The organism is Pantoea sp. B65, assembly GCF_047308185.1.
Taxonomy (GTDB): Bacteria; Pseudomonadota; Gammaproteobacteria; order Enterobacterales; family Enterobacteriaceae; genus Erwinia.
Window position 1 is genome coordinate 1 of the sequence record NZ_JAHXPU010000014.1, and the last position, 48,891, is coordinate 48,891.

Consider the following 48,891-nt stretch of genomic DNA (forward strand, 5'->3'; position numbering starts at 1 on the left):
CTGAAACCCTGTAGGGGAGCCATTTATGGCTCCCGTGCTGCGTGATACCCCGGGCGGAATAAATCCCGCCCCTACGGTTCGGGGGTTATCTGAAACCCTGTAGGGGAGCCATTTATGGCTCCCGTGTTGTGTGATACCCCGGGCGGAATAAATCCCGCCCCTACGGTTCGGGGGTTATCTGAAACCCTGTAGGGGAGCCATTTATGGCTCCCGTGTTGCGTGATATCCCGGGCGGAATAAATCCCGCCCCTACGGTTCGGGGGTTATCTGAAACCCTGTAGGGGAGCCATTTATGGCTCCCGTGCTGCGTGATACCCCGGGCGGAATAAATCCCGCCCCTGCGGTTATCTGAAACCCTGCAGCTCACGCATTCCCTTATGCCAGCAAGGGTTACGGTCATTATCCTTAACCACCAATAACAGTTTCAACCTGTCAGTGACGGCTGGCGCATCCACATTTCGCCATCTCTCCCTGCACTTCTTTCGCCAGATGGGAGTGCCGGAGCCGTAGCTCTCCCTGCCGCCATGCGCCATGGTTATCAGAGCGGTTCTCCAGCAGTCGGTTTAGCGCCTCCGTAACCTGTAAATCGCAGCGCGGCGCCCAACTGGTCAGATGCCAGCCCGGTGAGCCCGCCTCATCCACGTCATCAAAGCCGACCACCCCGATATGCGTGCCCTGACCAAAGTCACGGATTGCCTGCATTGCGCCAAATGCCAGCACGTCACTTTCACAGAACAGAGCATTAATGCGCTCCGATGCCCGCGCCTGCTTCAGGTAGGCCATCATGACCTGATACGCCAGCTGGCGATCGTCGCCGCCCGCGGCCAGTACTTTATCCAGCCTCTTCTCCGCCGCATCCAGACTGGCGGTATAACCTTCCATCTGCCGCAGATGCGTCGGGGATCTGTGCTGGCCTTGCATATAGCCAAAGCGCTGATACCCCTGCGACAGCAGCAACCGTCCAATCTCCACGCCGGCAGCGTAGCCATCAACGCTGACGATTTCGCTATCGGCGAGGCTGCCAGACAGATGAATCGCCGGAACACCAGGTAACGCTTCGGTGGCGATCAACAGCTCATCACTGAAAAGAGTGGCAAGGAAAATCAGCCCGTCGACCTGCAACTGCCTGGCTTTCTGCAGCACCGACTGATAGCTGTGGCGTGAATCAACATTCAGTAGCAGTGTTAAATAGCCACGCGCATTCAGTTGTCGCGTCAGCTGATTCAGCATTTTCACAGTATACGGGTTACTGAATTCGTCGCCGATTACGCCGATAATATGGGCCTCAGATGCCGGTATCTGCTGCTGTATGCTGTCCTTTATCATATGGTATTCCCGTATTCGATCCTGACTGGAGGGGTGAACTAAGCAATAACAAAATAGAGCAATCCACAGCATCCCGACAGCTTGCCATCGCGGATATGTGGCGCATCTCCGTTTTCAGGCGGCCAATCGCGCTGAGAAGGGTAACAGTCGGTCACTGGTAAACATTCGCTTCAGAGCATTACAGCGTGCCGGGGGGAATCGCACGATGGATAGTGAAGATGCTGAAAAGACGCCGACACCGCAACCTGTATGGTTGACGGAGACGGGCGATGAAAAAAATTAACGATGCCAGTGGCGATGCTACTTGCCGGAGCATCTGAGTGGCTACTCCCCAGGGGCTGTTTTACATTGGCCGACCAGGCAGTGAATCCATGGCGATGCACGAATTCATCATTAAGGCGCTGCGGGTGCTGCGCGCTGGCTGATGCCGCATACGCAGAGTGGCCGACGGTTTTTCATTGAATAACAATTGATAATCGGTGGCGAACTGACTTAAATGCCAGAAACCCCAGTACATGGCGGCGTCTGTAACGTTACGACAGCGAGAAAAAGGGTTAATGAGTTCGCGATGCACCGCGTTAAGCCGGATCATCTTCAGCCAGGAGTTAGGACCAACGCCAACGACCTCGCAAAAAGCATTCTGTAACGTCCGGCGGCTGACATACAGTTCGCGACACAGATCCAGAACCGTCACCGGCTCTGAAGTCCGGTCAAGCACGTATTCTCTGGCGAGCGTTACCAACCGACGGTAGCCAATTTGTTTGCCGGTGGTTTGTGAAGGTAGCGGATGCGCATTTTCCAGCAGACTCAGTAGCGCCATGAGCAGATTGTGATTGAGTACTTTGCCCGCGTTGCCGCGCTGGATGGGGTTTGCATCGGCGCCATCGTACCAGAGCACCTGATGCATTAAAGAACATAACGCCGCTTTCTTATCAGGATCCACCACCAGGGCTGATGGTTGCGTCAATAGCCGCAGGATCTGCCCCTGATCTACCAGCATATCGGTATTCTGAAACAGCGAATCATACGGGATCACCATGCCGAGGATCGCGTACTCATCAGGGGTACTCAGTTCAAATTCCTCGCCGCCAGCACTGACTGCGAGGCGGTGCGCATCAATAGGCTGGGAACCGATAAATCCGATAGCGCCCTCTGTGGTGGGGATGCCCAGCCAGAACGATCCCGGTTGCACCATACAGGACTGGCGTAACGCCAGATTCGTGTATTCACGGCATAGCTGAATATCGTCTAACAGGATCTCCGTCAATTCTCCCTGGAAATGTCCGGGATGGATTTGATCATATAGCTGATGCCAGGCGGTAATGGTGCAGGATTGCTCATACACATCCTGGGTATAATAGTGATGTACATTGCCATCTTTGGGTAACGACATTAGTTTTATCTCCTGGAAAGTGATTCATGGCCTTAAGACGATGCAGTAGCGGGGGTTTTCTTTTCATTGTATGACTCCCCGACGCCAGCCTTAGCGATATACCACACCACATTGTCAATCCAGAAATGACGGCACGTAATACTGCTACTCTATCTCATTCGCCGGCAACCTGACGTGACGCCGACGATACTGATCATCATTACGTCATACTTGCCGGATTTATCGGGAGTTGACTGCCGCAACTCAGTGAGCTGACGCGCCGCAATGGCGGTCAGCGCATTTCTCATTACACGATGCGGAACATACCCACCATGACACAACGGCGCAGGCGGACAAACGTACGCGCGGAAGTTACCCCTTCACCGGTCGGCGTCGAGATGGTCATCGACGTCCAGCCTTCGCCGCCCAGCCCAAGACCAGCGATACAGGAACCATTCTTCACGAAGATGCTGGTATCCATGGCGTTTGCCATTTGATTCATATTGTTGATATTGGTGGAATGCAGCGCCGCAGTATGATGACGCCCGCCTTCCAGCTTCACTGCCAGCTTAATCGCTTCCGTCACGTCTTTTACCCGCACCACCGGTAATACCGGCATCATCATCTCGGTGACGGCGAACGGATGCGACGCGTCGGTTTCCGCCAATAGCAGGCGGGTCTGTTCGTTAACTTTCAGGCCGATAGTCGCCGCAATTTTCGCCGCATCGCGGCCAACCCAGTCACGGCTGACGGTTCCTTTGCCGCTGTCATCAATATCCGACAATAACACTGGCAGCAGTTGCTTAACCTGCGCATCGTCGAGTAATACGGCATGTACGCGCTGCATCTCCGCCAGCAGTGCGTCAGCCACGCTATCAACCACAATCAACACTTTTTCATCGGCGCAGATGATGTTGTTATCGAAAGAGGCCCCTTGTACGATAGCGCGGGCGGCATTCCAGATATTCGCCGTTTCATCCACTACTACCGGCGGGTTACCGGAGCCGGCCGCGATAAGCCGTTTATCGGTGGACTTACGTGCGGCTTCCACTACCGCTTCGCCGCCGGTGACCACCAGCAGGCCGATGCCAGGATATTTAAACAGGCGCTGTGCGGTTTCAATATTAGGGTTTTCCACGGTAACCAGCAGGTTTTCCGGCCCGCCAGCGGCCACAATTGCATTGTTCAGTAAACTGATAGCATATTGAGAAACGGCTTTCGCTGACGGATGAGGTGCGAAGACCACACTATTGCCGCCGGCAATCATGCTGATGGCATTATTGATAATGGTTGCCGCAGGATTAGTTGAAGGTGTTACCGAAGCCACTACGCCCCAGGGCGCGTTCTCAATCAGGGCCAGTCCGTTATCGCCGGTCAGTACTTCAGCCGACAGACATTCCATGCCCGGCGTACCACGCGCCTGTGACACATTCTTGGCGTATTTGTCGGCTACGCGGCCCATACCCGTTTCGGCAACCGCCATCTCGGCAAGTATCTGCGCATAGTGTTCACCGGCCTGGCGAATAGCTTCGATCACCCTTTGACGCAACGCTACGCTGGTGAGTAGCTTTTGTGCTTGCGTCGCGGCATACACCGCATCGTCCAGCGAGGCGAACACACCGGCCTGCGTCATCTGTACTGCTTGTTCAGTTTCTAGCTGTTCCATCTTCACTGTCCTCATATGGCATTATACAAACCGGCTAAGGCCAGGCGCCGCCAAAGGCATTATTGGTTGCCGGTTATTACGCTAGGGGAAATGGTTTACAACGCTTCGACCTGGTCGGGAAAATGGACTTGCCCGGACAAGTTGAAATAATATGATTTGTTTCCATTTCACCGTTGCTGTCGTTTCGCAGACTATTCTGACAAGGTGTGGTAAAAGGAAATAACAAATTTCGGCAACAGCAATCAAAGAGTGAAATGGATCACTTAAATAATATATTTAAACCTCCATCTTATGCTGAGTGATTTTTACTATTTCATAACAATGTAATTACAAGAGGTAAATTTGGCTTTGTGACGTTTAGCGAAACGCACTGCCTTTTTTCTCGGGTAAATGAAGAGGGGTTTTAATTGTAATTATTGATTTTTGACGCGGGCGGCGGGGATTACGGGGCGGTAAATTAACGCCCCGTTTTAATTTATTGACTAAAATTCAGGCTGATTACTTGCCATAATAACTTTGCTGATAAAGTTGTTTGATATTTCCTACCTCAGGATGACCTGGGTTAGTTAATGTACAAGGATCGTCATAAGCATTTTTGCTCATCCTTTCCAGCACGCTATTGAATTTTTCCTCTTCGATAACCACTTCGCGACACTCTTTTAAGGTCAGCGGGATATCCAGTCGCCGATTAAGATCCTGGATAGCGACTATCAAATCTTTTATTCTCAGTTTTTCTTCCAGTAAGCGATATTTATTAGTGGACAGGCGATTATATTGAATAATATATGGCAGCATAATCGCATTGGCCAGTCCGTGGGTAATATCAAACTCACCCCCGATTTTATGCGCCATGGAATGTACCAGACCAAGTGAAGCGTTACTAAAAGCAATGCCGGCCATGGCCGAGGCGTTATGCATATTATAGCGGGCGGTAATATTATCAGGCTGTAGATAGGCAGTTTCAAGGTTTTCAAACACTAAATGAATGGCTTCTATGGCATAGGGATCGGTAAAACAGGTGGCGGCGGTGGAAACATAGGCTTCGATAGCATGCGTCAGTACATCCATCCCGGTATTGGCGGTGATATGCGGCGGCATTTTCGCTGGAATACAGGGATCGAGAATAGCGATATCCGGCACCATATCCGCCGCGACGATGGGATATTTAATATGGCTTTTGGTATCAGTGATCACTGAAAAAGAAGTAATCTCAGAAGCGCTGCCGCTGGTCGAAGGGATTGCCACAAAGCGAGCCTTGGTGCGTAGCTGCGGCATGGCGCCTACCGGCAGAAGATCTTCGAAGCTCAAGTGCGGGTGTTCATAAAAACACCACATGACCTTGGCCGCATCCAGTGCCGACCCTCCACCGATAGCGACTATCCAGTCCGGTTCGAAGGCCAGCATCGCTTCAGCGCCTTTGCGCACGGTTTCGACCGAGGGATTGGGTTCGACATTATCAATAATGATGCATTCGAAATTGGCCTGTTTTAACAGATCCGCGGCGCGCTTTAAAAAGCCAAAGCGTTTCATCGAACTTCCGCCGGTCACCAGCGCGGCTCTTTTACCGGTTAATTTCGATAAATGATCCAGCGCATTTTCGCCATAAACTATATTACGCGGCAGGGAAAAATTTGAGATTGTCATGATAACTCCTTAAGTATAAAAATAATCGAAAAATTATCCGCATCTTCCCGCCGGTCCGTATTCCGTATTAACAATTTCCGTGCAATTAGCCCGATTCCCGCGTCTGCCATCGATTAAGCTTTTTCCCGGCATCGCCGGGAAGGCAGTGTTTTCAGCATGAGAATGGCTAATGCATCCGGTTCGGTAATATCCGCCAGCAGGTTTTGGCATAAACAGGCGGTACAGTCGCCAGAAAATCACGGCACTGACCGCGTCGGGGTTTCAGACATGTGAACTACGCAAAATAAGCATTTTTAATCTTCTCAGGTTAAATAAATTAACCTTATATTCTGGTTGCTTATGGGTTTTGCGCTGCCTGAATTGCCGTTAGTGCAATGGTATAAACAATATCGTCTACCAGTGCCCCACGTGATAAATCATTCACCGGCCGGCGAATGCCCTGCAGCATTGGCCCGATGGACACCAAATCCGCCGAGCGCTGCACGGCTTTATAGGTTGTATTGCCGGTATTCAAATCCGGAAAGATAAATACGGTTGCCCGACCGGCTACCGGTGAATTCGGCGCTTTGGAGCGGGCAACATCGGCCATAATGGCGGCATCGTATTGCAGCGGACCATCGATCAACAGATCTGGTCGTCTGGCCTGTACCAGGCGAGTGGCTGCGCGCACCTTATCCACATCGCTGCCGCTACCTGATGTGCCGGTAGAATAGGAGATCATCGCTACCCGGGGCTCAATGCCGAACGCCGCTGCCGAATCCGCAGACTGAATGGCAATCTCCGCCAGCTGTTCGGCGCTCGGATCCGGATTGATGGCGCAGTCGCCATACACCAGTACCTGGTCCGGCAGCAGCATAAAAAATACTGAGGAAACCAGTGAGCACCCCGGCGCGGTTTTAATCAGCTGCAGCGCCGGACGAAGCGTATTGGCCGTGGTATGGACGGCGCCGGAAACCAGCCCGTCGACCCGGTTCTCCGCCAGCATAAGGGTTGCCAGCATCACATTATCTTCCAGCTGTTCCCGCGCCACCACTTCGGTCATGCCTTTGTTCCTGCGTAACATCACCAGCTGCGCCACATATTTCTCACGCTCCAGGGCCGGATCGATAATGTCGATGCCATCCCCCAGCACCACGCCCTGGGCTGCGGCAATCCGCATAATTTCATTGGGGTTGCCCAATAATACACAGCGTGCAATGCCGCGCGCTGCACAGATAGCGGCCGCTTTTACCGTGCGCGGCTCTTCCCCTTCGGGCATAACAATACGTTTAGCGGCCTGTCGCGCCCGTTCGGTCAGCTGATAACGGAACGCCGGGGGGGACAGGCGGCGCGGATTTTCGGAACTGGCGGCCAGTGAATCGATCCAGCGGGTGCTGATATGATCGGCGATATAGTTCTGTATTTGTTCTATCCGCTGATAATCGTCCGCCGGCACTTCCGGACTAAAATTTTGCAGGCTGAGTGAGGTCTGCCAGGTATGGCTATCCACCATAAACACCGGTAACCCGGTCTGAAATGCCCGTTTACACAGTGCGATGACGTGTGGGTTAATTTCCCCGCCGCCGGTCAGCAAAATGGCGCCAATCCCGATGCCGCTCATTGCCGCAAGACAGATGGCGATAAACACATCCGGGCGGTCGGTGGGGGTAACCAGCAGTGAACCCGGGAGGGGATGTTTTAACAGATGCGGCAGGGTACCCGCGCAGAAGGTGATGGAGGTGATCCGACGCGAGCGGATCTCGCCTTCATTGATGATACGGGCGCCCAGATGTTGTGCCATATCGAATGCGCGAGTCGCGGTCAGCCCGACGTTCCAGGGGATACAGCCCAGCAGCGGTAGGCGGCTCTCGCCATCCGGCGAAATACCACGGATAGCGCTGACGTCGCTGCGTTTCATATTGGCAAACAGTTCCGATAAATCAGCACGGATGCGCCCCTGCTCATCTATCGGCTCGTTCAGTTTGTTAAGGATAACGCCGATGATATTTTGGTTCTTACCGCCGGCAAAGCTGGCGCGCGCCAGTTCAATCCGCTCTTTTAACTGCACCGGTAAATCGTCGTCCGGGGACATCACAAAAACGATTTCCGCGTTTAATGTCCGGGCTATCTGCTCGTTCAGCGCGTGAGTAAACTGCTGGTGACGGGTTGGCACCAAACCTTCCACCAGCACCACGTCCGCCCCGCGGGTCTGAGCATAAAAGCCAGAAACGATCTCTTCCAGCAGTAGATCCTGTTGGCTGGCGCCAAGCAGTGCTTCGACATGGCTCATGGTTAGCGATTTCGCGCTGAGAAGAGCGGATCCGGCGTGCAGAAGTTCGGCACTCCGGTCGGGGGGGGCAATATCGGAACGCGGCTGGGCAATGGGTTTAAACACGCTCAGGCGTACGCCTTTCCGCTCAATGGCGCGAATAACTCCGAGAGTGACGCTTGTCAGCCCGACGCCGGGGCCGGCAGGAACCAGCATTATAGTACGGGACACGATTAACCCCCTTTTACATTGCTTATCAGTCGGGAATCGCTTGCTACCGGGGCACTGTTCGCTGCCTGACAGGTCAGGCGGGCGGCGTCCTGGGCAATTACCCATTCTTCATTGGTTGGGATCACCAGCGCAGGGCGGCTATCCTGCTGGCAAATATTACCGGCATGACCAAAGCGGGCGGCGAGATTACGTTGTTTGTCGAGGGTAAAACCCAGCAGGCCCAGCTTGCCAAGCGTTAACTCACGCATTAAAGCGGCGTTTTCGCCAATACCGCCGGTGAACACCAGCGCATCCAGCCGGTCTTCCATCAGTGCCGTATAGGAGGCGATATATTTCGCCAGACGATGACAATAAATATCCATTGCGCGTTTGGCCTCCGGCTGACTGGCATAATTCTCTTCCACATAGCGAAAATCGCTGGTCAGCGCGGTGATACCTAACAGGCCGGACTCTTTGGTCAATAGTGTGTTGATCTGCCCGACACTAAAACCCAGCACATCATGCAGGTGAAAAATAATGGCCGGATCGATATCGCCACAGCGGGTCCCCATCACCAAACCTTCCAGGGGCGTCAGACCCATGGAAGTATCCACACACTGGCCGTTGCGTATCGCGCTTATCGACCCCCCGTTACCCAGATGGCAGGTGATCACATTCAGCTGATGTAGCGGCTTGCTGAGCATTCTGGCCGCCTGCTGGCTGACAAAATAGTGGCTGGTGCCGTGTGCGCCATAACGGCGGATGTGATGGTCTTCATACAGGCGCCATGGTAAGGCATACAGGTAAGCGGCTTCCGGCATCGTCTGGTGGAATGCCGTATCAAAAACGGCCACATTTTTATTTGCCAGTTGAGGAAAACATTCCAGCGCCGCATTGATACCCATCAGATGCGCCGGGTTATGCAATGGCGCGTAAGGGATGGCCGCTGTTATCCCCTGTAACACATCATCATTAATGACCATGGACCGGGTAAACCGTTCACCACCATGCACGATACGGTGACCAATGGCGGTTAATTGCTCTGACAACCCCGGCTGCGGCGCCAGTATGGTTGCGACGATAAACCCTAAGGCTTCGCTATGGGCACTGCCCGCTTTTAGCGCCGCTTCCTGTTTTTCTCCGGCGATTTTCCATTTGATGCCGGCGTTTGCCAGATGAAAGTTCTCCGCTAATCCCGAGAGATATTCCTGACCGCTGGCAGGGTCGAGAATGGCGAATTTTAATGAAGAGCTGCCGCAGTTTAAAACCAAAACTCGTTGGTTACTCATAACCTTACCTGCTAATTTATGTGAAAAATTAACCAGCTTCTTATCGCCGCTGCCGGCTACCACGCTGGTTCAGGCCGATCGCATCCGGGTAACACTTACCGCGGTGTTACCTGCGGCGATAAAAAGGCCTCAGGCTACCGCGGCATGTTTTACAAATACTTGAGGATCGCTTCCACGCTGGCTTTGGCGTCGCCGAACAGCATCTGCGAGTTCTCTTTAAAAAACAGCGGGTTTTGCACGCCGGCATAACCGGTGTTCATTGAGCGTTTGAAGACCACCACGTTCTGCGCCTTCCAGACTTCCAACACCGGCATACCGGCAATCGGACTGTGGGGATCTTCCTGGGCCGCCGGATTTACCGTATCGTTTGCGCCGATGACCAGCACCGTATCGGTGTCGGCGAAATCGTCGTTGATTTCATCCAGCTCCAGTACCACATCGTAAGGAACCCTGGCTTCCGCCAGCAGTACGTTCATATGCCCGGGCAGGCGTCCGGCTACCGGATGGATACCGAAGCGGACTTTTACGCCGCGCTCGCGTAATTTTTTGGTCATATCCGCGACCGGATATTGAGCCTGCGCTACCGCCATCCCGTAGCCGGGGGTGATGATTACCGAAGCGGAGTTTTTCAACAGCTCGGCCGTCTCCTCGGCGCTAATTTCACGAGATTCTCCGGTTTCCTCCGCCGCGGCTGACGCTGCGCCGTCGGTGCCAAATCCGCCTGCGATAACGCTGATAAACGAGCGGTTCATGGCTTTGCACATGATATAGGAGAGAATGGCGCCCGATGAGCCAACCAGCGCGCCGGTGACAATCAGCAGATCGTTATTGAGCATAAAACCTGCCGCTGCCGCCGCCCATCCTGAGTAGGAGTTGAGCATCGAGATCACCACCGGCATATCGGCCCCGCCGATGGACGCCACCAGATGCCAGCCGAACGCCAGCGCAATCAGAGTCATCAGCAGCAACGCCAGCAGTGGCGACCCGATGGCTGGCGCCAGACTATCCGGCAAACTGACGATGCCCGGATTGAGAAAAACGCCCAGCAGCAATAAAGAGAGCAGCAGCGCCAGCACATTCAGCTTGTGCCGTTGTGGTAATTTCAGCGGTTTGGACGAAAAGATGCCGCGCAGTTTGCCAAAGGCCACAATCGAGCCGGTAAAGGTTATCGCGCCGATAAAAATGCCGAGGAACACTTCGGTCAAATGAATATTGACCATCACGGCATCAATACTGGCCTCGTGGTGGAGATAACTGTTGTAACCCACCAATACCGCCGCCAGGCCGACAAAACTATGCAACATCGCCACCAGTTCGGGCATGCCGGTCATTTCAACCTTTTTGGCCAGCCAGACGCCAATTGCTCCGCCGATCGCCATCGCCGTCACGATCCGCGCCATCATCCCGGCGCTGGCGCCCAATCCGGCCACGGTGGCCAGCAAGGCGAGCGCCATACCGATAATGCCGAAAAAATTTCCCCGCATGGACGTCTCATGTTGCGACAGTCCCGCCAGACTGAAAATAAACAGGATGGCTGCGACAATATAGGCCGCAGTGACCAACCCCTCCGAAATCTGGACCATGATTTTCCCTTAGCCTTTACGGAACATTTTCAGCATGCGCTGAGTGACGGTGAATCCACCGAAAATATTGATGCTGGCAACCAGCACCGCGATAAATGACAGCGCACCGACCCAACCGCCGAACCCAATCTGCAACAGTGCTCCCACTACGATAATTCCTGAAATGGCATTGGTGACCGACATAAGCGGCGTATGCAGCGCGTGGCTGACGTTCCACACCACGTAGTTACCGACCACGCAGGCCAGCGCAAACACGGTAAAATGCGACAGGAACGCTTGCGGCGCGACATTAGCCAGCCGGCCAAATAGCGCTATTGCCACCGCCAGTACCAGGTATTTTTTCCAGCACGCGACCGGTTTGGCTGGTGGTTTCGCCAGGGAGGGAGGGGCGGATTTTGCCGGTTGCGCCGAAACTTTAATGGGCGGCGCCGGCCAGGTGACCTCGCCGAGTTTCACCACCGTCACGCCACGGATCACCGCATCATCGAAATCGATAGTGATGTCGCCGTTTTTCTCTTTGCATAGTAGTTTGAGCAGATTAACCAGATTGGTGCCGTAGAGCTGTGAGGACTGGGTCGGCAGGCGGCTGGGTAAATCGGTATAGCCGATAATCCGCACGCCGTTTGGGCTCACCGTTACCTGGTTCGCCACCGTGAGTTCACAGTTACCGCCATTCTGCGCCGCGAGGTCGACAATCACGCTGCCCGGCTTCATTGAGTAAACCATCTCGCTGGTGATCAGGCGTGGCGCCGGTTTCCCCGGGATAAGCGCCGTGGTGACGATAATATCCACTTCCCGCGCCTGCGCGGCAAACAGTGCCATTTCGGCCGCGATAAACGCCGGCGACATGACTTTGGCGTAACCGTCGCCGCTACCGGCCTCTTCTTCAAGATGCAGTTCGAGGAATTCAGCCCCCATGCTCTGCACCTGCTCTTTCACTTCCGGGCGAGTATCAAAAGCCCGAACGATAGCCCCGAGGCTACCGGCAGCGCCAATCGCTGCCAGTCCGGCCACGCCGGCGCCGATAATCATCACTTTCGCCGGGGGAACTTTGCCCGCAGCGGTGATCTGCCCGGTGAAAAAACGCCCGAATTCATGGGCCGCTTCAATAATGGCGCGATAACCGGCAATATTGGCCATGGAGCTCAGGGCATCCATGGATTGCGCGCGCGAAATACGCGGTACCGAGTCCATAGCCAGAACGTTGATCTGACGTATAGCCAGTTTTTTTAATAAATTGGGGTTCTGTGCCGGCCAGATAAAACAGATCAGCGAACTCCCGGATCGCATCAGTGCTATTTCATCATCGCCTGGCGCATTAACGGCAAGGATCACATCCGCCAGCCAGACTTCAAGACCGTCAACCACGGTCGCGCCAGCCGCCTGATAGGCCGCATCAGCAAAACTCGCTTTGAGTCCGGCGTCTTGTTCAATAACCACAGAAAAACCAAGCGTCAACAGCTGTTCCACCGTTTTCGGTGTGGCCGCGACGCGCGCCTCATTTGCTAATCGTTCTTTCGGTATCCCGATTTTCATATCCATCCTCATCACCAAAAAAATTGCTTTCCCTCAGAAAAAAGATGTCTCGTACAACTAACCGCCTTGTGTAACCCGGGTAAATAACCGAGACCTGAAACAGAAAATAAACTGGAAATCATTCTGGCAAGCGGTGGTAAAAGGAAATAACAAATTTCGGCAACAGCAATAAAAGGGTGAAGTGGATCACCTAAATATATAATAAAATATTATCAGCAGGGCTATAGGGGGTGGTTACAGCGAGATATCTGTTACTGGCTGGCTTAAGTGAAATTTACGTAAGGAACTTCAGTAGCGCGGCATTGCAGCGGAGAAATAAAATTGAGTCATGCCGCACAACTGGCGAAGTGATGATACAAGCCAGTATTGACATATGGAGTTTGCAATAAATTAAACATGATGTAACGTAACTGTTGCATAATTGCGACCTGAGCATCAGTAGTGCCGTTCCTCTGTTGCTGGAGTAGATTGCCCTCTCCCCGGGTTTACCAAACGATATGCACAGTTATAATATTACTGTGGAAATTTATTTTTTTGAGAGGGGAGGGATAATGATGATTAATATCGAAAAGATTCTTCCGCAATTAAGTATGGCTCTAATTGCGGAAGGAGTATAAAACATCAGGAAAATAACAGTGTTCGGAATAACAGAAGGATGCTGGAAGCGGGTAGGGTATTAACACGCCTGTTTGTGCTTATTAAACCGGAGCATGTTCATTGAGAAACATAGGATCACCATTATTTTCACCTATTTTATTTAATATCGAATGCATATCTTTGCGTGTGCAACCAAATTGCCAGCATACCAGAATTCGTTTGTCGCCAGGATATGCTTTGTATGATTGTGTCCGGTGTATGGTGGACGTTCCATCAAAAAGAATGGCTTCTCCTTCTTTATATTTATGTATTGATGCAAGTTTATCATAGTTATCGTAATCATCCCGATGTGCTGAAGTTGTCTCAAGCCCACCAAAATATGTTTGAAAAGGAAATAATGGAGTCAGCATGGTGCCACTTTCATTTCTTTTTAGATGCTCATGAAAGAAGTCAGAGTGCCATCTGCCCGTAGGGTAACTCCCGATGGTTTCGATTATATTAGCTTGCACAACACGCATGGTAATTTTATTACTACCAATAATATCTCTGCTTAGGGCAAGCTCACATCCATCCAGAACATTTCTAAATATATTTAAGGCGTCTGGTGATTTTGCAAAATACCATCGCATTCTAACATCATGAAATTCTTCGCTATAGTCTTCGTGTGATTTAATTCCAATATCTATTTCAGGTGGTAAGTTTTCATCCAGAATATTAAAATGAAGTTTTCTGATTGGGTCTAATTCATCGAAAGAGAATGCAAGCTTAGTCACACCTTTTTCCAGGAATTCTTTTTTCTTAGACATGAATGCTCCTTTTTAAAAGGCCCTTATTCAGGGCCTTAGTCAGGTTATTAAGCTACAGAGATATTGCGAAAGGCCTCTGCCGCCATACGCGCCGGTTTGGTCTCAGCTGCCAATTTATTTGTATTCATGAGATTTTGCATTTATCATTCCTTTAATCTGATTAAAAATCAGTGCATTAGCACTCCTTTATCCAATAACTTGCTTATGGGCAAGTTGCTGAATTAGATCAACAAATGTTTTTATCGGGCGTTATTAATTAATTGATTTTCTGGCAAAAAACATTGCAATAAAAATAGTTACTATCCCAATGGAGAATAGATATATAGGTGAGGAACTGTAAATTAATGTTCCAAGAACAGGGCCTATTACATAACCAAATGCTGAAGCACCAAAAAGAAATCCGGCTACACCACCTTGCTCTTCTTTACTAACAGCTAAAGATGCTGATGATTGCATGGCGGGTATCATCATGCCAAAGCCAGCACCTAATAGACCTGCTGAAAAATAGGAGGTAACAATATGTTCCCTGGAGAATATTAATAATAAAAAACCCAGCATTGTTAACGCAGATCCTATGTGTAATAGTTTTTTTGTATCTGGCTTCATAATTTGTATATAAAAAAGTTGAATAAGGATCATCATTAAAGCCATCAAAGATACCGTAATTCCAGTTTGTTTGATAGCAATGTCCTCTTTTAGAGAATATACATCTTGTATATAAAATGATATAGTTTGCTGAAATGCTGAAAAAGCCATGTAGGTGCAAGATATTCCAATAAATACAGGAAAAACACGGCGATCAGTAATTTTTATAGCATTTTTTTTCTTGGTTTTTTCTTTTTCTCTTTTTGTCTCAGGTTTAAGAATAAAATATCCTGCAAGTGTGCCGAAAAAAGCCATTCCTGCAGCGATATATAACGGAAGTGCTATTGATACGGAGCCGAGTGATGATCCCAATAATGGACCAATGACTGCACCAATGCTATATGCTGAAGCGATAAGTGCCATGCCTGGACCCCGTTCTATTTTTGATGTTGTTTCAGAAATATAAGTCATTGCAGCAGGATGTATACCTGCGGTCAGTGCGCCAGTCAGACATCTAATCAAAAGCAGCATTAAGAATGCTGTAGTTGCAGAAATAATATGGTTAAGACAAAATTTCAATGCCAACGCGAGCGACAAAGTGCCGACGGCGTAAAAAATCATACCGGATAGATAAGCATTACGACTTCCTACTCTAAAAATTATTTTCCCCCACAAACCTGAGCATAATGTTATTATTAAGGCGGCCGTTGTTACAATTATACCTACGCCAAATTCAGATATGCCGATAATACGACTGGCTGGACCTAATATAGTATACAGAAGTGTCTGTCCTATACCGACACATACCAGACCTATTACCAGTGTGATATGGTGTACTAACCTAATGGCAGGCTGTTGCGTCCTTGCAATATGTGATGAATTCATTGGCTCAAGGTTCCTTCCTTAAGTATGTTAATGAAACACTCTTTTCTCGGGGTAAATTGCATAACAAGTGCGGTTAGTTTTCGGAAATGTCTTCTTTATAATCATTTTTAAAACCAATTATTTTGCTAGATAGCATTCGCTTAGGCAAGTAACGATGTAACTCCTTAGATTCACAAAATCGCCTGAAATCATCAATATGATTAACGCCCGCCTTAAAGTACATCTGTCCTAAACGGTTTTCAATCGTCCTGGACGACAGGCATAATATATTACCAATGTCTTTACTGTTCATTCCCTGTAGCCTGAAGAATATGATTTCGCACTCTTTTTCAGTAAAGAATTCATCAGGTTTAGTCAGGAGTAAAGAACCCGGCAACCTCCCTTTAATGAAATCATTCGGAGTAAATACCTCCAGATACCTGATAGTACCTGACATACCGATGCATTCATTTGCTTCGTTGTAGAAAGGCATCTTCTTTGAAATATAAGGGCAATCAACAGCCCCCGGATGAACCTCCAGCAGAGAAATTTTCTCCTGTGTACTTACAACGTGCCTGACCTGCTGTTGCCAGAGTCTGGCGCTGATCTCATTATCAAACAGGCTGGCCGATATTTCGTCGTCAAGCCTGCCTATGATTGAGTCAGGAGACCTTAGTCCAACCAGTTTTGCCAGAGCATAATTTGCATAAATAAATTTCGTGGTACCTTTTTCTCTTATAAAATAAGGTTGAGATAACTGATCTAACGCCCGTGTTAGTATTTTAGGAAGAACAATATCCGTATCGCTCATCATTTCCATCCTTTAAGTTGATAGCCGCGTACGACTGATTTCATAAAATAATTGTCATTGAAATTATTAATTCTTGACATTATTTCATCTCAGAATAGCATTAAGGTTTCGTTTAAAAGCCGGATGAAATTATACCATAGCACAGGAATTACCCGGAAGAGGAATTTAATCTGACAAGTCTGAAAATAGGGAGGTGAACACAGAGTGATTATTCCAATTCACGTAGTTTTATGATTTCAATAATGAAATAGATATCTCAAGTTTTTCATGTATGATAACAGTGGTCACTATTTCCGTGCTATACCTATCCTAATAAGTAAAAACTACTCATTTCACACGGTAAAGATCAACCTTTATTGATTTTATTGCCTCTAAGTATCGTAGGTTACAGATTGGCGGCGATATTGATTTAATTCGCCATAATATTATTGAATTTAACGTTAAAATAAGAGGCTTATCGGCAAGAGGTTATGATTTTGCGTAATAAATCAGGCGATACATTTTCATGGTTTCCCCCGTTTTTATCACCATTAACTTAGCATCAATATTATGAATAACGTTTATATATTTCAATTATTGTTACCATTTGTTATGCACGGATTTGTTCTTGTCAGCTGAGTTCTGATAACTCATTGAATCGAAACATTGTCGGTTCAGGCCAGTGAGAAAGATGAACTGGCGCTGGTCATGAAACAGCTGGATCTCCTGCAGACCAGCCTGGAGCTTGTCCGCGTAGTAGCAGTTCAGGGCGGTCAGTCCGGACGGTTTTAATAAGAAGCATGGCAATTTTCAATTATTTCAAGTTATGAAATTCTCTGTATCGATGTTGTCAATTTTTTATTATGATGGCTTTCAGTTAATAGTGGATGTACCAAGGTATATTTACATTGTACAGTTTATACTTTTTATTGCTGCGATTATTTTTACATTCCTGCACTAACCCTTATAAACAAAATAAGCTTTAAGTGATATTTGTTAAATTATTTCCTATAGTGAAGGGATCAAGGTTACGGATATTCCTGACGGGCATGTAGAATGTTCAGGATTTCGATCTGGTCCAGAACCCGGTAGATCACCAGGTAGTTTGGATGGACGATGATCTCACGAGTGCCAATAACTCGGCCAGGACGGTGCATATATGGCTGTAATGGCAATAATTGCGTAGCTTGTTCTATATCATTGTGAAGCGCTGCCGCAGCATTGGGATTGCGAGTATCAATATAGTCAATAATTTCCCAGAGTGCTTCCAGCGCCTCATCACTCCAGTCAACTCGCATTATGCAGTTTCCGTTTAGCCTCCAGACGAGAGCGAATTTCAGCCATAGCCTGATCGTGCGGGATGCGTGGTTTGGTACTGTTTATCGCCTCTTCAACTTTGGCACGGAACCAGCGGTCATAGCTATCTGCCTGCTCCTGCGTTTCAAACTCTGACACGATGGGGGATAATTTGGTTGTCATGATGCTCATTCCTTATCTTGCCGATATTTTGACCATTATAACCTGTTCTGTTGTTCAGTCCAAGGCACTCGATCGGGGCAGAATAGCAAGTCCGCGCGTCTTTCTGCCCTGATCGAGTTGCCTGCCGGGGTGGCAAAGAACCCCGATGGCGCGGTCCGCGCCACTCTGTTGATCCTCAAAAGAATTTTTACAATCCCAATTCTGATTGTTTACTGCCTCGCCTCCCTGTTTTCGCCAGGCTCAGTTCTGCATTCATTACCGGTAAAAGGAGGTTCCCATGCATATAACATCCCTCCGGGCGTTGTGTCTTGCAGGCAGTCTGCTCGCAACATTGTCGGTTCAGACCAGTGAGAAAGATGAACTGGCGCTGGTTATGAAACAGCTGGATCTACTACAGACCAGCCTGGAGCTTGTCCGTGTAGTAGCAGTTCAGGGCGGTCAGTCCGGACGTTTTCATTTTGATTATCTGTGCACTGCGCAGGACATCAATACGATACGTCAGAGAATTGAGTTTTACCTCGAACCATCCCGCGCACAACCCACCATCTCGTCAGTTTCAGGGCAATACCGTCAGGAGCGCCGGTAATGAATGAAGCACAGACTGCCGCATTTAAAGCTGCTGCCAGTAACGTCGAGCCAGTTGCACTAAACATACTTTTTATCGGCTCACTGATGGCGGTACTGATGCTGTGGGCCGGGTGGGGGCTGGTGCATGTCTATCGGGGCTTTGCTGCAGGCAGATAAAGGAGCTATCGGTTCAGCGCTTTGTGGTGCGAGTGGTCATTCTTATTCTGGTCAGTCGGGGTTCTACACCGGAATCCCGGAAATTTCCGCGCTGCGAAGGCGACAACATTCGAACCGGTCTACCCAACCATTTACGCTTGTTATTAGTGCTGTTGTCCGACTGCTGCCGTGATTTTATCCGGAAAAGACCCTACAGCATGATCTCGCAACTGTTACCTATTTCTTAGCCAACCAGGGAGACGTCGTGCTCCAGAAAATGATATCTGCACCGAGATAATCTTCTGCGAATTGCACAAACTCATCCTTGCTAAATGGCTTACCCGTATTAGGGTTCCTGTAAGTCAGGGTTGGCTCCTGTACTGCCATGGCAATGAGTGCCAGCTTGCTTTGGTATTTATTGAAGAACGGATATGAGTTCTTCATTTGCGCCTTGCGTTTGGGGACGATATCCGGGCCACCAAGTCCAATATTATTGGCACTGGCAAACTCAAACAGCCGGCCCATGTAATTGTGGTCGTTGTTCCATTCGCACGGCCAGAAATTTACATATTGTACGACATGTGATTTGGTGAACACCTTTCGCGCAAAGGTAAGATTTTCCATTTCTCCTGCGAAATAGTTATCGCAGGAGAATCCTTTGGGTAGCTTTTTATTATCAAGGTCAATGGCTGTTTCGGGTAAGTTAACACCATAGACTTGACCATCGAAACGCTCTGCAATCGCTGCCAACAAAGCCTGATAACGTTGGCGCACAGCAGGATCCCATTGCCGTGCCACCCAACCCGCCCCAATCGGCTTCCCTTCGCCAGGATTATCAAACTGTGGCGATATCCCACCGCCATACCTGGCGTCATTCATCAGATAATCAGGAACGTATCGGGCATCTTGTTCGAAAAACCGGTCCTGAATTTGGATAAAGAGTTTTTTATTGGCTAGCTTGAGGTGAGCCAGATTCTTCTCGATCTGCGAAAAGTCGTATTTGTTCTTATCCGGTTCGAGTGAACGCCAATTGTAAACGATCTGCGCACTGCCAATATCGCTACGCGCCATAATGACAGACGCTGCTTCGAGGCCACCAGAGCGGGTATAGATAAAGTTTTCTGGCATTTTAGCTAATACAGGCAGCGTCGCAGCAAGCAGTGTTACCGCAACAGTAAGCCTAATGCTTATGGTCATGAGATTGTCCGTGGCGATTCAGTTAACCGTTTCCTCTGTGCAGAGAATGAAAGAGAACAACTACCTCAAATACCTATTATGCAGCCAATTAAGTCTTTTTTTAGACGCTTTTCTAAGGAATGTGGCTGCCAGGTTTCTCCGCATAGATTTCAGCATACCCTCGCGACAGAATTAATGAAGTCACCTGACCGAAACCTTCAGATGGTGAAAGGATTGTTGGGGCATCGAAGTGTTACTACAACGATGGAATATATCGATATTAATCGCAACATTACGGGTAGAACACTCGAGCGGGAACCTGGTCTCTATACCGACCTCAAGATGACCAAAGAACAATCCATTATCTGAACTTTTGGTGACTGGCCGGTCATGCCGGCCAGTCAGGCGATTTAAGCACTCATTGATCTGTTATCGATACAACCTGGCAATATCTTCGTCCGTGCGATTACCATAAATTTCAATCTGTGATAGTGCTGCCTCGATGTGCTGAAACTCAGGCGCGGTCAGTTCAACGTCTGCAGCACCAAAGTTTTCCTTAAACCGTGCCTCGCTGCGCATGCCTGGAATCGGCACAATAAAATCATTCTTATGCAGCATCCACGCCAGCGAAATCTGTGCGGCAGTGGCCTGTTTTTGACTGGCGAATTGGTTTAGCAAATCAAGTAACGGCTGATTGGCCTCGATATTTTCTTTGTTATAGCGGGTAATGCCTTTGCGCACATCATCGCCAGTGAACTGGCTTTGTACATTATGTTTACCGCTCAGAAATCCGCTGGCCAATGGAGAGAAAGGAACGAAACCGATGTTCAACTCAGCGCAAGCTGGAATAACATTCTTCTCGAACATTCTTTCCATGATGGAGTATTCACTTTGAATCGCGGTTAATGGCGTCACGGCATGCGCGCGGCGTAACTCTTGCTCCGTGGCCTGAGATTGGCCCCAACCGCGAATCTTACCGTCCTTGATAAGCTCCCCCATACATTCTGCGACTTCCTCTACCGGAATGTCTTTATTCACCCGGTGTTGATAATAGAGATCGATATAGTCGGTTTGTAACCGCTGCAATGACGCATCAAGATGCCCGGTGATAACGGCCTTAAGCGACTTATCCCGGTTATCAGGAATATGCAGTTTAGTTGCCAGGATGGCTTGCTGGCGTAGCGGTTTGAGTGCTTCACCGACAATCGATTCATTGTCACCTGCGCCATAAACTTCAGCAGTGTCAAAGAAGTTGCAACCCATTTCAAAGGCGCGGCGTATCAGGCGGACCGATTCTCCGCGCTCGGGCGCGGGACCATAGCCATGACTAAATCCCATACAGCCAAGACCGATAGCCGAAACGTTAAGTCCTCGCAATTTTCTGGATTTCATTCTAAAACCTCAATCAAATAATTTAAGACGGAAGCGCTTATTTCTCTTGTCGGGTTGGTCGAAACAATATCTCGTTAACGTCCACTTCTTCAGGCTGACTGATAGCGAATGACACCATATTGGCGAACGCGCTGGCAGGTAGCGCGAAATCGGCACTGGCTTTCAGGTTGTTCGCTATCTCTTTATCGCTAACGTGTGTCATCAATTCTGTCGCAGATGCGCCGGGCGAGATAATGGTAACGCGGATGTTATGCGGCGTGACTTCCTGGCGTAGCCCTTCCGAGAAGGCGCGCACTGCATATTTGGTTGCCGAATAAACTGACGAAGTAGGCATTACGCGATGCCCGGCAGTGGATGCAACGTTGATAAACTGGCCACTTTTACGTGATTGCATATGCGGGAGTGCCGCGGCGACGCCATACAAAACGCCCTTTAGGTTGATATCAACCATTTGCTCCCACTCTTCTACCTGAAGCTTTTCAACCAGCGAAAGTGGCATAACACCGGCGTTATTGATCATCACATCGATATGGCCAAACGTTTTGATCGTGATATCGACCAGATTCGTCACGTCGTGGCGTCTGGCAACATCCGTTGTCACGGCAATAGCATGCGAACCTGATTCGATCAGTTCCTTTGCCAGGGCATTAATACGATCGGCGCGTCGAGCGGCCAATACGATTTTTGCACCCTGGCTTGCCAGAAGGCGAGCTGTCGCTTCACCGAGGCCACTGCTGGCACCGGTAATGACAATAACTTTTCCCGTAATGTTGTTCTGCATAACGACTCCTGAAGAAGAGTTAATGGAGCGGTTGTGGGCGAACCCGGCTCATTATCAATAGCGCTGCAATAATCAGAGTGACTGCGCTGCCGATAGCTGCACCGTATGGGCCTGAGTGATCGATTAGAACGCCGCCAAGTCCTGCACCTAAGGTGATTGCAAATTGAATCGCTGCGACTTGCAATCCTCCGCCACTTTCGGTCTCATCGGAAACTGTACGTGTTACCCATGTTGACCAGGCAACAGGTACGGCACCGAACAAGAATCCCCAAAGCACCACTAAAACTGAAACGCCGATCGTCGACTGCCCGACATATACCAGTGCAACAGCCAGCAGGGCCATGACCAGGGGAACCAGTGCGAGCGTTAAACGCAGGCTGTAACGCAACATATGTCCTGCGAATGAGGTTCCGACAATGTTTGCTACGCCAAAGCAAAACAGCAGTGTTGATACGCCATTGACGCCAAAGCCTACGGCATGTTCAAGATAAGGACGTAAGTAGGTGAAGAAGGCAAAGTGCCCACCGAAGACCAGCGCCATCCCGAGGATACCCGCCCCAAATTGCGGTCTTTTCAACAAGCCGAACAGCGTCGCCAGAGTTGACTGACTGTTAGGTTTCATCTCCGGCAACACACGCCACTGCCATAGGATGCCGATCAGTCCCTGAATCGCCGTTACGCCGAATACACCTCGCCAGCCAATCAAACCACCCAACCAGGTACCAAGTGGCGCAGCAATAGCCATCGCAATCGAAACGCCGCCAAAAATGATGGAAAGCGCGCGCGGGATTTTGGTTGCTGGAACCAAACGCATTGCAATTGCAGCAGCCATCGACCAAAAGCCGCCGAGAGAAACGCCCAGTAACACTCGACCAGCAATCAGCGTGCTGTAGTGAGTTGAAAGACTGACCAGCACATTTGAGGCAATAAAAAACAGGCTAAACATCATCAGCACATGGCGACGATCGAGTCGACGCGTTGCGGCCGCGATGAACAGGCTGGCGATGGTTCCTACAACTGAAGTTGCCGTGACGGCCTGGCCTGCCATACCTTCAGTAACGTTAAGGGCGGATGCGATCGGTGTCAGAAGGCTAATGGGCAGTAACTCCGCTGTAACCAGACATATCACGCTAAATGAAAGTGAAAATATCGCACTCCATTGCGCCTTTGTTGAGGCTTCCTGAGTTTCTTCTATGACTGAGGTTTGGCTCATAAATAACATCTCTGGTGATTTCAACAACGACAAACGATGCAGAAAGAATTGAAAATCAGAACAGAGTGTAGAGAATGTGTAGCTATCTCAGAAGTGGCATACTTTGATTACTGGCATGAGGTAAATTCATAATGACTACGATTAACTACAATGGATTGTCGGTATTCATCGTTGTCGCACGCGAAAAAAGCTTTACTAAAGCGGCGGCAGAATTAGGTATTTCTCAATCTGCTGTCAGCCATAGTATTAACGCGCTGGAAGAAAGTCTGGGCATGCGTCTGCTTACCCGAACGACGCGTGGAGCGGCCCCCACCGAAGCAGGGGAAAGGCTCCTTTCTAATCTTGTACCCTATTATTCAGGCATTCAGGCTGAAATTGCGGCGTTGACTGAGCTGCGCGAAAAACCTTCGGGGACCATCCGCATTAGCGCACATGACCATGCGGCCACAACAATTTTGTGGCCCAGGCTGGCGCCGCTTTTGCGGGAATACCCCGATATTAATATTGAAATAAATATTGAGTATGGATTGATCAATATCGTGACCGAGCGCTTTGATGCGGGAGTCAGGAACGGAAGCCAAATTGCTAATGACATGATTGCCATGCGAATTTCGCCTGATTACAGAATGCTTGTTGTAGGCTCTCCTGATTATTTCAGCCGCCATCCTACCCCACAAACGCCTCATGAGTTGATATCACATAATTGCGCCAATCTTCGGCTTGCTACCCATGGTGGTTTGTACGCATGGGAATTCGCTCATAAGGGTAAAGGCCTGAACGTTCAGGTCTCCGGCCAAATGATTTTCAATACTTCTCCACAGATGCTTACCGCAGCGGTCGAGGGATATGGATTAGCATTTGCCCCGGAAGATATTCTTCAGCCTTACATAGAATCCGGTCAGCTGATTACCGTGCTTGAAGAGTGGTGCCCTTATGTTCCGGGTTATCACCTTTATTACCCCAGTCGCCGACACGCCTTGCCCGCTTTTCAACTGGTTCTTGAGGCATTGCGATTGCCTACCAGCTAACGTATTCAGGTTGGAAGTTTTACCCCGGTTAATTCTTTGCAGCGCGCAAGGAACCGCGCCTGTATTGCCGGGTTTAGCGCGTCCGGATTGGTTTGCTGCTGCTGCATATGATGAAAATGATGCCCAGTGACGGTAGCCGCAGGTTCGTCACTCACCGCAAGCCAGCTTTGCGTCAGATACCCCTGGTGCAGATCATCAGGCGCGCCGCTTCCACCCATACGGGTGGGAACCCAGCCAGGATCAACGGTGTTTGAAAGGACCTCAGGCCACATTCTTGCGACGCTAAACGCTAACACCGAGTCGAGAAATTTACTCTCACTGTAAGCCGTATAACCCTGCCATTGGCGCTTTTGCCAGAGTAAATCGTTTAAAGCTTCGTTGCCATCAACGCCAAATTGCATGCTGGAACTCATATAAATCAGCCGTCCAGGCTTTTGTATCAGTGCTGTCAGCACATAGGGGGCAAGCGTGTTGATAGCCAATACTTCTGGATATCCGTCAGCGCTTTTTTTAAGGCTGGATTCTCTGGTACCTATCGCGGCGTTATGGATCACCGCATCAAAGCGGCCAAGTTTATTTGCCTGTTCAGCCAGTGATCTTACCTGCTTAAGACTGGCAAAATCGCCATAAACACCGCCTTCAGCCTCGGGGATTTTTTGTAAGACTTCCTGAGTTCGCTGTTTGGAACGACCATGCACGGTGACGTGATGCCCCTGTTTCGCCAGCATATTGGCTGCCATAAATCCTAAGCCACTCGTTGAGCCGGTGATCAACACACGTTTTTTGGCATGCGTAGGAATGGTGGCATCAGCGGCAACAGCCGCCAGAGCATTGAGTGGAAACACACTGGAAAGAATACTCATAGACAGTAATCGATTAACTATCTGTCGGCGGCTGAGGGACGGGTTCAGTGATATTTGTCCGACGCCTTTAGAGAAATTCGCTGTCATCGTGGTTCTCCTTCGCAGTAAGAAACATCATTCAGTGTTGCTCTTGATAGGAATATCTACCCATTTTTCATGCTTATGACCTAACCAAATACTCAATATTAGCCACAGGCAACTTACCGGCACAGCAACAACAGCAATACCGCTCAAACTCATGCCCGCAGCAATGAACCCAGCGTAGGTCCAGCTTGCTAATTGGTCGCCCGCACGGTAAACGAAGGTATCAATGAAGTTTTTACTTTTGTAACGGTCTTCCCGTGTTACAGAGGTAAACAGTATCTCCCGTGCAGGTCTTGCCAATGAAAAATTGCTGACTCGTCTTGCGACCTGCACTGCGACAAATATGGCGATGGTGGGATAACCAATTAATGCGGCAAATCCTAACGTGGTAATCAGTGGTAAAGCGCATAACGTAAAAGCAACGCCCAGCCAGCCCAAAACTCTGCCCGTTAATAGCAGTTGAAATAGCAGAGTAAATACATTCACCCAGAAATCGATGTTGGCAAAAAACGCGGTCCGGCTGTTACGGTCGTTAAAAACAGACTCAGCAATACTGGCTTGATGAAAATAGAGGATGGTTGATGTTGTCGAATAAAAGAAGATAAACAGAGCTATGGAGAACAGATACGGTGAGCGAAAGGTATGCGCCATACCGGTGAATATCCCACCACCAATCGGTTTCTCATCATCAGACACAGCGCCAGCTTTTTTCCCCTCACGATGATGGGCGTTTGCCAGACGTTGTGAAGCGAAGACCGAACATTCAATCAAAACCATCGCGATAAACAACAGGCCATTTTGTCCTATTCCTGCAACCATGGTTGACGTCAGTGATTAACCGGCTATTCCGCCCATTGTTGCGCCTGCAGCGAGAAAACCGAAGAGCCTTTTTCCCTGCTCGGAATTGAAGATATCGACAACAAAAGACCAAAACACCGAAACGACGAAAAGATTAAATACGGATACCCAGATAAAAAACACCCGACCAATCCAGACGTTTTGACCGGTTGATGAAAATTGTAAAGCCACAAGAAAAAGCAACAAATTAAATGAGAAAAAACGATAGGTCAGCTTTATAAAACGCTCGCGGCTACAACGCTTGACAAAATATGAAAAGATGGGGTTTACCAACAACATAGCCAGTAATGTACCGGTAAACAGCCACGGCAGATTTTTAACCCCGCCAGCTACACCTAACTCATCTCTTATTGGTCGTAAAATATAATAAGAAAGGAACAGTAAAAAAATATAAAACCACGCCCACAGTAAGAGTTTTATCTCTATTTTATTTACATGGCTGATATTCATTATTTTTAAAAAAATTCTGGTCGCCCGGCTAATAATATTGCTTTTTTCGGATAGTGATTTCATGTTCTCCCCAGGGTAATGGTCTAACCCTGTCGGGATAATAACCCTCACGCCCAACAGTTATTATTTAATCTACGCATCGCCTCCTGCCTTTTCAATCATGTTTTATTGCATACTGACATGAGTGAAACTCATAAGTTTATCTGGTGTAAAACTCAACGGTGTAAAATATTAGCAATGTTATAATTGCGCTTATTGTCTTTTCATGTCATTAAATGTAAAGAAGCTTCAATCTAAGATTGATGAGAATTACTCATATTAGTATTCCGTTTTTCACCATAGCACCACTCATAAACTTGCTATATTCTCAGTTTATCACCTCGTGATTAAACTCATTTAAGATAGATTCATGTTATCAATATTCACTTTTCAAGGTGAAATGAAGGGATAGTTAAGGAGATAATATGCGACTCATTAATAAAGCAATTAAGTTACCTATATTAATACTTGGTTATTTTGCAATTTCATCCTTGTGTTATGCTGCAACCTCCGATATGAATTCTCCTGATTCTGTTCAAACGCTGAGTGCACGAGACGCTAATTTATCTGCAGTGCAATGGTCTCCGAATGAGCTTAGCCAAATAATAAAAGCGGATGATCTTCACATCGCGCCCTTTCGTGAAGATGGGAAAACATATGGCACGCCAACATGGATTTGGTGTGTTGAGGTTGATGGCAACCTGTATGTTCGGGCATACAATGGTCAGCGTTCAAGTTGGTATCAGGCCGCCTTGCGAGAAAAAGCAGGGAAAATTGTTGCTGCAGGCATGACTAAAGAAGTCAGATTTGAATCTGTTCAAGGCGATATCAATACGCAGATCGACAATGCCTATAAAGCAAAATATCAGGGTAGTGGCTATCTGAATCATATGATCACTGGCGGATCCAGAAATGCCACTATCAAAATTGTTCCTCTAAAAATAAATAGTGCAAGTTGATCACATTGGAAATGCAATTTGGTTACCCCTTCAGTCTTGCATTTTTAATCATTAGAGTCATGACGTTTCAAATTTTGAAGTGATTTCAATTTAGTCTGTTTATAATCAGGAGATAATTATGTCCCGAATAACCTCTGCGTCATTTTTTTTAACACTCGCTGCCAGCTTTTCAACTATGGCGGATAATAGTGATATTTCTCATGCAATTTCTGCCGAGCCCGTTAAAGAGAACGTAATTATCAGTAAAAATGGCAGTCGCCCATGGGTCACCGGTGCAGAGGCGAATTTTACCGGCACTGTGCGCGTTGAGCCTCTTTTCACTCAGCCACAATCCCCGGTTCGAACCACCGTTGGACATGTCAATTTTGAGCCTGGCGCCCGCAGCGCCTGGCACACACATCCCTTAGGACAGACACTGGTGATCACTTCAGGATCGGGCTGGACGCAGGAATGGGGAGGAGAAAGGAAAACTGTACATACCGGAGACATTATCCATTGCCCACCGGGCGTGAAACACTGGCATGGCGCGACAGCATCTACTGGCATGTCACATCTGGCGATTCAGGAAGGCACGCCAGAGGGCAAAAATGTTGAATGGATGGAAAAGGTTTCAGATCAGCAATATAGCAATGAATCATAAGGATTGATCTATGCGAACTCGCGCTATAACTATGCTTTCATTGGCCATCATGCTGAGTGGGTGTGTTCAGTCAGCATCAAAAAATCAATCTATCCCGTCATCTCCCTCACTAACCGATTTAGGACAGGCATCACCCGCATTAGAGAATTATACGCAGAAGTATGTGGATAATGATTTATGGAAAAGGCCGCAGCTCAGCCCACGCGATCGCAGCATTGTCACTATTGCTGCACTCATCGCGCGCAATGACCGGGTAGAACTGCCTTACCATATCAACCTCGCGTTAAACAACGGGGTTAAACCGGGTGAAATTTCAGAGATTATTGCTCACCTGGCCTTTTACAGTGGCTGGCCAAGTGCAACATCCGCCGCTGACATCACTCGCAGCGTGTTCGCCCAGCGCGGTATAACGCGAGCGCAATTGCCGCAAGCCGATGTCACATTGCAGCCGGTTGATCAAAAAGTTGAACAGGCGAGATCTACCCAGGTTGCTAATAGCTTTAATAGCGTTTCTTCAGGAACCGTTGAATTTACCGAGAAAGCGGTGTTTGGTGATTTGTGGCGACGTCCCGATCTTGCACCCAGAGATCGCAGCATGGTCACTGTCAGCGCTTTGATTGCCAGTGGTCAGGTTGAGCAAATTGGCTACCATCTCAATCGGGCCATGAATAATGGTCTGACACAGAGCCAGGCGTCTGAAATGTTGACGCAACTGGCATTCTACGCCGGTTGGCCAAAAGTATTCTCTGCATTACCTGTAGTTAAAAAAGTTTTCGAATCACGCAATAGTTAAACTCATCCCTGACAGGCTTTCTCGTCCGGGAAAGCCTGTCGATTAATCTCGATAGCGAAGCGCTTCTATAACCAGTGAGAAGGCTTTTGAAGAGCCGCGTCGATTAGGATAGTAAATGTGCAACCCCTCCCAATAGGGCGTCCACTCCTCCATGACGCTAATCAACTCTCCAGATTTTAAATAGGGTGCAGCCAGTTCCGCTGGTACATGGCCTAAGCCGAAACCCGCTACAGCCGCCTTAACTATCTGGAATATGCTATGAAAGATGACCTGCCCTTCAACACGCGCTGTCACCTCACGGCCATCTTTCTCAAATTCCCATACGTAGAAGCCGCCATGTACCGGTAAACGCAGATTAATGCATTGATGTTTGAGCAGATCATGTGGCGAGGTTGGCAACGTTTTTCCGGCGAAATAGTCCGGTGAACCTACTACCAAAAAACGCATGTCCGGACCAATTCTTGCCGAAATCATGCCGCTTGCCAGTTGCCCTCCTAAACGCACACCGGCGTCGTAGCGTTTCTCGACGATGTCAGTGAGGCCATAATCGTTAACGAACTCAATATTAATATCAGGATAGGTGCGCATTAAGGGTGACAGCTTTGGCCAGAGAATAGTTTCAATGGCGAAGTCGGTAGCTGAAATACGTATCGTTCCTGCCGGGTGCTCTTTTTTGTCATGCAACGCGGCCAATTCGCTGTAGATATCATCAAACTTAGGTGCGAGGCTGGCCAGTAACTGTTCACCAATTTCAGTAGGTGAAACGCTGCGCGTAGTCCGCGTCAGTAATCGAACCCCCATTTTAGTTTCAAGTGAACGCATGGTATGGCTGAGTGCAGACTGAGATACGCCCAACTGTGCCGCTGCTCGGGTAAAACTTTGTTCTCGCGCGACAGTGACAAATGCTACTAAATCATTGAGGTTATCTCGTGCCATTTCATTCGCTCCTTAAGTGGTTGGGACTGATTTAACTATATATTTCTAAACGTGTCTATGAATCTGAAGTTCAGTTAAGCATCGATTAATGATAAATCTTCATAACTCTATTCGCGACTTTCACCTAATCAAAAAACATTAATCACGTTATGTTAATTAAGTCTTTATTTATGTTTTCTGTCGGTATTTACCCTCCGCTTTAGCGGAGGGGGTTATTATTTATTGCATTAACGAGGAGTCTTTATGCCGTGGTCCAGCAAAGAACTTAACGATATTGTTGAGGCGGATGACCTTCATATTTCACCTCTGCGTGCTGATGGTAAAACGTTGGGCACGCCAACATGGATTTGGTGCGTGGAGGTTGAAGGTGCTTTGTATGTGCGTGCTTATAACGGCACAGGTTCGCGCTGGTATCAATCTGCGTTGAAGCAAAAAGCGGGACAAATTGTTGCTGCGGGTGAAACCCGGGATGTAATTTTCGAAACTGTTCGCGGTGATATTATCGATAAGATTGATGAAGCTTACCGGAAAAAATATAATAGTAGTCAATACCTTAGCCCAATGATAAGTAATCGCGCGCGGGAAGCGACCATTCTCATAAAGCCAGCGCTCAAGTGACGGCACGATGTTTTCTGGAATAGGGGAAAGTAGATGAGAGGAATGCTTATTGTTTTATCTTTGTCTGCTATTACCGCACTGGCACCAGTCGCAGAGGTCACCGCGGAAGATCGAATCGATGAACGTCTCCAGTCAGTCCGTCAGCAAGACTGGAACGTTGAAGTTGTTAACGATCAACTTAATTATCCCTGGGATATGGAAGCAGCAGGGGATCGGCTGATTATTACTGAAGCGGCCGGAAACATCGTCATGCTGCATCAAGGCCAACTTCAGCGCTATGCCGTTAAGACGTCAGACCCGATTGTCAATGAAGGTGGCGGCGGGCTGATGGGGATGGCGCTGGAAAAAGACTTTGCTCAAAGCGGCAATGCCTGGCTTTATCACACCTACCGCAGCAACTCCGGGCTAACCAACAAAATCATCCAGGTACATTTTGCTGGGAAACAGTGGCAGGAAACGAAAGTCATTCTTTCGGGTATTCCAGGCCATCGCCTCTATAACGGCGGGCGCATTGCCATTGGGCCAGATGGTTATCTGTATGCCACAACGGGCTGGACTGAGAACGAAGACCGCCCACAAGATATACAAAGTCTGGCAGGCAAAGTGTTACGTATGACACTTGATGGCAAGGTTCCGCAGGATAACCCAATTGCCGGTTCACTGGTTTACAGCTGGGGGCATCGTAATCCTCAGGGATTAGCGTGGAATCAGCGTGGAGAGCTGTTTGCCACTGAGCATGGCCAGATCGCGCATGATGAAGTTAACATCATTATACCCAGTTCAAATTACGGCTGGCCGGTAATCCGGGGGGATGAAAAACGCGCTGGCATGGAAACTGCCTGGCTTAATTCAGGCTCGGAAACATGGGCGCCTTCAGGTGCAACTTTTGCAGGCGATAACCTGTTAGTCGCGGCTCTGGGTGCGAAAGGCTTGTATGTGTTTGATAACAAGCAGAAGAAACTCAGGCAAATTTTTAGCTCGGGAGACCGCCTGCGTGATGTGTATGCTACCGGTAACGCGCTCTATGTGATTACAACAAATCGCTCCCCCCGCTCTGAAGGCCCGTCTGCAGACAAATTACTGAAGTTAACGCTCAAAAAAACATGATTGGTACGCGAAGATAATTCGCAGTAATGAGAATTCTTCATGATTCCATCCCATCCAGGGTCGGTAATCACTATAGGCATGTAATGTTAATATTGCTGCTATTCGATGGCCTGATTGGCGGGCTATTTAAAGCATAACAATTAACCAGAGAGTTATTTATGCCCCATATAATTGTCAAGATTGTTGGTCAGTCAGAAGAGAACAAGAAAATCATTGCCGCGGCATTAACTGACACCTTGAGTAAAACACTGGGAATCAGTGATGATTTCATTTCTTTGTCTATAGAGGATGTTTTAAAGGAGAATTGGGTTGAGGATGTTTACAAGCCTGAGATTATAGGAAAGCCAAATAATCTCTATAAAACACCCGGCTACGATCCACTTTGATTAAATCTGCCATGCTCGGGTTTATTATTTAATACCTCCGCAAATTCATCCAATTACGTCTGTCACAAGCGCATGTTGATTAATTTGCGCTGATGATCTCCTGTGCGTCATAAAGAGGAAATAACATATGAGTTTTTCATTCAAAAATCAGGTTGCATTGGTTACTGGTGCAGCCTCTGGAATGGGTCTTGCCGCATCTAAGGCTTTCGCTGCATCGGGCGCGTCAGTCGTTATGGTGGATGTCAATGAAGAAGCGGTTGCAAACGCAGCCGCTGAACTAAATGCAGCAGGTTACAGTGCGATAGGTATTCGCTGCAATGTCGCAAATATTGACGAGGTCAAAGCTATGGTTGATCAGGCTGTCGCCACGTTTGGGCGCATTGATGCGGCATTCAATAATGCGGGCGTGCAAAGTCCAGTGGCTGAAACGGCAATTGCCGATCCTGAAGATTATGATTTTGTCATGGATATCAATTTGCGCGGTATCTGGAACTGCATGAAATACGAATTAATTCAGATGAAGAAACAAGGAAGTGGCGCAATCGTTAACAACTCTTCGCTTGGCGGTTTGGTCGGTATTGCCGAGCGTGGTATTTACCATGCTTCAAAGCACGGCGTGGTGGGCTTAACCAAAAGCGCTGGTCTGGAATATGCTCCGCAAAACATCCGCGTTAATGCTATCTGCCCTGGCATTATTGAGACGCCAATGGTGTCTGGCATGCTGGAAAGCCAGCCTGAAGCAATGGCAGAACTGATGAAAGATGTACCCATTAAGCGTCTGGGCCGTGCTGAAGAAATTGCTGATGCCGTGCTTTGGTTGTGCAGCCCAGCCTCTACTTTTGTCATTGGTCATGCGCTACCTGTTGATGGTGGCTATACCGTCCGTTAAATACCCTCGGGGTTCGTTTCAATTAAGGGGGCGAGCCCCATTTTTGCTCTTGATAAGAGTCTTCGCGTGTTGGGGGCGAATGGTCTGATTTAACACCTGCTTGTAACGTTAATAAAAGGATATTAAAAATGGTTACTTTAAATAAATCTGGAGTAACAAAATCATTAATAATACTACTTGCCACACTCATTGTAGTGGTGGGTGTATTTATGCTGGCTGGCGGAGTATATCTCATTACCTTAGGCGGCTCCTGGTACTTTGCGCCAGCGGGATTGATTATCACCATCGCGGGTATATTACTTGGACTCCGCCGTCCAATTGGTGTTTATCTCTACCTCATCGCACTGGTTGCTAGTTTTATTTGGTCAATATCGGAAGTGGGTTTCACCTTCTGGCCACTTGTTTCACGCCTTTTTGCCCTCAGTATATTAGCTGTCCTGGTTCTATTGATTACACCGCTGCTTAATTTCAGCAACGGCCATGCTCCGACGAGATCTGCCTACAGTGCAGCTGGAATTATTATCCTCGCTTTAATTGCTACGGGTTGGAAAGCTTTTATACCTCAACCACTCGTGACTGAAAACAATCCCCCGGTTCCTGTAGCGGGAAAAGCATCGGGTGCTGAGCCGGGGGCAGAATGGCTTCACTATGGACGAACACCTGCAGGTACGCGCTTTGCCAATGCAGATCAAATCACTCCAGAGAACGTAGCTCATTTGAGTAAGGCCTGGACTTACCGTACAGGTGAAATACCTAAAGGTCCGCAAGCACATGTCGTCACGCCATTATTCGCTAATAACATGCTCTATGGTTGCACTCATTCAAGCCAGGTTTTTGCGCTAAATGCTGAAACCGGTAAACAAATCTGGCGTTTCGACTCACATGCCAGCGGCAATTTTTTCCCCCGTTGCCGTGGGGTCGCTTTCTATGATGCTTCAAATGATCCAGCTGTGGTTTCTACAACGACTAAACCAGCGACTTTGTGCCGTCGCCGCGTTATCTCCACGACAGTCGATGCACGATTAGTGGCGCTGGATGCGCAAACGGGCAAACCCTGTGAGGACTTTGGCGAGCATGGCATCGTTGATCTCCATGTTGGAATGGGGGCGTTTAAGCCAGGATTCTACTTCCCGACCGCAGCGCCTACTGTCGTGCGTAATCTGATTGTGGTTGGAGGATTGGTACAAGATAACCATGAAACGGGGGAACCATCGGGTGTCATTCGCGCATTCGATGTGCATTCCGGCAAGTTAGTGTGGGCGTGGGATCTGGGTAATCCAGCAATCACCGCACTTCCGCCACAGGGTGAAGGTTACACACCGGGAACGCCGAATGTGTGGTCCACACCGGCATACGATGACAAGCTTGGTTTGATTTATCTGCCAACCGGCAATGCTACTCCGGATTTCTGGGGAGGCCATCGTTCCCCTGAAGCCGATAAATACTCTTCTTCCGTGGTGGCTTTGGATATCGCCACCGGACGCGAACGCTGGCATTTCCAGACTGTCCACCATGATCGCTGGGACTACGATGTACCTTCGCAACCCGCTCTTTATGATGTTCCTGATGGCAAAGGCGGCAACATCCCGGCGCTGATTCAAACCACTAAGCGTGGTGAAATCTTTATGCTGGATAGGCGAACAGGCGAGCCGATTGCGAAAGTGGAAGAACGTGCTGTTCCTCAGGGCGGTGTCAGTGATGACCGTACTTCCCCGACGCAGCCCTGGTCTGTGGGCATGCCATCAATAGGAACGGAACCACTGAAAGAATCCCGCATGTGGGGAATAACGCCGCTCGATCAACTTATTTGTCGTATTGAGTTCCGCCAGGCGCGTTATGAAGGGGAATTTACGCCGCCATCTGAACAGACTTCGATCTTTTTCCCAGGTTGGGCGGGTGGAATGAATTGGGGCTCATCATCCATTGCTGAAAACATAGGATATCTTTTAGTAAACGACTCACGCATGGGTGTTTTGAACCGTTTGGTTCGCAGGCAGCAATATGATGCTAATGCCCAGGGTGATGGAACACATGACGGCGGCGCACCGCAGTATGGAACGCCATGGGGCGTTGAGCAGTCGCGCTTCCTCTCTCCTTTAGGAATACCCTGTCAGGACCCCCCCTATGGAACGTTAACCGCCATCGATCTCGCCACCAGAAAAGTGGTTTGGTCTGTTCCGATGGGAACGGTCGAAGATACCGGACCAATGGGTATCGCCATGCATTTGCCTATGCCAGTAGGTTTACCAACTTTAGGCGGGCCTGTTACGACTGCATCCGGATTGGTATTTATGGCAGGAACGCAGGATTACTACCTACGCGCTATGGATATTAAAACCGGTCGTGAATTATGGAAGGGACGTTTACCTGTCGGTGGAGAAACAACCCCGATGACCTATACCGCAAAAAATGGACGGCAGTATGTGGTGATCAGTGCCGGAGGAAATCGCACCACACCAATCAGGGGCGACTACATCATTGCTTTCGCGCTTCCTCAATAAGCGCGATAGGTTAACTGGCCCGCCATCTGGCGGGCTAAACATTTAATTATCTTGAGAGTTTGGTTATGCAAAGTGAGTCGGTTGAGTCCAGTGAGTCTATGAATTTTATGCGGATGCTACTGACATTAATGTTGGTCGTTTTGGCTGGGTTTTTGATTATTGGCATCGCACTGCCTGTGCTTCCCCGTTACGTACACCACCAGTTGGGATTCGGCACTTTTGCCGTGGGTTTAGTCACTGGCGCGCAGTTTGCAGCTTCTTTAGCTACTCGCTTCGCCGCCGGGCGTTATGCTGATCGGTATGGCGGCAGAAGAGCCATTTATCTGGGATTGTTACTGGCGATAGCGGGGGGTGTTTTTTATTTAATTTCGCTACCATTTGCTACTCAACCCATTACAGCTATCGCTTTAGTGTTGATTGGCAGAGCCATAGTCGGTGGTGCAGAAAGCTTTATTATCACTGGCGGCATGACGCTGGGGTTGGCTCTGGCGGGCGGCAACCAAACCGGTAGAGTGATCGCATGGGTAGGCACCGCAATGTTTGCTGCTTTTGCCCTTGGCGCGCCGCTCGGTACTGCCATATTTGACCATTCTGGTTTTGCCGCTATTGCAATAACAACTGCGCTGCTACCTATTGCTGCCATGCTCGTTGTCCGCATTTTGCCAGAACGCGTTGAACCTTCTGAACAGAGAGGAACCCTTTCCCTGGCTCTTTCATCGGTGTGGCTGCCCGGATTAGGTGCGGCTTTCAATGGCGTAGGTTATGCGGCTTTATTGTCGTTTTCTGTCCTGATGTACGCGGAAAAGGGCTGGGGAATGGGCTGGTTACCGGTGAGCGCATTTGCAGCGGCGTTAATAGCCGCACGCCTCTTCCTGGGTCAGTTAATTGATCAGTCGGGCGCAATCCGTGTGGGGGTGATGTTTTCTCTGGTGACCGCGCTTGGGCAAGTTTTACTATGTGCTGCACCTTCTCCATGGCTTGCTGCTGCAGGCGCTGCATTAACGGGGGCCGGCTGGGCAATGGTCTATCCCGCCTTCGGGTCTGAAGCGGTTCGCCGCCTGGGGGGGACAAACAAAGGCGTGGCAATGGCAACGTACTCAGCATTTCCTGACCTTGCAATCGGACTTTCAAGTCCGCTGTTAGGACTTGTGGTGTCAGCCGGTCACATGAGCATGGTTTTCCTCTGGAGCGCCATCGTCGTGATAATGGCAGTACCGATTGCGTTACTTGCCAGTAAAAAACCATGATTTGATTGGGGGAAACCTTCTTCTCTTGGAAAAGGCTCCCCCAATACGATTACAGATTCTTACCGAAGAATTCAGCCAGTTTGTTTACTGCTGGGGTGACGTATTGCGGCTTATCATAGAGATCAAAATGCGATGCGCCCGGAATCACCATAATTTCTTTCGGTTGTTTTGCCTGAGCATATGCAGCTTCACTGAATTTGAGCGTTTCAGCGCGCGAGCCAGAAATAAGCAGAACCGGGCGCGGTGCAATCAGATCCATATGTGCCAACGGATAATAGGCGAGGTGCAACCCTGGGCTGGTAACGACGTAGCGATTGTGGGCATTTGGATGCGCACCGCGCGGCGTCAAATAATAGTTCGTTGCTTCGCGCACGAAACTGGGAGAGCTCGCATTGATGCTACTTAACGGCGGCAGTAGCGGCTGCACCAGCACCGGCGCACCGGCCGCTTCTTTATTCAGTTGCTCATCCACGCTTGTCAGCAACTTGTGCTGATCTTCAGCGGTTACAGGCATGCCTTCAATTCCTGTGCGCGTCGCTTCGCCGATATCATAGGCTACCACCCCGGCAACAGCTTTCACGCGTAAATCGGTCTGGGCTTCGTTAAGGGTATATCCACCGCCAGCACAAACGCCAATAGCGCCAATACGATTAGCATCTACCTGCGGAAGACTGGCGAGATACCCCACCGCACTACGAATATCCTGCACTCGGTCAGAGGGGTCTTCCAGATCACGCGGAACACCGCCACTTTCACCATAGTGTGAGGCATCGTAAGCCAGCGTAATAAATCCTTTTCGCGCCAGCTGCTGCGCATATAATCCGGAGGTCTGTTCTTTAACGCCTCCCCATGGATGTGCAACCACTATTGCTGGATACTTTTTCGTAGCATCATAATCTGGTGGAAGATACAAGTTTCCGGCCATGCTGATTGTGCCGTTGTTAAATGTAATCTTTTGCGAGCCAACAACATTTATTCCCTCAGCAACAGTTTTAGGCGTGGCGGAAAATGTATTGGCAGAATAGGCCATTAACAATGATAAGCAGAGTAGTGTATTTTTAAATGCAGACATGGTTAACCCTCTTAGTGTCAAAGATGATGCCCATTTGATGGGAGTTTGAATAGCTCACTTTGATCTGATCAATGTCGCGCGGTGAATATCATAATCATCCAAACTGATTTACAGAGTTAATTCTAAATTTTCTAACAGCAAAAAACCTTGATTAAAAAACGAATAGAGTTATTACAAAATTTCATAAATTGAAAGTTTTTATCATATCAAAGTGTATGTTTATTACGCGATAAAGGCCTAAAAAAAGATTAAAACGTGTTGAAAATGCACTTGTTTTCCATGGCGCATTAATGAAATTCATTCATAGAAGCATTCAGCGTCAGAGGGTTAATTGATAGTTATTCATCATGCATACTGGAAATCCGATATGCAGATTAAATCTGCCTTATAAGAAGACGACGTGAGGCAAGAAGCCTGTTTATTTAAATCTTCAGATGAATACCCCACAAATTTAAGGAAATGAGATGACTATTATCAACAAAGTTGGCTCGCAAGCATCAATGGTTGGACCTGAAGATTGGTTCACTGGTACAGTCCGAATCGATCCCATGTTTGCTGCAGACGAGAATGCTCGTGCCAGCGCTGGCCACGTAACATTCGAACCAGGTGCACGTACTGCATGGCATACTCATCCACTAGGCCAACGTCTCATTGTGACCTCAGGTTTTGGTTATGTCCAAACCTGGGGTGAGCCCGCTCGCGAGATTCGTGCAGGTGATGTCGTTTGCATTCCAGCCCATGAGAAACACTGGCATGGCGCAAGCGCTACGACAGCGATGACCCATATCGCTATCCAGGAAGCTCAGAATGGCAGCGTGGTTGAGTGGCTGGAAAAGGTCTCTGATGAACAATATGGAGATACCGAATGAGCAATAACATCGATGGAAAAGTTGTTGTAATTACCGGTGCCAGCAGCGGATTGGGTGAATGCACAGCGCGTAGTTTGAGTGCTAAAGGCGCAACTGTCGTGCTTGGCGCTCGTCGCGTCGAGCGGCTTGAGAAGCTAGTCCAGGATATTGAAAGTGCGGGTGGTAAAGCAATCGCACTTGCCACCGATGTCACCGATAAAGTTCAGGTTGAGACGTTACTGAAGGCGGCGGTTGATGCTTTTGGTCGTGTTGATGTTCTCATTAATAATGCCGGGTTAATGCAGCAATCAATGCTGGAAAGCCTGAAGGTTGATGAATGGGATAACATGATTGATATCAACATCAAAGGTACCCTTTATGGCATTGCCGCCGCTCTGCCAATTATGAAAAAGCAAAAATTCGGCCACATCATTAACGTTTCATCGATTGCAGGCCATAAGGTAACACCCGCTGGGGCCATTTACTGTGCAACCAAGCATGCAGTAAGAGTCATCAGTGAAGGGCTTCGTTCAGAAGTAAAACCTTATAATCTGCGGACGACAATTATTTCACCGGGTGCTGTTGATACCGAGTTGACCCATCATATAACCGAAAAAGGTGTAGCCGGTCAAATTCAACAGTTCTACGATGAACATGCAATCCCACCATCTTCATTTGCTAGCGCTGTTGAGTTTGCGATAACTCAACCAGCGAATGTAGATATCAATGAAATACTTTTCAGGCCTACCAGTCAGGAGATGTAATTCAATCCAAACGAGCCCGGACATTAATACCGGGCTCGTTTATTTTAATCCATTTCTTAAATGATATTACTTCCCGTTTTTTTAAACGTTGTGGAGGAATAACGATGAAATCACGTATTTTAGGAAACTCCAGATTAAAAGTTTCAGCTCTTGGCCTGGGTTGCATGGGGTTCACTCAAAGTTATCCCCCATATATTTCAGATGAAGAAGCCATTAAGGTTATCCGTACTGCATATGAAAAAGGAGTGACGCTCTTTGACACTGCGGAAGTCTACGGTCCTTATACGAATGAAGTTTTATTAGGAAAGGCGTTAGCGCCTTTCCGTGATGAAGTAGTGATTGCATCAAAATTCGGCTTTGATTTAGTTAAAGGTAATGATACGGATGGCCCTAATGGCCGCGCAGTCGGCCTTTCAAGTCGACCAGAGTCAATACGTTTGGCGGTTGAAGGCTCGTTACAACGCCTTGGAACCGATCGCATCGATCTTTACTACCAACATCGTGTTGATCCGACTGTACCCATCGAAGATGTGGCAGGAACGATAGGCGACCTGATTACGGAAGGAAAAGTGCTGTATTGGGGACTTTCCGAAGCCTCAGCAGATACCATACGCCGCGCGCACCATATACAGCCTTTAACAGCCGTACAAAGTGAATATTCGATGTGGTATCGAGCACCCGAAGAGAATGTTTTACCTGCACTCAGGCAATTGGGGATTGGTTTCGTACCCTTTAGCCCTTTGGGTAAAGCTATTCTTACAGGCCGTTTTGACCAAAACTCTACGTTTGATTCTGATGATTTCCGAAGCCAAATTGCACGTTTCTCACCAGATAATCTCAGCCAAAACTTACAGTTGGTTGATTACGTCAAACTCCTTGCTTCCAACAAGAATGTGACTCCGGCCCAAATTGCTTTAGGTTGGTTGCTTGCACAGTACGATTACATTGTGCCAATTCCGGGTACGAAAAAGGTCGAAAGATTGGATGAGAATCTGGCGAGCACAGGGGTGGCATTCTCACAAAGTGAACTTGAGGACATCAGGCAAACGCTGAACAAGTTTGCAGTTGTTGGTGAGCGTTATCCTGAATCCCAGGAGAAATTGACGGAGAAGTAGAAATTAGCGGCGTTACCGAAATATGTAAAATTGCGAGTTCAACATGTTAGGTTGACAAGCCTGAAGAGATTGTAATTATTTGCGCCAACGAGAAAAGGGCACTAGCGTCAACCAGTACCCTTTCCTGAAGATTTTTATGTTCAATCCTGGATGTTGCACCTACACATGCAGCCATCGTTGCTTTGAACACCATCTTCGTTTAGACACCCGTTAGCGATCTGACTTCTAACCAGTGTGCTTCGATGTAGGGTGCCCGGACTCGGGGATATTCAGTTATCTATTAAATTGAAATTCATCATAAATTTTATCCCCGCTTGTTGTCAAGACCCGCAGATTGACCCATATTTTATCCTATAGATTAGATAGATGGATTGACTACAAGGAGAGAAGTTTGATTCGTTCCTCAGGTTCGATTTCGTCAACGAATCTCTAAATCATAATGATATTGTTATTCACTGGTATTTTTGTTTTACCTATGTCAAATCCTTGGGAACAAGAACCAGAGCCATTTCATCGGCCAGGGATGAAAGTTCTTTATTAACATCAACTGACGTTGAGGCAGGTTCGGAGTCAATAGTAACGTCGAGATTGTGAATATCTATGCGATCACCAAATAACATAACAGCCTTATCGCCATGCTGCTTCGAAGGCCACTGAAGCCCTTGAGCCTCAGGATTATCATCATGGATTTTTTCGGCCCACCTGCGTGTCTCCGGGTAGTTATCTGCGGAAGAGCCTAGTAAATCGTTTTGTGTGATGCCGTTTTTTTTCATGAAACGAGGGTTAAGGTCAACAAGCTGAATATCTTCTTTGGAAGAAATTTGGCTGCGAGCAAGGTTGTCCAGAGTGGATAGCTCTACAGGTGCATCTTCGCAGGGTGTGGGAAGGTCATGTAACACTGTCTCCATCAGTGCGACTGGCAGATTTTCCCCACCATACAATGTCGGGATGCCGTTGCCTTCGCTATCAATGATGGGACTGAACCTACTTTTGCCTTTCCCTGGGTTAAATTCGGTCGCACCAAATTGGGATGAGTGGATTCGCTCAATGGTTTTTCCTTTCGGCCAGATTACTAGCTTGGCCGAAAGGTTATCAGTTTTATCGGGGATTGTGATTTTTTTAACCATGGACAGGTCCCTCCATAGCTCTAAATGCGGCTTCCAGTACTCGCTCCGGCTCTGAGGTCAGCAGGTCTTTGGGTTTTTTATTACCCAGCCAGCTGTTGGAGGTGCCAAACCAAACGGCCAGAGACCATGGTGTTTTTGTTTCCCCGAACAATGCTATGATTTTTTTTATTAACGGCAGGGGTTGTCCGCCGATATCCAGCGCATAGGCCGGATACAGGTCTTTGCCTTCCGATGTTATGGCAAAAATCTTTCCGGCTCGCTTCCAGCGATTTGGTAACCCGCTGGGGTTTTTCACTCCGGCCCCAGCTCCTCCTCTGCGTGAAACTTCCTGAGCAGGCAGCCACTCACTGTCAGCCAAGATTGTTTTTTTTAGTTTCTCCAGGCGTTCTGTATTGGTTACCCCTGCGATCTTTTGCCTGCTTCTGGCTTTCACCCCTACTGTGGCCGTTGTTTTTTGTGCTGTAGAAGGAAGGTGACTCAGCCCGGTTACGGCACGGAAAGCAGCTTCAAGCGCAATTTTAAAGACGGCGTCATCAATGAAGGAAGGACGTTTAAGTACATAGTACAGCTCTGCTTGATCTTCTTGGTCATCATGGAAGTCCGGCACTGAAATAGTGATGTCAGCATGCCCGTCATCCGTTTTAAAGTACGAGATATTGTCTGCCGGGATAGCAATGACTTCAAAATCAGTGTCTTTTTCTCGTGTGTTCATGTTCTAACCCCTTGTGATAGTTTAGCTAGATATTGGATATCTACAATATAGACCATATACCGATAATGCGCCATATACTCACGTAAGAGTCTGTAGTTTTGTCGGTATGGTTTATCGGCTGGGATATTTACAAATACACGGTGGTTTGTTGAGTGAATTTATTTTCACCTTATTTATAAGTTAGTTATGAATTTTAGTGATTAGTTTTTTTGCCATAGTCGCGCGAATACGGGAGTGAATATGAATAATCTTGATGGCTGGGATGATCTCCTCCCTGAAAACAGTACCAGGCTAAACTGAAGTCTCCGGTCTTTCTTCCATCTCACAGAGAGGCACATCGCCATGAAAAAGACCCGTTATACCGAAGAACAGATTGCGTTTGCGCTGAAACAGACCGAAACCGGCACCCGCGTCGGGGAATTCTGCAGAAAGATGGGTATTTCTGAGGCTACTTTTTACAACTGGAAGAAGAAATTCGCTGGTCTGGGCGTAACGGAACTGCGGCGTCTGCGGCAACTGGAGGATGAAAATCAGCGGCTGAAAAAGCTTGTGGCTGACCTGAGTCTGGACAAAGAGATGCTGCAGGAGGTACTGAAGCAAAAGTTCTGAGGCCGGCTCAGAAGCGTCAGGCGGTGCATTTTCTGCGGGAGGCTTACCGTATCAGTGTCCGACGGGGATGTGGACTGCTGATGCAGAGCAGAACCGTTTACCACTGGCAGAGCCGACGGGATGATCGGGCGATAACCCTGCGCATCAGGGAAATAGCGGAAACCCGGATCCGCTACGGTTGCCCGCGTATTCATATTCAGTTGCGGCGGGAAGGCTGGCCTGTTAACCACAAGAAAACACACCGGATTTACTGTCTGGAAGGCCTCAACCTGCGCAGAAAGCGCCCCCACAGACATGTCAGTGCAGCACATCGTCAGCAACGTCCGGTCCTGACCGATATCGATCAGTGCTGGAGTATGGATTTCGTGTCGGATAACCTGTTTAACGGACGACGTTTCCTGGCGCTGACTGTAGTCGATAATTTTAGTCGGGAGTGTCTGGCGATCCATGCCGGAAAATCGCTGAAAGGTGAGGATGTGGTCGGTGTGATGGAAGGGTTGCGGGTGCTGGGCAAGCGCCTGCCGGTACGTATCCAGACGGATATCGGCAGCGAGTTTATTTCGAAAGGTCTGGATAAATGGGCGTATGAGCACGGTGTCACAATGGACTTCTCCCGCCCCGGAAAACCAACGGATAACCCGTTTATTGAATCATTTAACGGAAGTCTGCGGGATGAATGCCTGAACATTCACTGGTTCCTGTCACTGGAAGATGCGCAGGACAAACTCGACAACTGGCGCAGGGAATACAATCATGAGATAACGAATTCATCATTAAATGACATGACTCCGGCTGAATTTATCCGAAGTCTCCGGAAAGACGAAGATCTCTGATTTACCACTGCACTGATTTTGGGCCAGGGTCAGGGAAAACCCATGTTACGTGACTTACCGGTACAGGATATGGGCTAGTTGAAAACCCGAAAGTGAGACGGGAGCATAGTCTGCCAATCCACAACACTACAAATATTGATAGCGTTGAAAATGAAGAGTCTATGAGATAAGTTATCTAGAGGAATAAAAATCACATACAGTCTTTATGCCTCCTTTTTTAAACACAGCAAGGCTTACCAAAGGAATAAATATATGAATGAACAACTAGCTCTAATACCTCGGGTAGAAGAGGGTGAAATTATCCCTCAACGTGCAGGTGATGGATATATAAGTGCAACCGCATTATGCCAGTCTGTTGGCAAGAGATTTTCCGATTATAGAGTTCTTAAATCTACTAATGAATTTTTAACTGAGTTAATAACTCAAACAGGACTACCAGAGCAGCAACTAATACATGTAATAAGTGGTGGTAATCCAAGGCTCCAGGGAACATGGGTACATCCCTATTTAGCAATAAACCTTGCCCAATGGCTTTCTGCTAAATTCGCAGTAAAAGTATCTCAATGGGTTACTGAATGGCAACAAGGTAATGCTAAAGCTGTTCTTCCAGTGCACCTTGAACGTTATTTACAAAATAGCTCGAAAGTACCTTATACCCATTTTTCTATGCTAAATGAGTTGACCCTTAATTTAATAGCTCCTTTAGAGCAGGCTGGATATACTCTCCCTCAAGAGATGGTGCCTGATATATCTGAAGGGAGGATTTTTTGTAAGTGGCTACGAGAGGTTCGCGGCATTGAGCCAAATAATTTCCCAACATATGAACATATCTATCCTGATGGGCGCGGAGTTCAAGCAAAACTATATCCAATCGAGCTATACGAAGATTTTAAGCGTCATTTTAATGAAATATGGTTGCCTTCTCATGCCGCACGATATTTTGGACAACGAGATCAACAAGCATTGCAGTTTGTAAAAACACTTCTTTTACCAACTCCATGATAATAAAATTTACAGTGATTACCTTTTAGGTATCACTGTGTTTTATATTTTAATCGAAGGGTTAGTGTTGAAATATATATCGAGATCAAAAATGTTTTCCAACTAATTCATTACTTAGAAGTTTTTTTGTTTATCTAATTGTGTTCCAAGTGATAATGTTTTTCGGTACTTTATCTTTTGATAAGCTAACATAATTTCCACTTGTATGGTCCATCCGTAGTCACCATCGACAAAACGTGGCATCCCGTCAGTAGTATACAGATACATTGGTTTTGCCATACCGACAACCTTACTCTCGATAAAAATCCTGCGAGTCTTCGGGTCAATCCGAAGGTCAGCGTATCTGAAAAGGAGGACATATATGTTGCACTAAAATGAGCATATTACCTTTTCTCAGGTGGGACAATAAAGTCTACTGTTGCAGGTCTTTACGCCTAATTATTAATTTTTGGTAGTCAAAAATATCAAAACATTGAGTCTTTTTGGATTAAATAATCAAATGAAAGATAAATTAAAAATATATTTGCATTAAAATTTTTTATTAGATATATAATCTTTGATATTAGGTTTAATGAGGTAAAGGAATGCAAAATACAGCGTTCGATCAAAGTGCTGAATTTCGTCTGGTAGGAAACGATGAAATAAATGAAGATATCGTCGTGAATTCAACCCAGGAAATTAAGGATAGTATTACGCCTGAGATTGTTATTGCTCTTTGCGGACCAATTGGTTCCCCCTTACATGAAACTGCAAAGCAAATTGAATCATCACTTCAAGAGTTTGGGTACAAATCATTTAATATTAGGCTGAGCGAGCTCATCAGAATAAATTCTGAAAGTACAAAAATAAAAATTGATGAAAGTTCGAGTTTAAGTAAATTCAAATCATTGATATCTGTTGGCGACAAATTACGAGAACTATATGGCAATGACATATTAGCAAAGTTAGCAATTGCAAAAATTAGTGCGGAGCGCCAAAAAACATTTGGTGAGTTTGAAGATGTCTTAAATGAAGCGAATGCTACTCTTGGCAAGAAAATAAAAGATCAAAAAATATGTCATATAATTGACTCAATAAAAAATTCATCAGAGTTGGAGCTGCTTAAGTCTATTTATGGAAAAATGATGTTTTCTATAGGTGTATTTTCACCACTCGAAGCAAGAAGTGAAAACCTGTCTAAATTGAACAGCCTTAGTTCTCGTGATATAGGGGAGTTAATAAACACCGACTCTGGAGAAGAGTTTGACCATGGGCAATCAGTAAGAGACACTTTTCCAAAGTGTGATTATTTTTTGCGTGTTGACGCATGTTTGTCTGAACCTGGAACAGCAAATGCCAAGGGCCAGATTTTGTCAAAACTGGAGCGTTTTTTTAAACTTATATTCCGGACTGCAATTATATCTCCTACAGAAGAAGAAAATGCAATGTATGCAGCTTCTTCAGCTGCAAGAAATTCGGCTTGTTTATCACGTCAAGTTGGAGCCGCAGTAACATCATCGTCTGGAGAGTTACTATCTACTGGATGGAATGATGTTCCTCGTAACGGAGGAGGATTATATGGTAAACCATCTCTTCGGCTGAGGGTTATAGATCCAGATAATAGATGTTATGCCTCAAGCAAAAGTCATTGTTCGAATGATTTGGAAAAGAAAATCTTGGCAGAAGTTGTAATCGACAGTTTGATAAGCGAAAGATTGATCCCGAAAGGTAAAAGAGAGAAAGCTGTACAAACTATTATAAAAAACTCAAGGCTCAAGGATCTAATTGAATTCTCCCGAGCTGTGCATGCGGAAATGCACGCGATTTTAGGTGCGTCTCGAGTTGCTGGTGAGCGTATTCTGGGAGGAAAGATTTTTGTAACAACTTATCCATGTCACTCATGTGCAAGGCATATAATCGCAGCGGGGATATCAGAAGTCTATTTCATTGAACCTTATAGGAAAAGTCTTGCACTGAAGCTTCATTCTGATGCCATGACCGAGTCAGTAAATGATTCAGACAAGGTGAAGCTTGTGCAGTTTGACGGAGTTGCTCCTACAAGATTTTTAGAGTTGTTTGATTCTGGTTCTCGAAAATCTAAAGCAGGAATGCTACAGTTATCGTCAGCAGGTGCAGCGATGCCAGTGGACAGTATGAGCCTCAAGGCTATACCAAAACTGGAGCAAGTTGTTATTGCTGAGGTAGGAGTTAAGCGGCTTAACATGATGGAATTGAAGTGAGTATATTATGAAAAGAAATAATGACAATCAGTTAGAATTGCCAATATTAACTGATGTTTCTTTTGTGGAAAAAAACTCACAAACAAAAAACAGTGCTGCAATAAGTAATACATATAAAAAAGGTCTGGATGATAATATAAAAGTTGCAGGTAAGGAAGATATTGAAATCTATCTTTCAATCAGTAACGCATATTTTAAAGCTATATCTTTGCAAAAAAAATAATGCTGTAATTTTTATTATTACTAGCTATTATAATGTTTCTCTCTCATTATCGGTTGTTTAACATTTTTTTATCAAAAAGTGTAAGTAGACCTTTAGTTCTACACTCTTTTTTGAGATTTCTGGCTTAGGTTATTCCGGGATTCACGGGGCCGTTCGCTGTCGTATTCAACTAGTTAGGGCTCTATGATTTCAAGCATCTCATTCAGCGTTATGAACAGGGTTGTAAGGCGGCAGTAATTGTAATTTAGCCAGTGCTGATGATTTCCGTTCGGGCGAAATGCGTTCATGTTGTTTCCCAACCGCCCCATTAGAGTTTTTGATGGGGTGACATCTATTCTGACAGAGGGGGCAGGTGAAAATCCAAGATTTTCGCCCGGAGTAATGGTATATTGCTCAGGGTATCGGGTTGGTATAAATAAGCTCGCAATAGCATTCTGCATTACACTCAACTCTATGAGTTAATTAATGTGACCTGCCCCCAGTATTAGATACAACCTTCAGTTAGTAATGTCGGTTGGTTTTTCTTCATGTTTCCCGTTTCGCCAGCATGCTGCAAATTCAAACGGCGTCTGGTAATTCAGCGATGAATGAGGTCTGGACTCGTTATAGTCCTGCCGCCAGTCACTAATGATTTTCCGGGCATGAAGAATATCGCTGAACCAGTGCTCATTCAGACATTCATCGCGAAAGCGTCCGTTAAAACTCTCAATAAACCCGTTCTGTGTTGGCTTACCCGGCTGGATGAGTCGCAGTTCTACGCCATGCTCAAAAGCCCACTGATCGAGCGCACGGCAGGTAAACTCCGGGCCCTGATCGGTTCTTATCGTTGCCGGATAGCCACGAAACAGCGCGATGCCGTCCAGAATACGCGCGACCTGAACGCCTGAAATACCGAAAGCAGCGGTGATCGTCAGACACTCCTTCGTGAAATCATCCACGCAGGTCAGGCACTTAATCCGGCGGCCGCTGGCAAGTGCATCCATGACAAAATCCATCGACCATGTCAGGTTCGGCGCATCCGGGCGGAGAAGCGGAAGCCGCTCAGTCGCCAGACCCTTACGGCGTCGCCTGCGTTTTACACCCAGACCGTTAAGATGATAGATGCGGTAAACCCGCTTGTGGTTGACGTGAATGCCCTCCCGACGCAATAACTGCCAGATGCGCCGGTAACCAAACCGGCGACGTTCAAGTGCCAGCTCTGTGATACGCAGAGATAGCTGCGCGTCAGCAGCCGGACGCTGAGCCGAATAACGGCAGGTTGAAAGGGACAGACCAGCCAGCCTGCAGGCACGGCGTTGCGACAGACCCGTTGTCTCACACATGACTTCCACGGCTTCCCGCTTCTGGTCTGTCGTCAGAACTTTCGGCCCAGAGCCACCTGAAGCGCCTCCTTATCCAGCATGGCTTCAGCGAGCAGCTTCTTGAGGCGGGCATTCTCCTCTTCAAGTGACTTGAGCCGCTTCACTTCGGGGACTTCCATGCCGCCAAACTTCTTGCGCCAGGTGTAGAAGGTAGCGTCTGAAATAGCATGCTTGCGGCAGAGTTCCCGGGCCGAAACCCCGGCTTCGGCCTCGCGGAGAATACTGATGATCTGTTCGTCGGAAAATCGTTTCTTCATGGGGATGTCCTCATGTGACTTATGAAGACATTACTAACATCGCGGTGTATTAATCAACGGGGAGCAGGTCA

44 protein-coding genes and 3 pseudogenes are annotated in these 48,891 nt (G+C 47.7%); 21 read left to right on the top strand and 26 right to left on the bottom strand.

What is annotated here, in order from left to right; translation table 11 throughout:
* Positions 1 to 432: 432 nt before the first annotated feature.
* From JWF83_RS02685 to JWF83_RS02735, 11 genes and pseudogenes are all read right to left on the bottom strand, one after another.
* Entirely contained in the window at positions 433 to 1,326 is an 894-nt protein-coding gene (locus JWF83_RS02685) for a substrate-binding domain-containing protein (protein WP_413648475.1), read from the bottom strand.
* Between the two features lie 343 nt (positions 1,327 to 1,669).
* Positions 1,670 to 2,719: an HTH-type transcriptional regulator EutR gene (gene eutR / locus JWF83_RS02690; protein ID WP_413648477.1), complete on the bottom strand. Its 1,050-nt coding sequence runs from the start codon at positions 2,717 to 2,719 to the stop codon at positions 1,670 to 1,672.
* Positions 2,720 to 3,005: 286 nt separating this feature from the next.
* The gene (locus tag JWF83_RS02695; RefSeq protein ID WP_413648479.1) at positions 3,006 to 4,364 is read right to left on the bottom strand and encodes an aldehyde dehydrogenase family protein; all 1,359 of its coding nucleotides are present in this window, start codon (positions 4,362 to 4,364) and stop codon (positions 3,006 to 3,008) included.
* A gap of 498 nt (positions 4,365 to 4,862) precedes the next feature.
* A complete protein-coding gene (locus tag JWF83_RS02700) occupies positions 4,863 to 6,008 on the bottom strand; it encodes an iron-containing alcohol dehydrogenase (RefSeq protein WP_413648481.1) in 1,146 nt (381 codons plus the stop codon).
* A 337-nt stretch (positions 6,009 to 6,345) separates the two neighbouring features.
* Positions 6,346 to 8,487, bottom strand: a complete 2,142-nt coding sequence (gene pta / locus JWF83_RS02705) for a phosphate acetyltransferase (RefSeq protein WP_413648482.1) — start codon at positions 8,485 to 8,487, stop codon at positions 6,346 to 6,348.
* A gap of 71 nt (positions 8,488 to 8,558) precedes the next feature.
* Positions 8,559 to 9,755, bottom strand: a pseudogene (locus tag JWF83_RS02710) (acetate kinase); the annotation flags it as partial.
* Positions 9,756 to 9,904: 149 nt separating this feature from the next.
* Positions 9,905 to 11,329: a Re/Si-specific NAD(P)(+) transhydrogenase subunit beta gene (gene pntB / locus JWF83_RS02715; protein ID WP_413648543.1), complete on the bottom strand. Its 1,425-nt coding sequence runs from the start codon at positions 11,327 to 11,329 to the stop codon at positions 9,905 to 9,907.
* An 18-nt stretch (positions 11,330 to 11,347) separates the two neighbouring features.
* Positions 11,348 to 12,874, bottom strand: a complete 1,527-nt coding sequence (gene pntA / locus JWF83_RS02720) for a Re/Si-specific NAD(P)(+) transhydrogenase subunit alpha (protein ID WP_413648483.1) — start codon at positions 12,872 to 12,874, stop codon at positions 11,348 to 11,350.
* Between the two features lie 698 nt (positions 12,875 to 13,572).
* A complete protein-coding gene (locus JWF83_RS02725) occupies positions 13,573 to 14,277 on the bottom strand; it encodes a hypothetical protein (RefSeq protein ID WP_413648484.1) in 705 nt (234 codons plus the stop codon).
* Between the two features lie 252 nt (positions 14,278 to 14,529).
* On the bottom strand, positions 14,530 to 15,747 hold the full coding sequence (locus JWF83_RS02730; protein ID WP_413648486.1) for an MFS transporter: 1,218 nt from the start codon (positions 15,745 to 15,747) through the stop codon (positions 14,530 to 14,532).
* Positions 15,748 to 15,820: 73 nt separating this feature from the next.
* Positions 15,821 to 16,540 carry a helix-turn-helix transcriptional regulator gene (locus JWF83_RS02735; protein ID WP_413648488.1) on the bottom strand — a complete coding sequence of 240 codons (720 nt, stop codon included), beginning with the start codon at positions 16,538 to 16,540 and terminating at the stop codon, positions 15,821 to 15,823.
* Positions 16,541 to 17,173: 633 nt separating this feature from the next.
* Here JWF83_RS02735 and JWF83_RS02740 point away from each other — a divergent pair.
* Positions 17,174 to 17,305 (top strand): annotated as a pseudogene (locus JWF83_RS02740) (conjugal transfer protein); the annotation flags it as partial.
* A gap of 239 nt (positions 17,306 to 17,544) precedes the next feature.
* Here the strand turns inward: JWF83_RS02740 and JWF83_RS02745 are convergent.
* Positions 17,545 to 17,814 (bottom strand): type II toxin-antitoxin system RelE/ParE family toxin, encoded by a 270-nt coding sequence (locus tag JWF83_RS02745; RefSeq protein WP_413648490.1) that lies wholly within the window; start codon positions 17,812 to 17,814, stop codon positions 17,545 to 17,547.
* Positions 17,804 to 17,995 carry a stability determinant gene (locus tag JWF83_RS02750; protein WP_413648491.1) on the bottom strand — a complete coding sequence of 64 codons (192 nt, stop codon included), beginning with the start codon at positions 17,993 to 17,995 and terminating at the stop codon, positions 17,804 to 17,806. Before JWF83_RS02750 ends, JWF83_RS02745 begins: the two co-directional genes overlap by 11 nt.
* A gap of 277 nt (positions 17,996 to 18,272) precedes the next feature.
* Between JWF83_RS02750 and JWF83_RS02755 the strand changes: the two genes are divergently transcribed.
* Entirely contained in the window at positions 18,273 to 18,581 is a 309-nt protein-coding gene (locus JWF83_RS02755) for an RAQPRD family integrative conjugative element protein (RefSeq protein ID WP_413648493.1), read from the top strand.
* Positions 18,581 to 18,739: a TIGR03758 family integrating conjugative element protein gene (locus JWF83_RS02760; protein WP_413648494.1), complete on the top strand. Its 159-nt coding sequence runs from the start codon at positions 18,581 to 18,583 to the stop codon at positions 18,737 to 18,739. The genes JWF83_RS02755 and JWF83_RS02760 overlap by 1 nt, the downstream gene beginning before the upstream one ends.
* Positions 18,740 to 18,955: 216 nt before the next feature.
* On the opposite strand, the gene JWF83_RS02765 is transcribed toward JWF83_RS02760, so the two are convergent.
* Positions 18,956 to 19,915 (bottom strand): hypothetical protein, encoded by a 960-nt coding sequence (locus JWF83_RS02765; protein WP_413648496.1) that lies wholly within the window; start codon positions 19,913 to 19,915, stop codon positions 18,956 to 18,958.
* Between the two features lie 21 nt (positions 19,916 to 19,936).
* Here JWF83_RS02765 and JWF83_RS02770 point away from each other — a divergent pair.
* A pseudogene (locus tag JWF83_RS02770) lies at positions 19,937 to 20,263 on the top strand (site-specific integrase); the annotation flags it as partial.
* Positions 20,264 to 20,323: 60 nt separating this feature from the next.
* On the opposite strand, the gene JWF83_RS02775 reads toward JWF83_RS02770, so the two are convergent.
* The 3 genes from JWF83_RS02775 to JWF83_RS02785 are packed head-to-tail and all read right to left on the bottom strand — an operon-like array spanning position 20,324 to position 23,280.
* The gene (locus JWF83_RS02775; RefSeq protein WP_413648498.1) at positions 20,324 to 21,286 is read right to left on the bottom strand and encodes an aldo/keto reductase; all 963 of its coding nucleotides are present in this window, start codon (positions 21,284 to 21,286) and stop codon (positions 20,324 to 20,326) included.
* Between the two features lie 37 nt (positions 21,287 to 21,323).
* Entirely contained in the window at positions 21,324 to 22,067 is a 744-nt protein-coding gene (locus JWF83_RS02780) for an SDR family oxidoreductase (RefSeq protein WP_413648500.1), read from the bottom strand.
* 19 nt (positions 22,068 to 22,086) lie between these two features.
* Positions 22,087 to 23,280: an MFS transporter gene (locus tag JWF83_RS02785; protein WP_413648502.1), complete on the bottom strand. Its 1,194-nt coding sequence runs from the start codon at positions 23,278 to 23,280 to the stop codon at positions 22,087 to 22,089.
* Positions 23,281 to 23,411: 131 nt separating this feature from the next.
* On the opposite strand from JWF83_RS02785, the gene JWF83_RS02790 reads away from it, so the two are divergent.
* On the top strand, positions 23,412 to 24,308 hold the full coding sequence (locus tag JWF83_RS02790; RefSeq protein WP_413648504.1) for a LysR family transcriptional regulator: 897 nt from the start codon (positions 23,412 to 23,414) through the stop codon (positions 24,306 to 24,308).
* Positions 24,309 to 24,313: 5 nt separating this feature from the next.
* Here the strand turns inward: JWF83_RS02790 and JWF83_RS02795 are convergent, their stop codons facing one another.
* The 3 genes from JWF83_RS02795 to JWF83_RS02805 are packed head-to-tail and all read right to left on the bottom strand — an operon-like array spanning position 24,314 to position 26,626.
* Positions 24,314 to 25,258 (bottom strand): SDR family NAD(P)-dependent oxidoreductase, encoded by a 945-nt coding sequence (locus tag JWF83_RS02795; protein WP_413648506.1) that lies wholly within the window; start codon positions 25,256 to 25,258, stop codon positions 24,314 to 24,316.
* 27 nt (positions 25,259 to 25,285) lie between these two features.
* Positions 25,286 to 26,074 (bottom strand): NTP/NDP exchange transporter, encoded by a 789-nt coding sequence (locus tag JWF83_RS02800; protein WP_413648508.1) that lies wholly within the window; start codon positions 26,072 to 26,074, stop codon positions 25,286 to 25,288.
* Between the two features lie 15 nt (positions 26,075 to 26,089).
* The gene (locus JWF83_RS02805) at positions 26,090 to 26,626 is read right to left on the bottom strand and encodes a hypothetical protein (RefSeq protein WP_413648510.1); all 537 of its coding nucleotides are present in this window, start codon (positions 26,624 to 26,626) and stop codon (positions 26,090 to 26,092) included.
* A gap of 401 nt (positions 26,627 to 27,027) precedes the next feature.
* On the opposite strand from JWF83_RS02805, the gene JWF83_RS02810 reads away from it, so the two are divergent.
* From JWF83_RS02810 to JWF83_RS02820, 3 genes are all read left to right on the top strand, one after another.
* Positions 27,028 to 27,561, top strand: a complete 534-nt coding sequence (locus JWF83_RS02810; protein WP_413648512.1) for a DUF2255 family protein — start codon at positions 27,028 to 27,030, stop codon at positions 27,559 to 27,561.
* Between the two features lie 118 nt (positions 27,562 to 27,679).
* Positions 27,680 to 28,201, top strand: coding sequence for a cupin domain-containing protein (locus JWF83_RS02815; protein ID WP_413648514.1), 522 nt, complete (start codon positions 27,680 to 27,682; stop codon positions 28,199 to 28,201).
* 10 nt (positions 28,202 to 28,211) lie between these two features.
* Positions 28,212 to 28,994: a carboxymuconolactone decarboxylase family protein gene (locus JWF83_RS02820; RefSeq protein WP_413648515.1), complete on the top strand. Its 783-nt coding sequence runs from the start codon at positions 28,212 to 28,214 to the stop codon at positions 28,992 to 28,994.
* 42 nt (positions 28,995 to 29,036) lie between these two features.
* On the opposite strand, the gene JWF83_RS02825 is transcribed toward JWF83_RS02820, so the two are convergent.
* Positions 29,037 to 29,930: a LysR family transcriptional regulator gene (locus JWF83_RS02825; RefSeq protein WP_413648517.1), complete on the bottom strand. Its 894-nt coding sequence runs from the start codon at positions 29,928 to 29,930 to the stop codon at positions 29,037 to 29,039.
* Between the two features lie 243 nt (positions 29,931 to 30,173).
* Between JWF83_RS02825 and JWF83_RS02830 the strand changes: the two genes are divergently transcribed.
* The 6 genes from JWF83_RS02830 (at position 30,174) to JWF83_RS02855 (ending at position 36,678) form a co-directional block, all read left to right on the top strand.
* The gene (locus JWF83_RS02830) at positions 30,174 to 30,548 is read left to right on the top strand and encodes a DUF2255 family protein (RefSeq protein WP_413648519.1); all 375 of its coding nucleotides are present in this window, start codon (positions 30,174 to 30,176) and stop codon (positions 30,546 to 30,548) included.
* 33 nt (positions 30,549 to 30,581) lie between these two features.
* Positions 30,582 to 31,655 carry a PQQ-dependent sugar dehydrogenase gene (locus JWF83_RS02835; protein ID WP_413648520.1) on the top strand — a complete coding sequence of 358 codons (1,074 nt, stop codon included), beginning with the start codon at positions 30,582 to 30,584 and terminating at the stop codon, positions 31,653 to 31,655.
* 158 nt (positions 31,656 to 31,813) lie between these two features.
* Positions 31,814 to 32,041 carry a tautomerase family protein gene (locus tag JWF83_RS02840; protein ID WP_413648522.1) on the top strand — a complete coding sequence of 76 codons (228 nt, stop codon included), beginning with the start codon at positions 31,814 to 31,816 and terminating at the stop codon, positions 32,039 to 32,041.
* A 127-nt stretch (positions 32,042 to 32,168) separates the two neighbouring features.
* Entirely contained in the window at positions 32,169 to 32,930 is a 762-nt protein-coding gene (locus JWF83_RS02845; protein ID WP_413648524.1) for a glucose 1-dehydrogenase, read from the top strand.
* A gap of 128 nt (positions 32,931 to 33,058) precedes the next feature.
* A complete protein-coding gene (locus JWF83_RS02850) occupies positions 33,059 to 35,431 on the top strand; it encodes a membrane-bound PQQ-dependent dehydrogenase, glucose/quinate/shikimate family (protein WP_413648526.1) in 2,373 nt (790 codons plus the stop codon).
* Between the two features lie 65 nt (positions 35,432 to 35,496).
* Positions 35,497 to 36,678 carry an arabinose transporter gene (locus JWF83_RS02855; RefSeq protein ID WP_413648528.1) on the top strand — a complete coding sequence of 394 codons (1,182 nt, stop codon included), beginning with the start codon at positions 35,497 to 35,499 and terminating at the stop codon, positions 36,676 to 36,678.
* Positions 36,679 to 36,727: 49 nt separating this feature from the next.
* On the opposite strand, the gene JWF83_RS02860 is transcribed toward JWF83_RS02855, so the two are convergent.
* The gene (locus JWF83_RS02860) at positions 36,728 to 37,750 is read right to left on the bottom strand and encodes an alpha/beta hydrolase (RefSeq protein WP_413648529.1); all 1,023 of its coding nucleotides are present in this window, start codon (positions 37,748 to 37,750) and stop codon (positions 36,728 to 36,730) included.
* 464 nt (positions 37,751 to 38,214) lie between these two features.
* Here JWF83_RS02860 and JWF83_RS02865 point away from each other — a divergent pair, with 464 nt between their 5' ends.
* From JWF83_RS02865 to JWF83_RS02875, 3 genes are all read left to right on the top strand, one after another.
* Entirely contained in the window at positions 38,215 to 38,619 is a 405-nt protein-coding gene (locus JWF83_RS02865; protein ID WP_413648530.1) for a cupin domain-containing protein, read from the top strand.
* Positions 38,616 to 39,362 carry an SDR family oxidoreductase gene (locus JWF83_RS02870; protein ID WP_413648532.1) on the top strand — a complete coding sequence of 249 codons (747 nt, stop codon included), beginning with the start codon at positions 38,616 to 38,618 and terminating at the stop codon, positions 39,360 to 39,362. The genes JWF83_RS02865 and JWF83_RS02870 overlap by 4 nt, the downstream gene beginning before the upstream one ends.
* A 104-nt stretch (positions 39,363 to 39,466) precedes the next feature.
* On the top strand, positions 39,467 to 40,477 hold the full coding sequence (locus tag JWF83_RS02875) for an aldo/keto reductase (RefSeq protein WP_413648534.1): 1,011 nt from the start codon (positions 39,467 to 39,469) through the stop codon (positions 40,475 to 40,477).
* Positions 40,478 to 40,950: 473 nt separating this feature from the next.
* Here the strand turns inward: JWF83_RS02875 and JWF83_RS02880 are convergent, their stop codons facing one another.
* On the bottom strand, positions 40,951 to 41,604 hold the full coding sequence (locus JWF83_RS02880) for an RES family NAD+ phosphorylase (RefSeq protein ID WP_413648535.1): 654 nt from the start codon (positions 41,602 to 41,604) through the stop codon (positions 40,951 to 40,953).
* Positions 41,597 to 42,316: a hypothetical protein gene (locus tag JWF83_RS02885; RefSeq protein WP_413648536.1), complete on the bottom strand. Its 720-nt coding sequence runs from the start codon at positions 42,314 to 42,316 to the stop codon at positions 41,597 to 41,599. The genes JWF83_RS02880 and JWF83_RS02885 overlap by 8 nt, the downstream gene beginning before the upstream one ends.
* A 342-nt stretch (positions 42,317 to 42,658) precedes the next feature.
* Between JWF83_RS02885 and JWF83_RS02890 the strand changes: the two genes are divergently transcribed.
* Both JWF83_RS02890 and JWF83_RS02895 read left to right on the top strand, forming a co-directional pair.
* Positions 42,659 to 43,758, top strand: a protein-coding gene (locus JWF83_RS02890) for an IS3 family transposase (RefSeq protein ID WP_413648538.1) whose coding sequence is annotated in 2 segments (ribosomal slippage) — positions 42,659 to 42,914 and positions 42,914 to 43,758 — 1,101 coding nt in all. Because the reading frame shifts where the segments join, the coding sequence is not laid out codon by codon here.
* Between the two features lie 252 nt (positions 43,759 to 44,010).
* The gene (locus JWF83_RS02895) at positions 44,011 to 44,760 is read left to right on the top strand and encodes a KilA-N domain-containing protein (protein ID WP_413648539.1); all 750 of its coding nucleotides are present in this window, start codon (positions 44,011 to 44,013) and stop codon (positions 44,758 to 44,760) included.
* A gap of 114 nt (positions 44,761 to 44,874) precedes the next feature.
* Here the strand turns inward: JWF83_RS02895 and JWF83_RS02900 are convergent, their stop codons facing one another.
* Positions 44,875 to 45,039 (bottom strand): hypothetical protein, encoded by a 165-nt coding sequence (locus JWF83_RS02900; RefSeq protein ID WP_413648540.1) that lies wholly within the window; start codon positions 45,037 to 45,039, stop codon positions 44,875 to 44,877.
* Between the two features lie 305 nt (positions 45,040 to 45,344).
* Between JWF83_RS02900 and JWF83_RS02905 the strand changes: the two genes are divergently transcribed.
* Positions 45,345 to 46,979, top strand: coding sequence for an anti-phage dCTP deaminase (locus JWF83_RS02905; protein ID WP_303315441.1), 1,635 nt, complete (start codon positions 45,345 to 45,347; stop codon positions 46,977 to 46,979).
* Positions 46,980 to 46,986: 7 nt separating this feature from the next.
* On the top strand, positions 46,987 to 47,202 hold the full coding sequence (locus JWF83_RS02910; protein ID WP_413648541.1) for a hypothetical protein: 216 nt from the start codon (positions 46,987 to 46,989) through the stop codon (positions 47,200 to 47,202).
* A gap of 497 nt (positions 47,203 to 47,699) precedes the next feature.
* Here the strand turns inward: JWF83_RS02910 and JWF83_RS02915 are convergent.
* Positions 47,700 to 48,820 (bottom strand): IS3 family transposase gene (locus JWF83_RS02915; RefSeq protein ID WP_413647867.1). Its coding sequence is split into 2 segments (ribosomal slippage): positions 47,700 to 48,562 and positions 48,562 to 48,820, totalling 1,122 coding nucleotides; the frame shifts between segments, so codons are not numbered across the junction.
* Between the last annotated feature and the right edge of the window lie 71 nt (positions 48,821 to 48,891).

What these genes read in the sequence shown, in the direction of transcription:
- JWF83_RS02695 (WP_413648479.1), bottom strand. Translation starts at nt 4,364, where the DNA reads ATGGAACAGCTAGAAACTGAACAAGCAGTACAGATGACGCAGGCCGGT.
- JWF83_RS02865 (WP_413648530.1), top strand. Translation starts at nt 38,215, where the DNA reads ATGACTATTATCAACAAAGTTGGCTCGCAAGCATCAATGGTTGGACCT.
- JWF83_RS02855 (WP_413648528.1), top strand. Translation starts at nt 35,497, where the DNA reads ATGCAAAGTGAGTCGGTTGAGTCCAGTGAGTCTATGAATTTTATGCGG.
- JWF83_RS02905 (WP_303315441.1), top strand. Translation starts at nt 45,345, where the DNA reads ATGCAAAATACAGCGTTCGATCAAAGTGCTGAATTTCGTCTGGTAGGA.
- pntA (WP_413648483.1), bottom strand. Translation starts at nt 12,874, where the DNA reads ATGAAAATCGGGATACCGAAAGAACGATTAGCAAATGAGGCGCGCGTC.
- JWF83_RS02735 (WP_413648488.1), bottom strand. Translation starts at nt 16,540, where the DNA reads ATGATGAGCGATACGGATATTGTTCTTCCTAAAATACTAACACGGGCG.
- eutR (WP_413648477.1), bottom strand. Translation starts at nt 2,719, where the DNA reads ATGTCGTTACCCAAAGATGGCAATGTACATCACTATTATACCCAGGAT.
- JWF83_RS02755 (WP_413648493.1), top strand. Translation starts at nt 18,273, where the DNA reads ATGCATATAACATCCCTCCGGGCGTTGTGTCTTGCAGGCAGTCTGCTC.
- JWF83_RS02750 (WP_413648491.1), bottom strand. Translation starts at nt 17,995, where the DNA reads ATGACAACCAAATTATCCCCCATCGTGTCAGAGTTTGAAACGCAGGAG.
- JWF83_RS02785 (WP_413648502.1), bottom strand. Translation starts at nt 23,280, where the DNA reads ATGAGCCAAACCTCAGTCATAGAAGAAACTCAGGAAGCCTCAACAAAG.
- JWF83_RS02795 (WP_413648506.1), bottom strand. Translation starts at nt 25,258, where the DNA reads ATGACAGCGAATTTCTCTAAAGGCGTCGGACAAATATCACTGAACCCG.
- JWF83_RS02885 (WP_413648536.1), bottom strand. Translation starts at nt 42,316, where the DNA reads ATGAACACACGAGAAAAAGACACTGATTTTGAAGTCATTGCTATCCCG.
- JWF83_RS02870 (WP_413648532.1), top strand. Translation starts at nt 38,616, where the DNA reads ATGAGCAATAACATCGATGGAAAAGTTGTTGTAATTACCGGTGCCAGC.
- JWF83_RS02725 (WP_413648484.1), bottom strand. Translation starts at nt 14,277, where the DNA reads ATGTCTAAGAAAAAAGAATTCCTGGAAAAAGGTGTGACTAAGCTTGCA.
- JWF83_RS02900 (WP_413648540.1), bottom strand. Translation starts at nt 45,039, where the DNA reads ATGGCAAAACCAATGTATCTGTATACTACTGACGGGATGCCACGTTTT.
- JWF83_RS02765 (WP_413648496.1), bottom strand. Translation starts at nt 19,915, where the DNA reads ATGACCATAAGCATTAGGCTTACTGTTGCGGTAACACTGCTTGCTGCG.
- JWF83_RS02810 (WP_413648512.1), top strand. Translation starts at nt 27,028, where the DNA reads ATGCGACTCATTAATAAAGCAATTAAGTTACCTATATTAATACTTGGT.
- JWF83_RS02700 (WP_413648481.1), bottom strand. Translation starts at nt 6,008, where the DNA reads ATGACAATCTCAAATTTTTCCCTGCCGCGTAATATAGTTTATGGCGAA.
- JWF83_RS02820 (WP_413648515.1), top strand. Translation starts at nt 28,212, where the DNA reads ATGCGAACTCGCGCTATAACTATGCTTTCATTGGCCATCATGCTGAGT.
- JWF83_RS02730 (WP_413648486.1), bottom strand. Translation starts at nt 15,747, where the DNA reads ATGAATTCATCACATATTGCAAGGACGCAACAGCCTGCCATTAGGTTA.
- JWF83_RS02875 (WP_413648534.1), top strand. Translation starts at nt 39,467, where the DNA reads ATGAAATCACGTATTTTAGGAAACTCCAGATTAAAAGTTTCAGCTCTT.
- JWF83_RS02815 (WP_413648514.1), top strand. Translation starts at nt 27,680, where the DNA reads ATGTCCCGAATAACCTCTGCGTCATTTTTTTTAACACTCGCTGCCAGC.
- JWF83_RS02745 (WP_413648490.1), bottom strand. Translation starts at nt 17,814, where the DNA reads ATGCGAGTTGACTGGAGTGATGAGGCGCTGGAAGCACTCTGGGAAATT.
- JWF83_RS02860 (WP_413648529.1), bottom strand. Translation starts at nt 37,750, where the DNA reads ATGTCTGCATTTAAAAATACACTACTCTGCTTATCATTGTTAATGGCC.
- JWF83_RS02830 (WP_413648519.1), top strand. Translation starts at nt 30,174, where the DNA reads ATGCCGTGGTCCAGCAAAGAACTTAACGATATTGTTGAGGCGGATGAC.
- JWF83_RS02685 (WP_413648475.1), bottom strand. Translation starts at nt 1,326, where the DNA reads ATGATAAAGGACAGCATACAGCAGCAGATACCGGCATCTGAGGCCCAT.
- JWF83_RS02805 (WP_413648510.1), bottom strand. Translation starts at nt 26,626, where the DNA reads ATGAAATCACTATCCGAAAAAAGCAATATTATTAGCCGGGCGACCAGA.
- JWF83_RS02835 (WP_413648520.1), top strand. Translation starts at nt 30,582, where the DNA reads ATGAGAGGAATGCTTATTGTTTTATCTTTGTCTGCTATTACCGCACTG.
- JWF83_RS02845 (WP_413648524.1), top strand. Translation starts at nt 32,169, where the DNA reads ATGAGTTTTTCATTCAAAAATCAGGTTGCATTGGTTACTGGTGCAGCC.
- JWF83_RS02760 (WP_413648494.1), top strand. Translation starts at nt 18,581, where the DNA reads ATGAATGAAGCACAGACTGCCGCATTTAAAGCTGCTGCCAGTAACGTC.
- JWF83_RS02800 (WP_413648508.1), bottom strand. Translation starts at nt 26,074, where the DNA reads ATGGTTGCAGGAATAGGACAAAATGGCCTGTTGTTTATCGCGATGGTT.
- JWF83_RS02790 (WP_413648504.1), top strand. Translation starts at nt 23,412, where the DNA reads ATGACTACGATTAACTACAATGGATTGTCGGTATTCATCGTTGTCGCA.
- JWF83_RS02780 (WP_413648500.1), bottom strand. Translation starts at nt 22,067, where the DNA reads ATGCAGAACAACATTACGGGAAAAGTTATTGTCATTACCGGTGCCAGC.
- JWF83_RS02850 (WP_413648526.1), top strand. Translation starts at nt 33,059, where the DNA reads ATGGTTACTTTAAATAAATCTGGAGTAACAAAATCATTAATAATACTA.
- JWF83_RS02910 (WP_413648541.1), top strand. Translation starts at nt 46,987, where the DNA reads ATGAAAAGAAATAATGACAATCAGTTAGAATTGCCAATATTAACTGAT.
- JWF83_RS02880 (WP_413648535.1), bottom strand. Translation starts at nt 41,604, where the DNA reads ATGGTTAAAAAAATCACAATCCCCGATAAAACTGATAACCTTTCGGCC.
- JWF83_RS02825 (WP_413648517.1), bottom strand. Translation starts at nt 29,930, where the DNA reads ATGGCACGAGATAACCTCAATGATTTAGTAGCATTTGTCACTGTCGCG.
- JWF83_RS02775 (WP_413648498.1), bottom strand. Translation starts at nt 21,286, where the DNA reads ATGAAATCCAGAAAATTGCGAGGACTTAACGTTTCGGCTATCGGTCTT.
- JWF83_RS02840 (WP_413648522.1), top strand. Translation starts at nt 31,814, where the DNA reads ATGCCCCATATAATTGTCAAGATTGTTGGTCAGTCAGAAGAGAACAAG.
- JWF83_RS02895 (WP_413648539.1), top strand. Translation starts at nt 44,011, where the DNA reads ATGAATGAACAACTAGCTCTAATACCTCGGGTAGAAGAGGGTGAAATT.